This window comes from Streptomyces sp. CB02009 (assembly GCF_001905825.1).
In the GTDB taxonomy this organism is placed as follows: Bacteria; Actinomycetota; Actinomycetes; order Streptomycetales; family Streptomycetaceae; genus Streptomyces.
Genome location: NZ_LIVV01000017.1, coordinates 1 through 54735, shown reverse-complemented (window position 1 = coordinate 54735; position 54735 = coordinate 1). Strand labels below are relative to the sequence as shown.

58 protein-coding genes and 10 pseudogenes (1 of these 68 only partly in view) are annotated in these 54735 nt (G+C 69.3%); 35 read left to right on the top strand and 33 right to left on the bottom strand.

Translation table 11 applies throughout. The annotated features are described in order from the left end of the window. Positions 1-269, top strand: partial view of a helix-turn-helix domain-containing protein gene (locus AMK27_RS39990; protein WP_158076973.1) — the 3' portion only. Its footprint begins 868 nt before the window's first position; the window shows 269 of its 1137 coding nt (coding positions 869-1137); the start codon falls outside the window, past its left edge; the stop codon is at positions 267-269. A gap of 168 nt (positions 270-437) precedes the next feature. Here AMK27_RS39990 and AMK27_RS39985 read toward each other — a convergent pair whose 3' ends face one another. From AMK27_RS39985 to AMK27_RS39950, 8 genes are all read right to left on the bottom strand, one after another. Then, on the bottom strand, positions 438-995 hold the full coding sequence (locus AMK27_RS39985; protein ID WP_073919318.1) for a hypothetical protein: 558 nt from the start codon (positions 993-995) through the stop codon (positions 438-440). A gap of 658 nt (positions 996-1653) precedes the next feature. Continuing rightward, on the bottom strand, positions 1654-2526 hold the full coding sequence (locus AMK27_RS39980) for an alpha/beta hydrolase (RefSeq protein ID WP_073919316.1): 873 nt from the start codon (positions 2524-2526) through the stop codon (positions 1654-1656). Between the two features lie 27 nt (positions 2527-2553). Next, a complete protein-coding gene (locus AMK27_RS39975) occupies positions 2554-3405 on the bottom strand; it encodes an alpha/beta fold hydrolase (RefSeq protein WP_073919314.1) in 852 nt (283 codons plus the stop codon). 58 nt (positions 3406-3463) lie between these two features. Continuing rightward, positions 3464-3982: a DoxX family protein gene (locus tag AMK27_RS39970; protein ID WP_073919313.1), complete on the bottom strand. Its 519-nt coding sequence runs from the start codon at positions 3980-3982 to the stop codon at positions 3464-3466. Positions 3983-3998: 16 nt separating this feature from the next. Then, entirely contained in the window at positions 3999-4598 is a 600-nt protein-coding gene (locus AMK27_RS39965; protein ID WP_079188811.1) for a hydrolase, read from the bottom strand. A gap of 147 nt (positions 4599-4745) precedes the next feature. Further along, positions 4746-6635 (bottom strand): amidohydrolase, encoded by a 1890-nt coding sequence (locus tag AMK27_RS39960; RefSeq protein ID WP_073919310.1) that lies wholly within the window; start codon positions 6633-6635, stop codon positions 4746-4748. A 76-nt stretch (positions 6636-6711) separates the two neighbouring features. After that, the gene (locus AMK27_RS39955; protein WP_241847796.1) at positions 6712-7440 is read right to left on the bottom strand and encodes a GPR1/FUN34/YaaH family transporter; all 729 of its coding nucleotides are present in this window, start codon (positions 7438-7440) and stop codon (positions 6712-6714) included. 92 nt (positions 7441-7532) lie between these two features. Then, positions 7533-8501, bottom strand: a complete 969-nt coding sequence (locus AMK27_RS39950; RefSeq protein WP_073919308.1) for an alpha/beta hydrolase — start codon at positions 8499-8501, stop codon at positions 7533-7535. 208 nt (positions 8502-8709) lie between these two features. On the opposite strand from AMK27_RS39950, the gene AMK27_RS39945 reads away from it, so the two are divergent. Both AMK27_RS39945 and AMK27_RS39940 read left to right on the top strand, forming a co-directional pair. Next, on the top strand, positions 8710-9717 hold the full coding sequence (locus AMK27_RS39945; RefSeq protein WP_241847795.1) for an AraC family transcriptional regulator: 1008 nt from the start codon (positions 8710-8712) through the stop codon (positions 9715-9717). A gap of 63 nt (positions 9718-9780) precedes the next feature. After that, positions 9781-10170: pseudogene (locus AMK27_RS39940) on the top strand (transposase); the annotation flags it as partial. An 85-nt stretch (positions 10171-10255) separates the two neighbouring features. Here AMK27_RS39940 and AMK27_RS39935 read toward each other — a convergent pair. Both AMK27_RS39935 and AMK27_RS39930 read right to left on the bottom strand, forming a co-directional pair. Next, the gene (locus tag AMK27_RS39935) at positions 10256-10441 is read right to left on the bottom strand and encodes a hypothetical protein (RefSeq protein WP_073919307.1); all 186 of its coding nucleotides are present in this window, start codon (positions 10439-10441) and stop codon (positions 10256-10258) included. A gap of 179 nt (positions 10442-10620) precedes the next feature. Next, positions 10621-10956, bottom strand: a complete 336-nt coding sequence (locus tag AMK27_RS39930) for a hypothetical protein (protein WP_143204950.1) — start codon at positions 10954-10956, stop codon at positions 10621-10623. 587 nt (positions 10957-11543) lie between these two features. On the opposite strand from AMK27_RS39930, the gene AMK27_RS42540 reads away from it, so the two are divergent. Then, the gene (locus AMK27_RS42540) at positions 11544-11690 is read left to right on the top strand and encodes an FAD-dependent oxidoreductase (RefSeq protein WP_143204949.1); all 147 of its coding nucleotides are present in this window, start codon (positions 11544-11546) and stop codon (positions 11688-11690) included. Positions 11691-11884: 194 nt separating this feature from the next. Beyond that, a pseudogene (locus AMK27_RS39925) lies at positions 11885-12359 on the top strand (transposase); the annotation flags it as partial. A gap of 123 nt (positions 12360-12482) precedes the next feature. Here the strand turns inward: AMK27_RS39925 and AMK27_RS39920 are convergent. Next, on the bottom strand, positions 12483-13166 hold the full coding sequence (locus AMK27_RS39920) for a maleylpyruvate isomerase family mycothiol-dependent enzyme (RefSeq protein ID WP_073919304.1): 684 nt from the start codon (positions 13164-13166) through the stop codon (positions 12483-12485). Positions 13167-13361: 195 nt separating this feature from the next. On the opposite strand from AMK27_RS39920, the gene AMK27_RS39915 reads away from it, so the two are divergent. From AMK27_RS39915 to AMK27_RS43195, 4 genes and pseudogenes are all read left to right on the top strand, one after another. Beyond that, positions 13362-13904: a GNAT family N-acetyltransferase gene (locus AMK27_RS39915; RefSeq protein WP_073919302.1), complete on the top strand. Its 543-nt coding sequence runs from the start codon at positions 13362-13364 to the stop codon at positions 13902-13904. Between the two features lie 11 nt (positions 13905-13915). Then, complete coding sequence (locus AMK27_RS39910; protein WP_073919345.1) at positions 13916-14578, top strand: M15 family metallopeptidase; 663 nt, start codon at positions 13916-13918, stop codon at positions 14576-14578. A 160-nt stretch (positions 14579-14738) separates the two neighbouring features. After that, on the top strand, positions 14739-15677 hold the full coding sequence (locus tag AMK27_RS39905; protein ID WP_073919301.1) for a MerR family transcriptional regulator: 939 nt from the start codon (positions 14739-14741) through the stop codon (positions 15675-15677). Further along, a pseudogene (locus AMK27_RS43195) lies at positions 15674-16159 on the top strand (GNAT family N-acetyltransferase); the annotation flags it as partial. The gene AMK27_RS39905 and the pseudogene AMK27_RS43195, both read left to right, overlap by 4 nt. Before the next feature lie 184 nt (positions 16160-16343). Here the strand turns inward: AMK27_RS43195 and AMK27_RS43190 are convergent. Further along, a pseudogene (locus AMK27_RS43190) lies at positions 16344-16547 on the bottom strand (oxidoreductase); the annotation flags it as partial. Positions 16548-16734: 187 nt separating this feature from the next. On the opposite strand from AMK27_RS43190, the gene AMK27_RS39895 reads away from it, so the two are divergent. The 3 genes from AMK27_RS39895 to AMK27_RS39885 all read left to right on the top strand — a co-directional run bounded on the left by AMK27_RS39895 (position 16735) and on the right by AMK27_RS39885 (position 18937). Further along, positions 16735-17343, top strand: a complete 609-nt coding sequence (locus tag AMK27_RS39895) for an SMI1/KNR4 family protein (protein ID WP_107425796.1) — start codon at positions 16735-16737, stop codon at positions 17341-17343. A gap of 244 nt (positions 17344-17587) precedes the next feature. Further along, complete coding sequence (locus AMK27_RS39890; RefSeq protein ID WP_073919299.1) at positions 17588-18028, top strand: hypothetical protein; 441 nt, start codon at positions 17588-17590, stop codon at positions 18026-18028. A gap of 27 nt (positions 18029-18055) precedes the next feature. Beyond that, positions 18056-18937, top strand: coding sequence for an IS5 family transposase (locus AMK27_RS39885; RefSeq protein WP_073919298.1), 882 nt, complete (start codon positions 18056-18058; stop codon positions 18935-18937). A gap of 33 nt (positions 18938-18970) precedes the next feature. Here AMK27_RS39885 and AMK27_RS39880 read toward each other — a convergent pair whose 3' ends face one another. The 5 genes and pseudogenes from AMK27_RS39880 to AMK27_RS39855 form a co-directional block, all read right to left on the bottom strand. Continuing rightward, on the bottom strand, positions 18971-19690 hold the full coding sequence (locus tag AMK27_RS39880; RefSeq protein ID WP_143204948.1) for a hypothetical protein: 720 nt from the start codon (positions 19688-19690) through the stop codon (positions 18971-18973). A 280-nt stretch (positions 19691-19970) separates the two neighbouring features. Further along, positions 19971-21956, bottom strand: coding sequence for an APC family permease (locus AMK27_RS39875; RefSeq protein ID WP_073919294.1), 1986 nt, complete (start codon positions 21954-21956; stop codon positions 19971-19973). An 884-nt stretch (positions 21957-22840) separates the two neighbouring features. Beyond that, positions 22841-23127: pseudogene (locus tag AMK27_RS43990) on the bottom strand (HNH endonuclease); the annotation flags it as partial. Positions 23128-23200: 73 nt separating this feature from the next. Continuing rightward, the gene (locus tag AMK27_RS39860) at positions 23201-23869 is read right to left on the bottom strand and encodes a response regulator (protein ID WP_073919291.1); all 669 of its coding nucleotides are present in this window, start codon (positions 23867-23869) and stop codon (positions 23201-23203) included. Further along, positions 23866-24993 (bottom strand): sensor histidine kinase, encoded by a 1128-nt coding sequence (locus AMK27_RS39855; RefSeq protein ID WP_073919290.1) that lies wholly within the window; start codon positions 24991-24993, stop codon positions 23866-23868. The genes AMK27_RS39860 and AMK27_RS39855 overlap by 4 nt, the downstream gene beginning before the upstream one ends. A gap of 196 nt (positions 24994-25189) precedes the next feature. Between AMK27_RS39855 and AMK27_RS39850 the strand changes: the two genes are divergently transcribed. Continuing rightward, the gene (locus AMK27_RS39850; RefSeq protein WP_073919341.1) at positions 25190-25612 is read left to right on the top strand and encodes a DUF6223 family protein; all 423 of its coding nucleotides are present in this window, start codon (positions 25190-25192) and stop codon (positions 25610-25612) included. A gap of 27 nt (positions 25613-25639) precedes the next feature. Here AMK27_RS39850 and AMK27_RS43985 read toward each other — a convergent pair. After that, positions 25640-25831 (bottom strand): annotated as a pseudogene (locus tag AMK27_RS43985) (amino acid permease); the annotation flags it as partial. Positions 25832-25931: 100 nt separating this feature from the next. Between AMK27_RS43985 and AMK27_RS39845 the strand changes: the two are divergent. Beyond that, a complete protein-coding gene (locus tag AMK27_RS39845) occupies positions 25932-26429 on the top strand; it encodes a hypothetical protein (RefSeq protein WP_241847793.1) in 498 nt (165 codons plus the stop codon). Between the two features lie 458 nt (positions 26430-26887). Further along, positions 26888-27709: a nucleotidyltransferase domain-containing protein gene (locus AMK27_RS39840; protein ID WP_073919286.1), complete on the top strand. Its 822-nt coding sequence runs from the start codon at positions 26888-26890 to the stop codon at positions 27707-27709. A gap of 495 nt (positions 27710-28204) precedes the next feature. Here the strand turns inward: AMK27_RS39840 and AMK27_RS39835 are convergent, their stop codons facing one another. The 4 genes from AMK27_RS39835 to AMK27_RS39820 all read right to left on the bottom strand — a co-directional run bounded on the left by AMK27_RS39835 (position 28205) and on the right by AMK27_RS39820 (position 31140). Then, entirely contained in the window at positions 28205-28936 is a 732-nt protein-coding gene (locus AMK27_RS39835) for an anti-sigma factor (RefSeq protein WP_143204947.1), read from the bottom strand. Then, positions 28920-29519, bottom strand: a complete 600-nt coding sequence (locus tag AMK27_RS39830; protein ID WP_073919340.1) for an RNA polymerase sigma factor — start codon at positions 29517-29519, stop codon at positions 28920-28922. The genes AMK27_RS39835 and AMK27_RS39830 overlap by 17 nt, the downstream gene beginning before the upstream one ends. 5 nt (positions 29520-29524) lie before the next feature. After that, positions 29525-30205: a class F sortase gene (locus AMK27_RS43980; RefSeq protein WP_079188810.1), complete on the bottom strand. Its 681-nt coding sequence runs from the start codon at positions 30203-30205 to the stop codon at positions 29525-29527. 98 nt (positions 30206-30303) lie between these two features. Then, positions 30304-31140 (bottom strand): DUF4397 domain-containing protein, encoded by an 837-nt coding sequence (locus tag AMK27_RS39820; protein ID WP_073919338.1) that lies wholly within the window; start codon positions 31138-31140, stop codon positions 30304-30306. Between the two features lie 910 nt (positions 31141-32050). On the opposite strand from AMK27_RS39820, the gene AMK27_RS39815 reads away from it, so the two are divergent. Then, positions 32051-32479 carry an STAS domain-containing protein gene (locus AMK27_RS39815; RefSeq protein ID WP_073919282.1) on the top strand — a complete coding sequence of 143 codons (429 nt, stop codon included), beginning with the start codon at positions 32051-32053 and terminating at the stop codon, positions 32477-32479. A 156-nt stretch (positions 32480-32635) separates the two neighbouring features. Here the strand turns inward: AMK27_RS39815 and AMK27_RS39810 are convergent, their stop codons facing one another. Continuing rightward, positions 32636-33526 (bottom strand): GNAT family N-acetyltransferase, encoded by an 891-nt coding sequence (locus AMK27_RS39810; protein ID WP_241847792.1) that lies wholly within the window; start codon positions 33524-33526, stop codon positions 32636-32638. A gap of 1059 nt (positions 33527-34585) precedes the next feature. On the opposite strand from AMK27_RS39810, the gene AMK27_RS39805 reads away from it, so the two are divergent. The 5 genes and pseudogenes from AMK27_RS39805 to AMK27_RS39780 all read left to right on the top strand — a co-directional run bounded on the left by AMK27_RS39805 (position 34586) and on the right by AMK27_RS39780 (position 37752). After that, positions 34586-35155 carry an RNA polymerase sigma factor gene (locus AMK27_RS39805; RefSeq protein WP_158076972.1) on the top strand — a complete coding sequence of 190 codons (570 nt, stop codon included), beginning with the start codon at positions 34586-34588 and terminating at the stop codon, positions 35153-35155. 214 nt (positions 35156-35369) lie between these two features. Next, positions 35370-35621 carry a hypothetical protein gene (locus tag AMK27_RS39800; protein WP_073919279.1) on the top strand — a complete coding sequence of 84 codons (252 nt, stop codon included), beginning with the start codon at positions 35370-35372 and terminating at the stop codon, positions 35619-35621. Between the two features lie 305 nt (positions 35622-35926). Beyond that, the gene (locus tag AMK27_RS39795; RefSeq protein ID WP_073919277.1) at positions 35927-36601 is read left to right on the top strand and encodes an SMI1/KNR4 family protein; all 675 of its coding nucleotides are present in this window, start codon (positions 35927-35929) and stop codon (positions 36599-36601) included. Between the two features lie 109 nt (positions 36602-36710). Further along, positions 36711-37337, top strand: a pseudogene (locus AMK27_RS43185) (IS5 family transposase); the annotation flags it as partial. A gap of 58 nt (positions 37338-37395) precedes the next feature. Beyond that, the gene (locus tag AMK27_RS39780; RefSeq protein ID WP_073919276.1) at positions 37396-37752 is read left to right on the top strand and encodes a hypothetical protein; all 357 of its coding nucleotides are present in this window, start codon (positions 37396-37398) and stop codon (positions 37750-37752) included. Here the strand turns inward: AMK27_RS39780 and AMK27_RS42200 are convergent. Both AMK27_RS42200 and AMK27_RS39765 read right to left on the bottom strand, forming a co-directional pair. Then, positions 37742-38546: pseudogene (locus AMK27_RS42200) on the bottom strand (IS5 family transposase). The gene AMK27_RS39780 and the pseudogene AMK27_RS42200 overlap by 11 nt on opposite strands. Before the next feature lie 52 nt (positions 38547-38598). After that, positions 38599-38940, bottom strand: coding sequence for a winged helix-turn-helix transcriptional regulator (locus AMK27_RS39765; RefSeq protein ID WP_073919273.1), 342 nt, complete (start codon positions 38938-38940; stop codon positions 38599-38601). A 190-nt stretch (positions 38941-39130) separates the two neighbouring features. Here AMK27_RS39765 and AMK27_RS39760 point away from each other — a divergent pair, with 190 nt between their 5' ends. The 4 genes from AMK27_RS39760 to AMK27_RS39750 all read left to right on the top strand — a co-directional run bounded on the left by AMK27_RS39760 (position 39131) and on the right by AMK27_RS39750 (position 41943). Then, entirely contained in the window at positions 39131-40039 is a 909-nt protein-coding gene (locus AMK27_RS39760) for an NAD(P)-dependent oxidoreductase (RefSeq protein WP_073919271.1), read from the top strand. Positions 40040-40221: 182 nt separating this feature from the next. Beyond that, positions 40222-40353: a TIGR02391 family protein gene (locus AMK27_RS44630; protein ID WP_241847791.1), complete on the top strand. Its 132-nt coding sequence runs from the start codon at positions 40222-40224 to the stop codon at positions 40351-40353. A 6-nt stretch (positions 40354-40359) separates the two neighbouring features. Then, positions 40360-40623: a TIGR02391 family protein gene (locus AMK27_RS44425; protein WP_073919270.1), complete on the top strand. Its 264-nt coding sequence runs from the start codon at positions 40360-40362 to the stop codon at positions 40621-40623. Positions 40624-40941: 318 nt separating this feature from the next. Next, positions 40942-41943: an endonuclease/exonuclease/phosphatase family protein gene (locus AMK27_RS39750; protein WP_073919268.1), complete on the top strand. Its 1002-nt coding sequence runs from the start codon at positions 40942-40944 to the stop codon at positions 41941-41943. A gap of 7 nt (positions 41944-41950) precedes the next feature. Here the strand turns inward: AMK27_RS39750 and AMK27_RS39745 are convergent, their stop codons facing one another. Beyond that, entirely contained in the window at positions 41951-42316 is a 366-nt protein-coding gene (locus AMK27_RS39745) for a hypothetical protein (RefSeq protein WP_073919335.1), read from the bottom strand. Between AMK27_RS39745 and AMK27_RS43180 the strand changes: the two genes are divergently transcribed. Then, the gene (locus tag AMK27_RS43180; RefSeq protein ID WP_198956029.1) at positions 42204-42461 is read left to right on the top strand and encodes a hypothetical protein; all 258 of its coding nucleotides are present in this window, start codon (positions 42204-42206) and stop codon (positions 42459-42461) included. The two genes, AMK27_RS39745 and AMK27_RS43180, sit on opposite strands and share 113 nt — an antisense overlap. Positions 42462-42847: 386 nt before the next feature. Then, a complete protein-coding gene (locus AMK27_RS39740) occupies positions 42848-43138 on the top strand; it encodes a hypothetical protein (RefSeq protein WP_143204946.1) in 291 nt (96 codons plus the stop codon). A gap of 38 nt (positions 43139-43176) precedes the next feature. Here AMK27_RS39740 and AMK27_RS39735 read toward each other — a convergent pair whose 3' ends face one another. Further along, positions 43177-43710: a DUF6233 domain-containing protein gene (locus tag AMK27_RS39735; RefSeq protein WP_198956024.1), complete on the bottom strand. Its 534-nt coding sequence runs from the start codon at positions 43708-43710 to the stop codon at positions 43177-43179. Between the two features lie 122 nt (positions 43711-43832). On the opposite strand from AMK27_RS39735, the gene AMK27_RS39730 reads away from it, so the two are divergent. The 3 genes and pseudogenes from AMK27_RS39730 to AMK27_RS42190 all read left to right on the top strand — a co-directional run. Continuing rightward, entirely contained in the window at positions 43833-44222 is a 390-nt protein-coding gene (locus AMK27_RS39730; protein WP_073919265.1) for a helix-turn-helix transcriptional regulator, read from the top strand. Between the two features lie 100 nt (positions 44223-44322). Continuing rightward, positions 44323-44730, top strand: coding sequence for an STAS domain-containing protein (locus AMK27_RS39725; RefSeq protein ID WP_158076971.1), 408 nt, complete (start codon positions 44323-44325; stop codon positions 44728-44730). A gap of 533 nt (positions 44731-45263) precedes the next feature. After that, positions 45264-45356: pseudogene (locus AMK27_RS42190) on the top strand (transcriptional repressor LexA); the annotation flags it as partial. A gap of 112 nt (positions 45357-45468) precedes the next feature. Here AMK27_RS42190 and AMK27_RS39720 read toward each other — a convergent pair. Continuing rightward, positions 45469-46509: an SGNH/GDSL hydrolase family protein gene (locus AMK27_RS39720; RefSeq protein ID WP_241847788.1), complete on the bottom strand. Its 1041-nt coding sequence runs from the start codon at positions 46507-46509 to the stop codon at positions 45469-45471. 372 nt (positions 46510-46881) lie between these two features. Between AMK27_RS39720 and AMK27_RS39715 the strand changes: the two genes are divergently transcribed. Both AMK27_RS39715 and AMK27_RS39710 read left to right on the top strand, forming a co-directional pair. Next, positions 46882-47292, top strand: coding sequence for an Imm10 family immunity protein (locus tag AMK27_RS39715; RefSeq protein WP_073919262.1), 411 nt, complete (start codon positions 46882-46884; stop codon positions 47290-47292). 415 nt (positions 47293-47707) lie between these two features. After that, complete coding sequence (locus tag AMK27_RS39710; RefSeq protein ID WP_143204945.1) at positions 47708-47971, top strand: IS110 family transposase; 264 nt, start codon at positions 47708-47710, stop codon at positions 47969-47971. Between the two features lie 77 nt (positions 47972-48048). Here AMK27_RS39710 and AMK27_RS39705 read toward each other — a convergent pair. The 3 genes from AMK27_RS39705 to AMK27_RS39695 all read right to left on the bottom strand — a co-directional run bounded on the left by AMK27_RS39705 (position 48049) and on the right by AMK27_RS39695 (position 51706). Further along, positions 48049-48919, bottom strand: a protein-coding gene (locus AMK27_RS39705; RefSeq protein WP_241847787.1) for an IS5 family transposase whose coding sequence is annotated in 2 segments (ribosomal slippage) — positions 48049-48891 and positions 48893-48919 — 870 coding nt in all. Because the reading frame shifts where the segments join, the coding sequence is not laid out codon by codon here. Between the two features lie 73 nt (positions 48920-48992). Continuing rightward, the gene (locus tag AMK27_RS39700; RefSeq protein ID WP_073919259.1) at positions 48993-51224 is read right to left on the bottom strand and encodes a GAF domain-containing SpoIIE family protein phosphatase; all 2232 of its coding nucleotides are present in this window, start codon (positions 51222-51224) and stop codon (positions 48993-48995) included. Then, the gene (locus AMK27_RS39695; protein WP_079188800.1) at positions 51221-51706 is read right to left on the bottom strand and encodes an STAS domain-containing protein; all 486 of its coding nucleotides are present in this window, start codon (positions 51704-51706) and stop codon (positions 51221-51223) included. The genes AMK27_RS39700 and AMK27_RS39695 overlap by 4 nt, the downstream gene beginning before the upstream one ends. Before the next feature lie 204 nt (positions 51707-51910). On the opposite strand from AMK27_RS39695, the pseudogene AMK27_RS39690 reads away from it, so the two are divergent. Continuing rightward, positions 51911-52195 (top strand): annotated as a pseudogene (locus tag AMK27_RS39690) (recombinase family protein); the annotation flags it as partial. A gap of 228 nt (positions 52196-52423) precedes the next feature. Here AMK27_RS39690 and AMK27_RS39685 read toward each other — a convergent pair. Continuing rightward, entirely contained in the window at positions 52424-52711 is a 288-nt protein-coding gene (locus tag AMK27_RS39685) for a hypothetical protein (RefSeq protein ID WP_143204944.1), read from the bottom strand. Positions 52712-53450: 739 nt separating this feature from the next. Next, positions 53451-53627, bottom strand: a complete 177-nt coding sequence (locus tag AMK27_RS39680) for a CsbD family protein (protein ID WP_073919258.1) — start codon at positions 53625-53627, stop codon at positions 53451-53453. Between the two features lie 253 nt (positions 53628-53880). Between AMK27_RS39680 and AMK27_RS39675 the strand changes: the two genes are divergently transcribed. Then, positions 53881-54042 carry a hydrophobic protein gene (locus AMK27_RS39675; protein WP_073919256.1) on the top strand — a complete coding sequence of 54 codons (162 nt, stop codon included), beginning with the start codon at positions 53881-53883 and terminating at the stop codon, positions 54040-54042. A 367-nt stretch (positions 54043-54409) separates the two neighbouring features. Next, positions 54410-54735: PRC domain containing protein (locus AMK27_RS39670; protein WP_073919326.1), on the top strand; the 326-nt coding region annotated here is incomplete at its 3' end.

Sequence of the window (54735 nt, the reverse complement as noted above, 5' to 3'; positions counted from 1 at the left end):
TCTCGCTTCGCCAGCTGTACAAGGTCCTGTCCCGAAATGGTGTGCACCTGGGCGAGTGGATCCGGTCGCAGCGCCTCGAACGCTGCCGTGAGGAACTCGCGTCCCCCTCGGCACGCCACCGGTCGATCGCCGCTGTCGGGCACCGGTGGGGCTTCCCGAACGCCGCCCACTTCAGCCGCGCCTTCAAAAGGGCTTTCGGAATCACCCCCGGCGACTGGCGGGCGCTGCACGCCGGCAACGGTGACAGCCCGCGCCTCCTCGACCCGTGACCCGGGGCGGGCGGGGCGCGGAGAAGGCCGCCTGTTCCGGCCCTGCCCGGCGGCGGGTGTGTACGGGCGGATCACCTTCCTGTTCCGGCGGGGCCTGCGCCGGTTGGGTGGCCGTGGCCAGCAAGTGCCCTGATCCGCGTGGGCGGTCGGCCACCGGGCGGATGCCGGTCATAGGACGCGCTTGTTGACCACCATGTGCCGGGAGAAGGGGGCGGTGTCGTTTCCCCAGGAGACGCTTGCGAAGACTTCTCCGCCGGGGGCGCCTTCGATTGCCGGGGCGGCGTCGGAGGGCGAGGGGCCGCCTGTGCTGTGGTTCCAGCCCTGCCAGGTGTATCCACCGTCGGTGGAGCGGTTGAGGTAGAGCTGGTGGTCATTGGGGCTGATGCAGCCGAGCGTCACGTTCCGCTGTGCCCGCCAAGCGGGGTTGTTGCGGTCGGTGACCGGCTGCTCCGGGCCGCCGCGGCCCAGGCCTACGGACTCGCATTGTGCGTTGCCGGGCACGGCGGTGTAGGTGGCGTTGATGAGGTTGTCCGGACTTGTGTGGGAAATCCAGATGTTGCGGTCCCGCCCGACGATGGCGTCCATGAGTTCTACCTCGTGCGCGACCGACACGCCGTCGTTGGTGGTGAGGGGGGCGTGGATGTAGGTGGCGGCGGTGAAGACGCGGGGCTGTGTCTGCGGGCTCCAGTACGGCCCGATGGTGACCCGGCCGTTGGACATCGTCATTTGCGCGACCCATATCCGGTCGCCGACGACGGTGGACAGCGTGGCTCTGTCGCGGTATCCGACGGCGGAGATGCCGTGATGTGTGCCGACGTGGCCGAGTTGGGCCCAGGGTGACCAGATGTTTCCGGCGGCGCCCCCCAGGATGCTGTAGTAGACCTCGCCGTTGTCGCCGGTGTGGAAGACGACCAGGGGGGCCTAGTTGGTCCTCGATGACGGTGACGTCGGGTCGGTGGTGGGTGCGGCCGTTGCCCGGCATGACGCGCCAGGAGCCGTTGGCGTAGCGCCACCAGATCTGGTTGTCTTCGCCGCGGACGAACTGGTAGTTGTCGCCGCGGAACCAGTCGGAGGCCATGGCTTCGGGGGAGCGGGCCAGGCCTCCCTCGTTGAGCCACTGCCCTTCGGTTGCCGATGCGGGCGTCAGCCCTGCGCTCAGGAGCAGGGCGAGGGTGGTGAGCGCCACCACCGGCAGGCGCGACGCGCGCCGCGGTCCCGGGCGCGTTGCGGCTGTCGGCTGATGGGGTAGGTCCATCGGTTCTCCTTGTCATGGTTGGCCGGCCGCCTGCCGCATCGCGTGAGGTCCCGCGGACGGGGCGGCCGGTGCGGGAGGGCAGGGCCGGTTGGTAACCGCCCGGCGTGGTGTGGCTGCCGGCTGGGGGTCTCAGGTGGTCGGGTCGGCGAAGCGGCGGACGAAGGTGAGGGCGGTGTCGGCGACTTCGCGCCAGCCGTTGTCGATGGTGAGGGAGTGGCCGCGGCCGGGGATCTCGGTGATCTCGGTGACGGCGTGCTCGTTCTGTGCCTGCTTCTTGTAGGTGGCGTTGGCGATCGCCCAGGGAACGGTGTTGTCCTTCTCGCCTGAGATGATCAGCAGCGGTCCGCGGTCGGCCGCGTGGGTGTCGACCTTCGCCTCGGTCCAGGGGTTGAGGTTGGCGGCGGCGGCCTGGAAGAGCGGCTCGCCAGGGGCGGCCACCGCGAAGGCGCCGTACAGCTCCAGAGCCTCCTCCTCGCTGACGGCGTTGGCGAAGGCGTAGCGGAACTGATCGAAGGTCAGCGGCACCGCGCGGTGGTAGTTGGCCGGGTTTGCGAGCACGGCGCTCGCGGCGCGCAGGGAGGACAGCGGCAGCGGCAGCACGCCCCGGAACGGGGCGGGGTCGATGGCCACCGAGGCCTGGGACAGGCCGCGTCCGGCGGTGATCTGGGTGATCAGCCCGCCGAAGGAGTGGCCGATGACCACCGGCCTTCGATCCAGGCGGCCGATCAGGTCGCAGAAGTGGTCGGCGACCTGGCCCACGCTCTTGCCCGCGAAGACCTCCGGGTGGGCGTGCGCCTCCTCGACGGTTTCGGGGTCGTCGGGCCAGCCCGGCAGGACCGGGGCGAAGCCGGCCTGCTCGAAGACGGTGGCCCAGCGGTCCCAGCTGGTGGGCAGCAGCCACAGGCCGTGGATGAAGACGACGGGGACGCGGCCGGTGGCGTTGGCGGCCTCGACCTGGGCGAGATCTCGGACGGAGGCGGGCGTTGCTGCGGGGGACGACACGTTGGGTCTCCTTCAGGGCGGCGCGGGTCAGGGGCTGACGGTGCGGGCGGCGGAGCGGACGAGGGCGGTGACGGCGTCGGGCCTGCTGTGCATCGGCAGGTGGGAGGTGGGGACCTCGATGGTGCGGGAGCGGGCGCGGGTGGCCTGGAACCGCTGGAGGGCGGGGACGATGCCCCGGTCCTGGGTGGAGATCAGGTTCCACGACGGCAGGGTGCGCCAGGCCGCGCCGCTGACCCGGTCGGTGAAGGCGGAGGCGCTGAGCGGGCGCTGCCCAGCGGCCAGCACCCGGGTGGTGTGGCGGGCCACGTCCTGGGCGAAGACGTCGTGGTAGCGGTCGGTGCGGATGTAGAGGTCGATTGCGGTGGAGCCGTCCGGGCCGGGAACGGGGACGGGGGTGAGGGCGGCGTCGAGCTGGGAGCCGGGGTAGCGGGCGGCGAGCTCGCCGAGGACTTCTCCGGTGTCGGGGACGAACGCAGCGATGTAGACGAGGGCTTTGACGTTGGGCGCGGTGGCGGCGGCTTGCGTGATGACGGCGCCGGCGTAGGAGTGGCCGGCCAAAACGACGGGGCCGGGGATGGCGGCGAGCCGGGCGGTCACCTGGGCGGCGTCGTGGGCGAGGCCGCGCAGAGGGTTGGCGGCGGCGATCACCTGGTGGCCCTGGCGCTGGAGGCGCTCGGTGACGGGGTTCCAGCTGGCGGCGTCGGCGAACGCGCCGTGGACCAGGACCACGGTCGCCTTCGCGGCCCCGTCGGCCTCGGCGCCGGCTCCGTCGGACGCCGCGGCCGGCGCGGCGCCGGTGGCCTCGGCGACGGTGAGGGCTGCGGCGGCGCCGACGGCGCCCTTGAGAGTGTGGCGTCGGCTCAGCGGACGGCCGGTCATGATCGAGAATCCTTACGGAGAGGGGGCATGGGCATAGGCGCGTTGTGCTCGGGTGCGGTCACGGGGACCTCGGCGGCGCCTCCGGCGTGGGCGGGCGGTGCAGCAGGGTGCGCACGGCGAGGCCGCCGGCGACGCCTGCGGCCAGGGCGGCCGCGGCCGACCAGGCGGGCCAGTGGGGCAGGCCCAGGGTGTGGTCGGCGGAGAGGCGGCCAGGCCCGGTGAGGGTGAGCGTGGTGGCGATGCCGATGAGGACGAGGGGGTACTCGTAGCCGTCGTGCTGCACCCACAGGCCGTTGGGCCATTTGACGGTGAGCGCGACGGTCATCACGCCGATGGTCCCGGCGGCGGCGAGCGGGGTGAGGGCTCCGGCCGCGAGCAGCAGGCCGGAGCCGATCTGGCCGGCTCCCGCGGCGAGGGCGGTGAGCGCCCCGCCGCGGAAGCCGTCGTGCCGGAACTCCTCGGTGCCGCCGGCCAGTCCGCTGCCGCCCAGCAGGAAGCTGACCTTCTGCACGCCGTGCGCGGCGAGCAGCAGACCGGCGAGGAGGCGCAGCAGGAGCAGTCCGGTGTCGGTGTCCATGGTGGAAGGGCTCCGGTCAGCCGGCGGCGTGCGGGTCGATCATGGTGTGGGCGTAGACGATGCCCAGACCGTAGGCGCCGCCGTGCTCCTTGACCACGTCGGTGGTGGCGGCGTAGGTGTCGGTGCGGGCCCAGTCGCGCTGGAGCTCCAGGAGGACCTGGAGCCAGGTGACGGGGACGGCTCCGGCGGCGGTCATCCGCTGGATGGCGTGCTCGTGGGCGGCGGGGGTGACGCCGGCGGAGGCGTCGGCGACGACGTAGACCTCGTAGCCCTGGTTAAGTGCGGACAGGGCGGGCAGGACGAGGCAGACCTCGGTCCACAGGCCGCTGAGCACGATCTTGTGGCGGCCGGTCGCCTTGACGGCTTCCACCAGGGCCTCGTCCTCCCAGGCGTTCATGGAGGTCCGGTCGACTATGTCGTGCTTGGGGAAGACCTCGCGCAGCTGCGGCAGGATCGGCCCGGAGAACGACTCGGCCGCGACGGTGGACAGGACGACGGGGACGTCGAACGCCCGGGCGGCCTTGGCCAGGCCGACGGTGGCGTTGATGACGGCGACGCGGTCGGCGCTGGCGGCGCCGAAGAACATCTGCGGCTGGTGGTCGACGAACAGCATCATCGCGTTGTCGGGGGTGAGCAGGTCGCGGCTGGGCGCGGCGGTGACGGCGTCGAGGTCGAAGTTGAAGTCCGACACGAGTGGTTCCTTTCGAGGGGTGAACGGTGGGTGAGGTGGGGCGAGCAGTGGGCGGACCGCTGCCGGGGTGGGTCAGGGACCGAAGCAGGGGTCGAGGGCGGCGGGCTGCTGCTGGGGAGCGGCGAGGCCGCGCGTGGCCCGCCACTGCCGGTGCTGCTCGCCTTCGGCGACGGCTTCGGCCAGAAGGTCGGCCTGGCGGGCTCCCGCCGACGGGGGCGGGCTGGCCTGGTAGCCGCCGAAGCGGGCGACCGGACTCCAGGAGGGGCTGAGCGGCGGGAGGGCTTCGTCGAGCCCCTCATGCTCGGCGGCGGCGTAGACGATCCGGCCGCCGACGACGGTCAGGACCGCCTCGATGTGCGCGATGTCCTCGGGGGGCACAGTGAAGTAGTCGTGGCTGAGGACGGCGAAGTCGGCGTACCAGCCTTCCTTGAGGACGCCCTTGACGTCGTCCTCGCCGGTGATCCGGGCCCCGCCTCGGGTGTACAGGTCAAGGGCGCGCTCGCGGGAGACCAGCCGGTCGGGCGGGTAGAGGGCCAGGTCGCCGACGGTCCGGCCGGTGACCAGCCAGTGCAGGGCGACCCAGGGGTTGTAGGAGGAGACCCGGGTGGCGTCGGTGCCGGCCGCGAGCGGGATGCCGCCGGCGAGCATCTCCTTCAGCGGCGGAGTGTGGGCGGCAGCCTGCGGGCCGTAGCGGTCGGTGAAGGCCTGGCCCTGGAAGGACATGCGGTTCTGGACGCTGATCGCGCCTCCGAGTGCGGAGATCCGCTCCAGGCTGGCGGGGGTGACCGTTTCGGCGTGGTCGAAGAGCCAGCGGCTGCCGCCGGGGAAGTGGCCCTCGACGGCGAGCTTCTCGAAGACGGCGAGGTCGCGCTGGATGGTCTCGTCGTAGGTGGCGTGCAGCCGGAAACCCCAGCCGTGCTCCAGCAGCAGCCGCACAGCCTTCTCGAACTCACCCTCGTACGAACCGAGTTCGGGGCGTGGTTCGGAGAAGTTCTCGAAGTCGGCCGCGGCCCAGGTCAGGTTCTCCCCGGCGCCGTTGAGGCGCAGCCACTCGTCGCCGTCGTCGGGCCGCACGCTCTGCACCCAGCGGGTGAGGTCGGCGATCTCCTGCCCGGCGGTCTGCGGGAAGAGGTGGTAGCCGATCCGCACGCTCAGCACGCGGTCGCGGGCCAGTTCGATGACGGTGGCGTAGTTGTCGGGGAAGCTCTGGAAGCCGCCGGCGGCGTCCACCGCGGAGGTGAGGCCGAAGCGGTTCAGCTCGCGCAGGAAGTGCCGGGTGGAGATCTTGCGGTCCGCCGCCTCCAGGGTCGGCGCGGCGGCGAGGGTGGTGTAGAGGATCAGCGCGCTCGGCGCCGCCAGCAGCATCCCGTTGGGGTGGCCGTCTCGGTCGCGGACGATCTGGCCGCCGCGCGGGTCGGGGGTGTCGCGGGTGAAGCCCGCGGCTCGGACGGCGGCCCGGTTGAGGATCGCCGACTGGTAGAGGTGCAGCACGAACACCGGAGTGTCGGGGGCGGCCTCGTTCAGCTCGGCCGGTGTGGGCATCCGCCGCTCGGCGAACTGCTCGGCCGACCAGCCTCCGACCACCCGGATCCACTGCCCCTTGGGCGTGCGCCCGGCCTGCTCGCGCAGCATCGCCAACGCCTGGCGCAACGAGGGGACGCCATCCCAGCGCAGCTCCAGCACGTAGTTGAGGCCACCGCGGATGACGTGCAGGTGCGAGTCGTTCAGGCCGGGCACGACGCGGCGGCCCAGCGCGTCGACGACCCTGGTCGCGGGGCCGACGTGGGCGGCCACCTCGGCGTCGTCGCCGATCGCGGTGATGCGGCCCGCGCGGACGGCGAGGGCGGTGGCGGAGGGACGCGACGGGTCGCCGGTGTGGATCCTGGCGTTGCGCAGGACGACGTCGGCGCCCTCTGCGGGCCCGGCTGCGGGGGTTACGCCGCCGACCGGCATCGTGGACATGGAGGTCTCGCTCTCGCTGGAGTCACGGCAAGGGGTTACGCGCACAGACCGCACTGCTCCCGGCTGGTGCGGTCGTTCACAAGGTGCGGCGGACGCCGGCGTGGCGCTCCAGGTTGCGCAGCTGGACCGTCAGGTCGCCGTCGACGGCTTGGCGTGCGGGGCCGCTGCGGCCGAGCGGCAGCACTTCCTGGCCCCGCATGTCCTCCAGCATCAGAGCGAAGGCGGCATACATGGCGACCGCGGCCAGCAGCAGGCCGAGCGCGCCGGAGAGATCGGTGAGCCAGTGCGCGCCGCTCAGGTTGGCGGCGGCGGCCACGGCGAAGCGCGGCACGGCGGTGCACAGCACCAGCCACAGTGCCCGCTTGGGCTTGGCGACGCTCGCCATCAGCAGGGCGAACAGGACGAAGCAGAGGTTCAGCACGCCCAGCACCCGGGCGCCGCCCGGAGGGCGGGTGGCCAGGACCAGCGAGCTGGCCAGCCACATCCCGGAGAAGCACGCCATCAAGGTCGCTGCCAGGACGTCGCGGGCGCCGAACGCGAGGAACCCCACCAGCAGTTGCAGAAAGAACGCGGGCAGGATCGCCAGGGCGACGGCGTGCTCGGCGCCGTCCTCGAACAGGCCGAGCTGGAGGCAGCCGACGATGGTCGAGGCGATCGCCACGGTGTAGAAGCCGAGCGGCATCGGCGAGGCGATGGGGCGCAGGGTGATGCGGGTCATGCCGCGAAGGTCGGGCTCGTGGTGGCGGCCTTGGGCCGGCCGCATCGGGGCCGCGGGCCCCTCGGGGGTGGTGTCTCGTGGGTCCATGGGCTCACTCCTTGTGCTGGGGCGGGCGCGGGCCGGCGGCCGGCGCCGGTTCGTCGTGGTGGCCACCGCTCCCCTCGCCGCCCGCCCCTCGGTCAGTGGGCGGCGAGGGCCTTGCGCAGGGTGCTGACGGCCAGCGCGATGGCCACCTCCGCGCCCTGGGTGCCGCGCAGCGCGTTGAGCAGGACGAAGTCGTGGATGACGCCCTGGACGCGGACGGCGGTCACCTCGACACCGGCCTGCCGCAGCTTGGCCGCGTACGCCTCTCCCTCATCGCGCAGCACATCCGCCTCGGCGGTGATCACCAGCGCCGGCGGAAGGCCGGTCAGCTGCTCGACGCAGGCGCGCAGCGGGGAGGCGGTGATCTCGGCGCGCTGCTTCTCGTCAGTGGTGTACTGGTCCCAGAACCACTGCATCCCGTCGCGCCGCAGGAAGTAGCCCTCGGCGAACTGCCGGTAGGAGGTGGTGTCGAAGCTCGCGTCGGTGACCGGGTAGAACAGCACCTGGTGGGCGAGGGTGAGGCCGCCGCGCTCCTTGGCGAGCAGGGTCAGCACGGTGCTCAGGTTGCCGCCCACCGAGTCGCCGGCCACCGCGATCCTGGTGGCGTCCAGCCCGTGCGTGGTGCCGTCGGTGACGACCCAGCGGGCCACGGTCCACACCTGCTCCACGGCGATGGGGTAGCGGTGTTCCGGGGAGAGGTCGTACTCGGGGAACACCACCGCCGCGCCGGTGCCGACCGCCAGTTCACGCACCAGCCGGTCGTGGGTGTGGGCGCTGCCGAAGACCCAGCCGGCTCCGTGCACGAAGACGGCAACGGGCAGCTCGCCCTGCGCGCCGGCGGGCCGCACGATCCTGGCGCGGACCTCGCCGGTCGGCCCGCCCGGAACGCTTACCCACTGCTCGTCGACCGCGGGCAGCACCACGTCGCCGGTCTGAGCGTCCTCGACGGCCTTGCGGCCCTCGGCCGGCGGCAGCTGGTACAGGAACGGCGGCGTGGCGGTCGCTTCGGCGAAGGCGGCGGCCTGGGGTTCCAGAACCGGCGCGACGAATGCGTGGTCAGTCACGGATCGGACCTTTCTGCGGATCGGGTGCACACCGCGCGGGTCAGGCGGCGCACGTCCGAAGCTAGAAGCCGTACGAGACGCCGGGTTGCCTGTGCGTGCTGGCCTGCTGCCCCTCGACGCAGGGCTCGCGTCACCACGCGGGCACGAATGGAGCAGACCCGTGCACAGGTGAGCAACCGGCTGCCCGCCGTCGCCGGGAGGATGGGCGTTGCCGCACTGGAAGACCGCGCTGGAGGGCTGGTTCGTGCTGCTGCTGGACCTGGACGACTTCGCACCACGCGACAGGGCGGAGGCGTTCCACCACGCGATGACGGACAACTCCGTGCCGAACGAGATCGTCCACGAGGAGGGCGGGAGCGGGATCAGCGCCCGCATCGACGGCTGGCGTCTGGGCGGCCTGGACCTCTTCGACATGCGAAGCTCAGGGCTTGAGGTCCGGCGCACGGCCAGACATGTACGCCACCACCGCGATCGTCCCGTGGTGTCGGTCTCGCTCCAGACCCAGGGCATCCACCGCGCCGAACAGGCGGGCACCCGGTTCACCCTCGGGCCGCAGGACATCTGCGTCTTCCACGAACTCGCCCCCCGCACCTACGGCTGGTCCGGGCCCGGCGCCTCACAGGCCCTCACCTTCGACACGGAGCATCTCGGCCTGCCGGTGGACACTGTGACCAGAGCCTCCGTACGGCTTCGCTCCAGCCCCGTGCACGACCTGCTGCTCGGGCACCTGCGCTCGCTGTTCCTCAACCCTGGGCGCCTCGAAACGGACCCTGGAGCCGGCGCCCTCGCCAACGCCACCACCGACCTCGTCCGTGCCCTGCTGACCTCGGCCGGCCACGACGAACGCGACTCTCGGGTCCGAGAAGCCATGGACAACTCCCTGGCGACTCGCATCATGGCGTACACACGCCGCCACCTCACCGACCCCGACCTCGGGCCCGAACGCATCGCCGCGGCCCACGCCGTCTCCAAACGGCAGCTGTACGTCGTGCTGGCACGTGCGGGCATCCGCCTCGAACAGTGGCTCATCGCCGAGAGGCTGGAAGCGGCCTGCCGCCTCCTGGCCACACCTCGCCACGCCGCACTGCCGGTCTCCGCCGTCGCGGCCCGGTGCGGCTTCACCAGCCCCAGTCACTTCACCCGGCGCTTCCGCACCGCATACGGCACCACACCGAGCGAGTGGCGCCGCCACCGAACCCGCCCCACCGACCGATGACCCTACCGGAGCGCCTTCCGCTACAGGCCAGGTGCTTCCCAATCCTGGTAGGTGAGGCCTCCGGTGCGTGCTGATCTTGTTCCTGACGATCTGTGGGAGCGGGTGGGCCCGCTTCTGCCACCTGCTCCTGCACGGCGCCATCGGTATCCCGGGCGGCTTCGCGTGCCGGACCGGGCGGCACTCGCCGGCATCATGCACGTCCTGCGGACCGGCGTTGCCTAGCGCGATGTCCCGGCCGAAACCGTGGGCTGCTCAGGAGTTTCGGCCTGGCGCCGACTGCGGGACTGGACCGAAGCAGGAGTCTGGCCACGCCTGCACGCTGCCCTGCTCAGGGAACTTCGCTGCGCGGACTCGTTGGACATGGACGACTGTGCCGTCGACGGCTCCCATGTCCGGGCACTCAAAGGCGGGGATCACGTCGGCCCCTCGCCCGTCGACCGCGCCCGCCCAGGCTTGTGGGCATTCCTGTATCGGCGTCCTTCCTGAGTAGCGGCACGACCCGCATGGGGACGGCTCCGCTCTGCCAACGCACGAGGCATCAGGAGCTTTCGAGCGCGGCGAACGCGTCCTCGATCAGGTCGGCAAGCTGGCCGATCGTACGGGGATCGGTGGCGTCGTCGGCGTAGATGGTGAACAGGGCACGCAGCGCGGACACGCCCGCGCGGGCTTTGACCGCCGCGTGCAGGCGCAGCCGCGCGGCATCCGTCTTCGGTGCGGCGGCCATCAGCCGCTGCAGGCGGGCGACCTGTGGGCTGAGGCCGCGAGCGCGAAGCCGACACCGGCTGCGGCGTGGCCGCCGCGCCTACCTCGACCGCTACCTGGCCGCCGTTGCCCTGGCCAGCACCCTCATCTGGCTCGACCAGTGATCGCCAAGATGCCCCTGGGCGGGGTGGTTGGCGCTGGTCATAGGTCGCAGGGAATCTCAGCCAACCATTCCGGGGTGTAGCACTCGGTGAACGACCACTTCTGGTCCGAGTAGTGATCGTCTGTGCTGTCGGTGTACACCTCAAGTCTGCCTTGCGGGGTCAAGCGGTAGTACTCGCGGATTGGGTCACCCTCCACGGTGGGATAGGTCACCTTCAGTTCCGCGCTCTCGCCGTTCTTGAGGGCTTGCTGGAGGCAGACGACTTCTTGCGCGCCCTGTTTCTGCATCTCCTCACCCTGGTCCAGGACCACCTCGCCACAACCTGGAAAATCGGTTCTGGACTCCCAGCGTTCCTTGACTGGATCGTTCAGCATGCCGCATCCGGCAGCCAGCAAGGACGCTAGCGCTACCGCGACGAGCCGCGCGTGAATCGAAACAGCCGCCGCACAGCGACGACGGGCTCTGCCTTGAGCTATCACACCGCCCCCTTCCTGGCCCTCAGACGCGGCTTTGACGAAACCGGTTCCGTGCGCACGTGTCAGATCGGTGCCAGATCGAGCGGTCGGCACGGTCAATCGGGAGGGTGTGACGGGGCAGAGGTCGCTGGCAGACCCGGCTCCCAGTGTGGCAGTTGAACTGCTAAGGACTGCTCCGCGAGCGGTGCCAGGCTTACGAACCAGTTGTCGTCGGCCGCGGGACAGGACCAGGTAACGCAAGGACAAGCGCTCCGCCGCCTGGAGCGGAGAATGGGGGGGCCTGTGCAGGTCATGAGCCGTCGACCTTTGAGGGACGTGCGGCCAGGCGCGTTCATGCAGCGGGTCAACCGCAAAGGGCCGCGAACTCCGCCGACAGGTCGAGCAACTGAGAGACCAGGAGCGAGGCCGCCCGCCCCAGCTAGTCATGACGCCGCCCGACGACTTGCCCAGCATCGTCGTGCGCACCCTCCCAGGACAACAGCTCCATGGACACCCTTCCCTTCATCGGGCGCCTGCCCGCCAAGCGCGACACCGTGTACGTGGCCGCCGGGTTCGCCGGCTGGGGCATGACGGGCGGTGTGCTGACCGGCATGATCATCGAATCGCGGCGCTGGTTGCTGCCAGCGAGGTGACCGACGGCGAGGACGACGACGAGAGCGACGTGGGGGCGGCGCACTGGAGCGATCGATACCTCGCGCACAGGTGAGACATCTGCAGCCCCCTCGCTATCAGGAACCGGTCAAGGGCAGCGTCTCTACCCGGGCCCCGTCGTCCGTGCTGAGCCCCCGGGTGTCGAGCCCTACGGCTTGACACCCGCACGGGGTGAGGGCTGAAGCACCACCTGATCGTCGACCGTCACGGAACGCCGTTCGCCGTGACACTCACCGGGGGCGACCGGCACGACGCCACCCGCATCCTGCCACTGCTGGACGCCGTTCCGCCGATCCGGGGTCTGTGCGGACGTCCCCGCCGCAGGCCCCGGATCCTGTACGTGGACCGGGGCTACGACTTGGACAAGTACCGTCGCCTGCTTAGGAAGCGCGGCATCAAGCCGCTGATCGCCCGGCGCGGCGTCATCCACGGTTGCGGACTGTGCGAGGTGCGCTGGGTGGTCGAGCGCACCTCGCCTGCCTGCACCAGTTCAAACGGCTCCGCACCGCGACGAGCGACGCGCCGATCTCCATCAGGGTCTGCTCGAACTGGCCTGCAGCCTCATCTGCCTGCACCGCCTACGGGCCTCATCCTGTGATGATCAATCACGCCCCGTAGAGCGCCAGCCGAGGGTGAGCCTGCTCAAGTAGATCGACCGCGCTGACCTGAGCACTGTCCAGGCCACCCCGCTCGACCTGCCCGCCTGGTGCCACGTGACCGGCCACCGCTACCTCGGTCGCGGTGTCCGACCTCAACCGGTTCGTGTGCGGAGATCAGCCCAGGGCGAGCCAGCGGATACCGAGCCGTGCGACCTGCGCGGCCTCCGCCTCGGTCAGCGACTCCCGACCGGTGGCCTTGCGCAGGAAGCGGGAACGGCTCCACTCCAGCTTGTCGGCCGCCGGGGCGTGCTCCGCGCCCAGGAGCAGCTCCGCCACGGAGTCACCGGCCGCCGGGGTGAGCCAGGCTTCGCGTTCGAGTGCGTCGGCCAGGTCGAGGCCGTGGACGGCGACTTCCACGACGCGGGTGAGGACGAACTCCGGCAGGAGCATGGTGTCGCCATGCCGTGTCCGCACGGTCCGACCGCCGGGTTGGTCCTGGCAGAGCCGGTCGACCCGCCGCCACGTCACGGCGAAGTCCTCGGCGACGGCGGCGCCGTCGGCCGGCCTCGCCGCACGGTCCTGCGCCAGGGCGATCCGCTTGGCGTTGGTCTGGGGGGAGAAGCGGTCGTCCGGGCGGTAGTACTCCACCGCGGAGATCTCCGCCTCGCCGGGTTCCGGCGCGTCCAGCATGGCCGGAAGCCAGTCGATCACCACGCACACGTGCCCGAGGAGGTCGCGTACGGTCCAGGGAGTGCAGCGTGTCGGGAGGTTCCACTCGGCCTCGGACAGTCCGGCCACGGCGTCGCCGAGGGCTGCGCATTCCAGCTGAAACGCTTCGAGAACCTGGTCGTGACCCACGCCGTGTCGCCTTCCGCCCGTTCGCCGTACCGCGCTCGCTTCACCGCCCCGCCGGTTCTTCTTCGAGCGCGCTTCTCAGATCATCGACACGCCGACCGAAGCGGTCCCGGTTGCAGACCGCAGGAGAAAGATCGCCGGGCAGCCGCCGGGCTTCTTCCTGCTCGTTCTCGCAGGGCGTGCGGTAGGTTCCCCGCCATGATCGAACCTGGAACCTGGCCAACGGCCCCGATACCGACTGAACGGCTCGTGCTCCGCGCGTCTGAAGCCCGGGACCGTGCGGCGTTCGTCGAGCTGTTCGCTTCGCCCGAGGTGGGCACCTACATCGGTGGCGCCCGGCCTCGCGATGAACTCGAACGCGCGGTGCCCGAAGTGCCCGGCCGACGACCCGGCTGTTTCGTGGTCGCACTCGGCGGAACGATGATCGGCATGATCACGCTCGACCCCCGCGGTGTCGAGCGCCGGGGGCATGTTCGCCCCGAGGGCGGAGAGGCCGAGCTCGGCTACCTGTTTCTGCCCAAGGCATGGGGCCGCGGGTACGCCTTCGAGGCGTGCGCGGCGGCACTCGACTGGTTCGCCGGCGCGCGCCCCGGCGAACCGGTGGTGCTATCCACCCGGAGCGCCAACGACCGCGCGATGCGTCTCGCGGCGAAGCTGGGCTTCGCCGAGGTCGAGCGGTTCGAGGAGTACGGCGCCGAGCAATGGTTCGGCGTGCGCCCCTCGGCCACGCCGGCCGGATGAAGGGTGGCCCCATGAGCGAGATCGTGCTGATGTCGGACCCGAAGGTCGCCGCGGTGCCCGTCGCCGAGTCCGGCGAACGCCTCGTGGACGTCCGCCTCAGCGGCCGGCTGCTCGTCGACACCCGTAAGCAGGACCCGGCGGACGCCTTCGCCCACCTGCGGGAAGGCGTGCTGGAGCGGCTGCTCACGGCGCAGACGATGCTTCCGGTGGGCATGCGGCTGCTGTTCGTCGAGGGATACCGACCGCCCTGCCTCCAGCGGGAGTACTTCGAGGAGTACGCCGGACAGCTGCGAGCCGCCAACCCCGGGTGGTCCGCCAATCGGATTCACTCGGCGGCGAGCAGGTACGTGTCACCCCCCGACATCGCTCCCCATAGCGCGGGCGCGGCCGTCGACCTCACCCTCGCCGACGCCGACGGGCACGAGCTGGACCTGGGGACGCGTATGAACGCGGACCCGGAGGAGAGCGCGGGCGCCTGCTACACCCACGCCGCGAACATCGACGAGGAGGCCCGCCTCAACCGGAAGCTGCTGGGCACCGTACTCACGGCCGCGGGGCTGGTGAACTACCCCACGGAATGGTGGCACTGGTCCTTTGGGGACCGCTACTGGGCCTTGCTCACGGGAAAGCCCGCGGCCCTCTACGGCCCCAGGGAAGTCGGCTCGCCCAGCTGACCGACCAGACTCCTGTTCCGGTCCGGGCAGCGCACCGACGGCGAGCCGCCCGCTCTGGTCCGGCAAGAAGATTCGTCAAGACGTGTGGATGAGGAGTGGTTGCCTGCCGGCATGCGAAGGGGCTTGAGTCTCCCGTAGGGGGAGACACGAAGGTGGGGACATGAACGGCGACACGCTCTACTCGATCGGCGAACTCGCTCGACGGACCGGTCTCACGGTCAAGACCATTCGGTTCTACTCCGATCGTGGAATCGTGGCGCCGACGGACCGCAGCCCGGCCGGCTACCGCCTCTACAGCATCGACGCCGTCGCACGCCTGGACCTCGTGCGAACCCTGCGTCAGCTGGGACTTGACCTTCCCACGATCCGCAAGGTCGTGGACCGTGAGCTCTCGCTTCCCGAGGTCGCCGCGGCGCACGCCAAAGCACTGACGGTGCAGATCCGCGTCCTGCGCCTGCGGCGCGCGGTGCTGACGGCGGTGGCCGAGCGCGGGTCCACACCTGAAGAGACGGAACTCATGCACCGGATGGCCCGGCTTTCGGAGAACGAACGCAGACGTCTGATCGGCGATTTCCTCGACGCCGTCTTCGGCGGTCTTGACGCCACCCCCGCCTTCGCGGGGGTCATGCGCTCGATGACCCCCGACTTGCCCGACCACCCGAAGACAGAGCAAGTGACGGCGTGGGTGGAGCTGGCCCACATGTCCCTGGACCCGGGTTTCCGCGCCGCCGTGCGGCGGATGGTCGAGGACCAGGCGGCGGAGGAGGCACGAAGCGAAGTGACGGTCCCGCGCCGCGACATCGCCGCAGCCGTCCGTGACCAGGCCGGCCCGGCCTTGGCCGCCGGCATCGATCCGGCCTCTCCCCAGGCTGATCCGATCGTCGCGGCCTTCACCGCGTACTACGCGCATCTCCTCGGCCGCCCCGACGACGTCGAGCTTCGCCGCCGGCTGACGACTCGGCTGGAGAGCGTGAACGATCCGCGCTGGGAGCGGTACCTCCAGCTGCTCGCGGCGGTCAACGGCTGGCCGGCCCCGGAGAGTCTGGCTCCGGTGATCGACTGGTCCGTCCAGGCTCTGCGCGCCCGGACACGGCAATGACGGGTTGGTCACAAGGCGGAACGTGGGGCGGCCGCTGTCCGCGTCGAGTGAAAACACCGCCGCATATGATCAGCCGAAGAGTGCCCCAGTCGTACTTCAGCTCGCCGCGTCGCGGGTCTCTCCCGCACTCGTCTTCGCCCCTGGTGCATGGAGCACGTCACCGCATTGGTCGAGGTGAGCCAGGATCCAGTACTGCGCCGCTGGGCGAGCTTTGCCATGGACAACCAGGACGAAGGCACACAATGGGTGCAGGCTCAACAGCAGGGGACCGATTCGGCTTCGCCGTCCTTGAGGCACAACCCGTTTCAGCACGCGACCAGTTGGTGGGCAACGTGGTCCTTAAGGAAGTCGCCTTCGGCAAACCGGCGGCCGAAGTGGGCTACGGGACCGCGGCGCACTCACGCGGGCGGGGAGTGGCTTCCCGCGCTCCGGAGTCACTTACCGACTGGCCCTTCGACACCTTCGAAGCCGATGGGCTGGAGCGTCCTAGAATCCTGCACCAGGCCGACAACCTGGCATCGTGCCGGGTTGCACAGAAGAGCCGCTACGCCTTCGACACCCTCCTGCCCGCGGCACCGCCCTCCTTCCCCCGCGATGGCCACCAGCACATACGGACACGCGAGCACCTGAGATCCTCCCAGCGCTCGGGTTCGACGACGGTAACCCCAGGATCAGCCGGATCTCAGTTCCCGCGAAGACATCAGCGATCCGGGGGCCTCGAACTTTTGGCCGGCCGCGAGCTGGTGCAGCCGCAACCGCTGTACGAAGTCCGGCTCGGCGTTCACCACGGTGATCTCGACCTCCAACGGCGCCAACCGCCGCGCCAGGGTCCCGGCAACGTAGGCCCCGGCGTAACCGGCGCCGAGTCACGACGCGGTGCTTCGTGCGTGACTGTCAGGCATGACTTCCTCCTCAGCATCAGGCGATCGGACAAAAGACACCGGATCACCCCCCCCCGTGTCATGAAGTGACCGGATCGCTTTCTGGAGGATCCGCAGAGGCCGGAAAGCGAGGGGCCGGAGCGTCCGCCTTCGCGCAGGGTGCCTAACCTAATGGCATGAAGATCGACTGGAGGGCGGAGTACCTCCGTCGTGTGGACGGCCGTCGCTCCGGGCTCTTCGACCCGGACGCCATGCGACGGGACGGTTTTCCGCTGGAGCGGAGGCTGACCGAGACGGACCTGCGGGAGGCGGAGGGGGAGCTCGGGATCACGTTTCCGTCCGAGTACCGCGAGCACCTCCTGCGGCAGGGAAACCCCGAAAAGGGGTTCAATTGGCTGTGGCGCGGCCCGCAGGGCTGGGGCTGGTACGGCGACACCCATACCGACTACGACGCACTGACCGAGCCGTTCCCGCACCCCGATTCCTACCGCGCCTATGACGACGAGCTCGGCGAGCGCGAGCCGCCCCGCCAGGACGCGAGGGCGTGGGAGGAGTGGGACCACGAGTGCGGGGTGCTGGAACAACGGAAAACGGCCGGCGCGGTGTACCTCCAGGAGGGCGGCTGCGGCTTCTCCACCCTCCTCGTCGTCGCGGGCCCGCACCGCGGCGAGATGTGGTTCGACGGCCGCGCCACCTGCGATCAGATCCTCCCCCTTAGACGGGCCGGTCGACCCGTCTTCTTCGCTGAGTGGGTCAAGCTGGGAATGAGCCTGACCCCATGGTGAACCGAGAGGCCTACTGAGACGTCGTTTCACTTGGTCAGTCGTCGGTAGATGGGGGAGTGTTCCGGCTTGCGTTCGTAGCGGCTGTGGACCTGATGGTAGCCAGCAGTGACGTACCTCAACGGTGAACCTCGGCATCTGTCATTCAGCGAAGTCGCCGCTCGCACCGCCACCATCGACGAACGAAATCCATGACCGGGGTGAAACTCCCTGGCCGCAGCCCTGCGTCGCCATTTACGCTCCGCGCATGCGCAGCGTCTACGTGTTCCCCGCTGGGGAGTCGACCACGACAGCCGCACGGCTTGACCGGCTGACGCCCGGCAAGAGCGGATACTGGACGGACGGGAAGCTCTCCATCGACCTCGAGGACGAGCAGGACGGTCACCTGTTCGCCGGCTGGAATCCCGAGGATGTAGGCCTGCTGGACTCCGCGCTCGACCATCGTCCGACCTGGTACCTGTTGGTCAGCGTCTCCAGCCACATCGACGGTACTGCCGAGATGCGCAACCTCCTGTCACACATCCTCGAATCCGGCGGCGTCGCCATCGACGACTACTCCGACCACTGCTGGACGCTCGAAGAGATAGACACCGAGTGCAAGATCGACGATCTGGGCTTCGCCGACTTCCGCACCCACGCCGCACGGCACGGCCACCGCCCTGGACTATCGCTCGCGCAACTCCAGTGAAACAGCACTAGAGCGTGTCCGATCAGCGTGGGGCGGGGTGATCTTTCGGACGACGAGTGGGCTCAGCTGCAGCCGTGCCTTCCAAGGAACCATGGGAGGGGCGGGCGCTGGCGGTGCCATCGCCAAGTGATCAACGGCATTCTCTTCCGGCAGCGCACCGGCTTGCCCTGGAGGGACCTGCCGTCTCGTTTCGGGAGCTGGAAGACGGTCCATGACCGTCATCGCCGGTGGTCGGCGGACGGAACCTGGGAGAAGGTCCTGCGGGCGATTCAGGCCGAGGCCGACGCTGAAGGCCGGATCGACTGGAGCATGGTGAGCGTCGACTCCACCTCCTGCCGCGTCCATCATCACGCAGCAGGTGCTCGCTCGAGCCCGCCGAAGATCCCCGGACGGCGAAGCAAGCCGGCTCGTCACCGATCGGACGAGGCCCTGGGCCGTTCACGGGGCGGGCTGACTTGCAAGATCCACCTGGCTGGTGAGGGCGGGCGGCGCCCGCTCGCCTTTGTCATCACGCCGGGGCAATGGGGTGACGCCCCGCAGATGATTCCGGTGCTTGAGCAGATCCGGGTACCTCGACCGGCTGGCGGGCGCCCGCGCACCCGACCCGATCACCTCGGCGGAGACAAAGCCTATTCGTCTCGCCGCAACCGCTGTTACCTGCGGCAACGCCAGATCAAGCACACCATTCCGGAGCCGCGGGACCAGCGCGCCAATCGCCGGCGTCGAGGCAGCAGGGGCGGTCGGCCGACCGGCTTCGACCCAAGAATTTACCGTCGCCGCAACGAAGTCGAGCGAACCATCAACCGGCTCAAGAGCTTCCGGGCTGTTGCGACCCGATACGACAAGAGGGCCTACGTCTTCCACGGCACGGTCGCCGTCGCAGCAATCAGACTGTGGCTCCTCCCGTGAACCGCAGCCAGGCCGCTTCGGATTCCCCGTGATCTACCGCATCACTGGACGGTTGGCGGATGTGTACTCGTCCGCGATGCTGAAGACGCTGGCGCAATTCGGACATTCCGCCTTGCCGAACAGATGGGCAATGCCGATAGTGAATACCTCCTGCCCATCGCGGACAGCGATCTGATGCATCCACCGGCCGGTTCCGTTGAGTTCCTCTGCGACGGCCGGGCGCAGGTTTCGCCGGACCTCCTCACCTCCGACCCACACCTGCGAGTAGTACCCGAAGCCGCCGATGACGATCATCACTGCCACGCCACAGTGGGGGCAGTCCACGTGATTGATGTCGTCCGTGAAGCCCTCCAAGGCGTTCGCCCAGTGGTACTCCTCTTCGACCGCGAGCAGGGCACGAAAGGACACCAGGTAGTCAGTTGGCCGCGACCGCAGGTGCCGGTCCAACACCTTACGGAACTCCTTGATCGCATCTGCGCAGTCCGCCAGCAGATCGTCGCAGCCGTGCTGCCCAGCCGCCCGCTCAAGGATCCAACCGGCCAGGCTGCGCGCCTCCGCACTGCGTGGCGCGATGCGCACCAAGTCAGGCAGAGCAGCGAAACTGGCCGGGGACACCAGGTCGTGCTCAAGGATGAGTCGGTATCCCAACTCCTTCCACGCTTCTGCGTCGTCCTCGTGCTCCACCCGTTCCAAGAGTTTCGGAACGCGATCGACATCGAACCAGCAATCACGCATCTGTGCCCAGTCCACCACCTGAGTATTGAACCCTCCCAAGGCAATGAGAGGCGCCTCGGGACCCATCGGACAGGACCTAAGCATGTTCGACCACGTCGTCGGGCTGCGGCCCGAGGAAGCGGCGCTATGGACTGCACTCGTCGAGCGGTCTGGTGCTCCGCGCAGTCCTGCCCGGAGTACCCGGGGCAGCTCGCTCCGGGCGCCGAGCGTGGCTGGGCTCACGCACCTCAACCACCTCTTGGACTGAATGCCGCCTACCGGGCCTTTCTGTCCGCCGGCCAGAGTCTGCCCTGGGCGCTTAGCCGCCGACGTGGATGCCGGGGCGGCGGGTGGGGTCGGGTTCGTGTTTGCGGATGATCTCGCGGGTGACGGGGGCAGTGTCGCCGCGGCCGAGGAGGAAGTAGCGGAACATGTGGAGGAGGGGGCTGCCTTCGGCCCAGGCGAAGTAGCAGTGCGGCTTGACGCCGGTGGTGTCGCGCAGGGCGAGGAGTATCGCCGCGATGGCATTGGGCGCGGCCGGGGCCTCGGCCCGCAGGATCCGGTACCCGTCGACCTCCCTGCCATGGACAGCAAGGACCTCACTGAAGTCGGACGGGTCGACGACGTCGATCTCCAAGAACAGCACATCGGCCGGTCCGGGGACCGGGTTCGTGCCGCGCTGCTCGCGTTCCTTGTCGCGGTACTCGGCCTCGTCGCCGGCCTGGCGGCGGTTGGCGATGATGTTGATGGCGTTGTCGTGGGCCAGGGTGTCGGCGATGAACCGGCGGGCTGCCTCGTCAAAGACGATGCGGTCCGCCCGTAGCTCGGTGGTGCGCGACACGCGGGAAATCAGGGATACAGCGATGATGCCGGCGATGAAGAAGCCGGAGATGGTGATGCCGTCGGGCTTGTCGACGATGTTGTAGACCAGGGCGTAGAGCAGCACCAGGGTGAGCAGGGCGAACCCGGCGGCGACCATGCGTCGGCCGCTGCGTGCAACGGAGACGGTGACGGCGAAGGCTCCGGAGACCATCATGGCCAGGATTCCGGTGGCGTACGCGCCGGCCTGGGCGTCGACGTCGGCGTCGAAGGCGATGGTGATCAGGATGCACAGCACCGTGTAGACGAGCACGACTGGCCGTACCGCGCGGCCCCATTCGGGGGCCATGCCGTAGTCGGGCAGGTAGCGGGGCACGATGTTGATCAGGCCGGCCATGGCGGACGCGCCGGCGAACCACAGGATGAGGATCGTGCTGATGTCGTAGACGGTGCCGAACGCTTCCCCTACGTGCTCGTGGGCGAGCCAGGCCAGGGCACGGCCGTTGGCCGCGCCACCGGGCCGGAACTCGTCTTCGGGGATGAGGACGGTAGTGACGAAGCTGGAAGCGAGCAGGTAGACGCTCATGATCAGCGCGGCGGTGGTCAGCAGTCTGTGGGTGTTGCGAATGCGAGAGCGCAGCCGTTCCTCGTCGCCTGCGCCGTCGGCTGCCACCAGGGGCATCATGCTCACGCCGGTCTCGAAGCCGGACAGACCGAGCACGAGCAGCGGGAACGCGAGCAGCGCGGGCGTCATCAGGTCGCCGAAGCCGGCGCCGCCTTCGACAAGTGCGTCGGTCCATGCGGAGAACGCGCCCGGAGTGGTGATGACGTGAGCCAGGCCGACGGCGATGACGACGGCGTTGAGTGCCAGGAAGATCGCGACCAGCGGAATGGCGACGCTGACCGCTTCGCTGAAGCCGAGCAGGAACACGCCTCCAAGGACCAGCAGCAGTGCCACGGTGAGCGCCACCTCGTGGCCGTGCAGGGCCTGAGGAAAGAAGGGGTTCTCCACCACGTGGACGGAGGCGTCCGCGGTCGACAGGGTGATGGTGATGATCCACGACGTGGCGACGAAACCGAGCAGGACCAGCACGAACAGCTTGCCCCACCAAAACGGCAGCAGGTCCTCCAGCATCGCCACCGACCCAGCGCCGTGCGGGCTCTCCTTGGCCACCCGCCGGTACATCGGCAGCATTCCTAGCAGGGTCAGGGCCACGATCAGCAACGTGGCCAGTGGTGAGACAGCGCCCGCCGCGAGCGCGGCGATGGCCGGCACGTAGGCGAGGCTGGAGAAGTAGTCGACACCGGTCAGGCACATCACCTTCCACCAGGCGTGCCGTTCGGTGTGACCCTCACCAGCCTCCGGCTTCACGGGCTGCACCTGGTGGCGCAGCATCCAGCGGGCCAGCCGCCCGGCCGACTGCGTCCGCAGCGCGGGGCTCTCGACCACCTCCGGCACCGCACCCAGGCCGTTCGCGTCCCTCATGTCTCCCATCGACCTTCCTTGCTCCAGCCCTCAGGCCCGGCGGTCACCGCACACGCGACAACGCGATCACCGAGTATGAGACCTCCCAGCAGCGCTCCGCGGCCGCCGAATCCGATGCCGCCCCTGCCCTCGCAGCAACTCGTGAGAAGCCAAAGGACATCTGGACAGAGCTACCACGAGGCGGAAGCCAAGCGCCTTGCACCAGCGCGAAAGCCCACGAGCCCCCTACCGCGGAGCCGGGCCAAGCCGTTCTCTCAAGAGCGACACCTTGGCCGCCGTGGCGCACATCCGTAGGGACACCGCCTCGCTCGGCACCCTAGAAGGCCTTCCCACCAGGGCATTAACCCCGCGCAGGACTAGGACGACGGACCAGGTCGAGGGCGACAGCTGCCACGAACAGCCACGCCCCGATCCCCAGCAGCCACAGAGCGCCAAAGGCGGCGCCCCGCGCGATCAGGCACACGCCGATCACGGCCATGCCGTACACCGCACGCCCGTGCCCCACGGTTGGGACCCCAGATATCAGCCACATCAGGAGGGTCCCGGCGCCCACCATCGCACCGGCCCGTTGCGCAATTCCTAGCGCGTTCTTAACGACACGCTCCCCAAAGCCTGTCTGGATCGCGAGCAGCGGCGCGACGAACCAGCAAAGGAATCCGTGCCGGATGGAGCCCACGGGGCGCCGAGCCGTAGTCACCACTGGCCGGGTCCTGCTCGCTACCTGGCGCTGGAAGCCCCTCAGGGCCTGCCTGCCGGCCGCCCGCAGGCCTCTACGGTGAGTCGTGGGGAGGTCGAGCCGACTGGTACTTGACCCGCTCCCCGTGCGCCCCCGCATCCAGTGATCCCCGGTGCGGGGACGCAATACGTTCCGAGGCCGGGGAGCGCTACGGGGCGGGCGCGTGGACGATGGCGGTGGTCTCGCAGGCCTCGGCGTACACCTTCAGCGCGTCGGCCTCGCGCTGGTCGGCGGTGAGGCCCCAGCGGAGCTTGGTGGCGACCTACTCGGAGATATAGCGGCAGTGCGCGTTGGTGAGGGGCGGCATCCACTCGGCCGGGTCCTGGTCGCTCTTGGAACGGTTCGACCGTGCGGTGACCGCGACCAGGGACGTGGCGGCGTCCCGGTCGTTGGCGTAGGCCTCCCGCCGCCGGCCGTCCAGGCGCTCGCTCCAGCTGGCGGGGAGCGTCATTCGAAGTGTGCGGTATTCCGGGTGGTGCTCCCGCTTGCCGGGAGCCGGCCGACCCCACTACCTGGCGGAGTTGCGTGGGGCTATTAGGTTGGATTCGTAGGCGAGGATCACAAGCTGGGCGCGGTCGCGGGCGTGGAGCTTGGTCATGGCCCGGTTGACGTGGGTTTTCGCGGTCAGCGGGCTGATCACCATGCGGTCCGCGATCTCGTCGTTGGACAGGCCCTGTGCGACCAGTACGACGGCTTCGCGTTCGCGGCTGGTCAGTTCTTCCAGCGCGGGCCTTGTGGTGCTGGGGAGCGGCTGGCTGACGTACCGGTTGATGAGCTTGCGGGTGATCGAGGGTGCGAGAAGGGCGTCGCCGCGGGCGGCGACGCGGACGGCGTGCAGGAAGTCCTCCGGCTCGATGTCCTTGACGAGGAATCCGGCGGCGCCAGCGGACAGGGCGTTGAAGACGTATTCGTCCATGCCGTAGTTGGTGAGGATGACGACGTGGACGCCCGCTAGTTCCGGGTGGGCTGCGATGCGGCGGGTCGTCTCGATACCGTCGAGGACCGGCATCTGGATGTCGATGAGGGCGACGTCGGGCAGGTGTTCTCCGGCGAGCGCCAGGCCCTCCTGGCCGTTGGCGGCTTCGGCCACGACCTCGATGTCGTCTTCGAGGTCGAGGAACGCGCGGAATCCGCTGCGGATGAGCGGCTGGTCGTCGACCAGCAGGACACGGATCACGAGGCCGTCTCCATGGGGAGCTCGGCCCGGACGGTGAAGCCGCCCTCGCGGCGCGGTGCTGCCCGGAGCCGGCCGCCGAGGACAGTGACGCGTTCGCGCATCCCGAGCAGTCCGATGCCGGGCACCGGGGTGTTGTCCGGCGTGGCCTTGCCGTCGTCATCCACCTGCAGGGCGACGGTGTCCGGGCGGTAGTCGATGTGGACCGATGCCGTGGTGGCTTCCGCGTGGCGGGCGATGTTGGTGAGGGACTCCTGGACGATCCGGTAGAGGGTGCGGCCCACCGCGGCCGGTACGTCGTGTTGCCGACCCTGGATCGTCAGCGTCGCCTGCAGACCGGTCCTGCTGGCCCGTTCCACCAGTTCGGGGATGTGGTCGAGGCCGTGCGGTGGGGTGGTGTCGTCGTCGCGCAACGCCTCCAGAGTGGCGCGGAGTTCGCGGGATGCCTCCCGGCCGGCCTCCCGGATGGCCAGCAGGGCCTCCGGGACTTCTTCGCCCCGCTTGCGGGCCACATGCACGGCCGCTTCGGACTGCACCTTGATCACCGAGATCTGGTGGGTGAGCGAATCGTGCAGCTCCCGCGCGATGTGCAGCCGCTCCTCATCGGCGCGGCGCCGTGCGGTCTCCTCTCGGGTGCGTTCGGCTTCGTCGGCCCGGCGTTCGGCCTGCCGGAGGGCTTCGCCGGCGGCGCCGGCAGCGATGAGCCAGGCGATTTGGAGGGCGCCGCGGGCCTGCGCGAACGCCTCGCCCGTGTCGTGCAGGCCCGCGGCGAGGGCCGCGAGGGGGAGCGCGGCCAGCACGGCCACGCTCACCGCCACCGTGACGACGCGGTGCCCCGCCCGCATGGCCGCGTACACCGCGAAAAGGAATGCGACGGCAGCCACATCGAACCCTGCCGCCTGGTACCCCACCGCGCACAGCCCGGTGACGGCCAGGACAGCAACCGGCGCCCGGCGCCCGGCCGCCAGCGCCAGGCCGCCCACCGCCAACAGCACGTAGCCGAGCAGGCCGAGGCCGGTGGCGGAGTGCTGCCCGGACAGCCCTGTGACCAGCAGCGCCGCCGCCACGCCTACGGCGATCAGCCAGTCTCTGACACCGACCCGAATGCGGAACCGTCCTTTGCTCATGCGCGCACCGTAGCCGGAGGCTGCGGCAGGCGAATCCCGCTCGCGGACGAGCGGCCGGCTACCACGCCCGCAGTAGCTCCGCGGCACCTGCCGCGTCCGTGGTACTGCGAAGTGACGGCGCCTGCCGGACGACCTGCCACGGTCCGGCCGACATGCTCGAACCACATCCAGTCGTGGGAAGAGAAGGAGCACCATGATGCCTGTTCGTCGCCTGTTCGCCGCCTCCGCGACCGCCCTGTTCGCCGGGCTCGGTCTTGCCACACCAGCGGCAGCGCACGCCTCGGTCCAGCCCTTCGCAGCCAGCGTCACGGACTTCAGCCTCGGGCGGCTCGGAGCCACCACCGGCGGGCTGCTGGGGCTGGCCGCCGTGATCGTCGCTGTGCTGGCGGTGAGACGACCCGCCGGTCGTCTCGGCACTGCCAACGGGACGCTTGGGGCCAAGGCGGCCGTGGTCGCGGGGCTGATCGCCATGGCCCTCGGCGGGCTAGTCGCGGCCACCGCTGACGGCGGTCTCGGCACCGGCAACGGGCTGGGCGGAGCATACGTGGCCCTGCTGCTGGGGCTGGCCGGCACTGCGCTGGGCGGGCGGGCTCTGACACGCTCCCGCCGCACCCGTTGACGCCAGGCGATCCGCGTTCTGCCGCGGTCACGCCCTGCGGGCGGTCACCGCGCGACGTACCGCATACGCGGCGGCGCCGGAGATCACCGATGAGGCCGTGAGAGCGAAGGCGAGGACGAGCAGCCGGTCAGCCCGACGACGGGATGATCCTGCCGGTCGGCCCTCTTGCGGGGTAAGGGTCCAGACGGAGGCGTTGGCGATAGCGTAGTAGACGAGCACCCGCCGGTTCCGGCACACCAAGGCCACCAGCCTGCTCGACGCTGGGGTCCCCCTGCACGTCGTCCAGCGCTACTTCGTCCACCTGTCCCCGGCCACGTTGATGCACTACGCGCAGACCCTCGCCACCACCCACGAGCGGGAGTTCCTGCGCTACCGGAAGATCACCGCCGACGCCCGGGAGCTGGCCACCGACCCGCGCGACCTCTACGACATGCTGGAGTTCGACAAGCGCATCGACCGCATCCGCCCAACGGACTGTGTCTGTTGCCGCCCCGTCAGGCATGCGCGAAGGGCAACCTGCCTGACCTGCGACAAGTTCGCCACAGACGCCACCTACCTGCCCGACCTCACCGCCCAGCAACAATGCACCGCCCAACTCATCGACGAACGGCAGAACGCGTTTACCGCCCGGACCGGACAGCCGATGAGCGAGGAAAACGTCTGGCTCGCAGGGCGCCGCCAGGAACAGGACGCCCTCGGACGCATCATCCTCAAGCTGGAACAGACGCGCCTCGTCGACGGGTCGCCCCAGGCCGTCCGCGGTGCCGGCGTCGACGCCCGCACCGACGCGATCACCCGCAGCCAGGACGGGAGCTGACCGGCATGCGCGGCAACCCCCGACAGACTCCGCCGGGCTGCCGCCCGCAAGAGCGCCGCGGCCCAGGCCCGTGCCGAGAAGGGCCTGCGCGATGATCCGCCGCGGACAGCCCATCACCTTCCGCGGCCTCGCCCAGAGCGCCGATGTCTCGCTCGACTTCCTCTACCGCTGAACCGAACTCCGCCGATGGGTTGAGCAACTGAGAGGCCAGCAGCGGAGCCACCCGCCCCAGCTAGTCATGCCGCCGCCCGACGACTCGCCCAGCAGCGTCGTGCACACCCTCACTGCCCAGCTCGCCGTGCTCAAACGGCGCCACTGTGATGGGGCCAGGCCCTGCGGCAGGCTCTGCAAGCTTCCCAGAGCGAGAACCTCGAGCTGCGACGGCGCCGCGGCCCCGGCGCAAACCGTCACCGGTAATCCAGTCGCCAGGACCAGTCCCGTTCGGCAGACTCCACCCAGTGGACCAAGTAACGAAGATCGCGAACCAGCTGGCCGGCGTCGGCGGCGTCGTGGCGGTCTGCCTCGGCGGCAGCCGGGCCCGCGGCACGCATCGGCCCGACTCCGACTTCGATCTTGGCCTCTACTACCGCCCTCCGCTGGACACCGCCGCCTTGCGCCTGCTCGCCACCGAGCTGACCGGCGGCGCAGTCGAGGTGACCGAGCCGGGCGGGTGGGGTCCCTGGGTCGACGGCGGTGGCTGGCTGACCGTCGACGGGGCACACATCGACTGGATCTACCGCGACCTGGACCGCGTGCACCGGACCTGGCAGCAGTGCCAGGCCGGGCACTTCGAAGTAGGCACCCAGGCAGGCCACCCGCTCGGGGTCTACTCGCACGCCTACGCCGGAGAGGTGGCCCTCGGACGCATCCTCGCAGACCCCACCGGTGAACTGGCCGCCTTGAAGGAGCAGATCCGGGCCTCATACCCGCAGCCGCTACGTGAGTCGCTGGTCGCCAACGCCCGTTGGGAGGTGCCGTTCACTTTGTCCATCGCCCGCAAAGGAGTGACCAGGGGCGACGCCTTCTACATCGCCGGCTGCCTGTTCCGCGTGGTGGGAATCCTCGTGCACGCCCTGCACGCCCAAGCCGGGTGCTGGGTGCTCAACGAGAAGGGAGCCCTCCAGGCGGCAGCGCAGCCTCCAACCGCTCCGGCTAACTTCTCCGCACGCGCCCACGCCCTGTTCGGCGCACTCGGCGCCACCCCAGACGAGCTCACCGCCGCGATCGACGACGCGGAACAGCTGGCCGCCGATGTCTTGGACAACCTCTCTCCGGGGTGACGAGGCGCCCTGTCACGGCGCGACTGCAAGTGCTCTACCTGCGTAAGTACGGCCCGCTCACCGTTAGCCCCGGATGCCCTGTAAACCACCGTTACCTGGACGCCGCTGCCGAGTAGCTGCGCGCCCTGCCCGCAGATACCAAGGCGGACACGGGTTCCGGTCCCAGTCAGCGGCCGGGCCTTCGGCGTGCGGGAGCTCGATGCCGCCGGTTTGCGCTCCCGCCTGCAGCCGGATTCGCCCCCGGCCCGTCCCGCGAGTCGGCGTCGGCGTCGGGGTCTGGTGGGTCGGTCGTCGCGGCGCGGAGTTGGCCCCGGCTGCCAGGTGCGAGCCGTCCCTCTGCCGCCGGGTTCGGCAGGCGGGGACTTCGTTGCCGCCCCGCGTCTGTGGATTCCGGATGCCACCGGATTTGCCGCGGTCGGGAGGGCGCGTGAAGCGAGATCGATCGAGCATCGCTGACCGGCCCCGTCAGCTCGTGCGAGTCATCCGCGGGGTCGGTCAGCCTTCGTAGGTTCCTCGGACGATGCTGTCGCCGGAGTGGTCGGGTTTGCCGTTGTATGGCTGGACGGAGACGTCCACGACGGAGTACTCGCGGAGGTCGATGTTGTCGGGGACCGGCAGGACGGCACGGCCGTCGGGGCCCAGCACCCCCATGGAGACGAGTTTGGTGTGGCTGTTGTCCATGAGCCAGACCTCGAAGTAGCCACTGCTGCGGGGCAGGCCCTTGACAGTGATCTCCAGTGATCGGCGGCCGCTTCGGTCGGTCATGCTGGCGAAGCCTGCCGAGTTGGCGCGGAGCGATTCCAGGGGCTTGCCTTCGGCAACGACGGGGGCGGTGGAGGATTCGGTGTGGGTCGCCCACCAGGTGATCGTGCTTCCCGCCGCGGCGCCCAGGAGTGCCGTGCAGGCCGCGAGCGCGACAGCGAAGCGCCCGACCCGGCGAGGTGTCCTGGTAATTGGCACACTGACCGGCACGGACTCGCGCGAACGCGGGTTCGGGGTGGTCTCATCAGAGATTCGCAGTTCCGTGGCGATGGAGTCCCACATGTCATCAGGCGGTGCGAGGAGGTCACCGTCAGCGGGTGGGGTGCGCATGGTGGTGACGACACGGCGCAAGGTGTCGAAGTCGAGGCGGCATGCCTCGCATTCGTGCAGGTGGAGAGAGGCCGAGGGGTCGGTCTCCTCTCCGAGCGCCATCATCGTCAGGGTTTCTTCATCGGTGTGCTTCACCGTCCACCTCCAACCGCTTCTTCAGACGCATCAGACCGCGCCGTGTGTGGGTTTTGACCGTTCCGAGCGGGAGTCCGGTGCGCTCGGCGATCTGTGACTGTGACAGGTCTTCGTAGAAGGCCATCCTGAGCACGAGTCGCTGCTGCTCGGTGAGGCTCTCCAGCTCTTGTGTCAGCACGACGTGGTCCACCACGGACTCCGTTGCGGGCGCCGACTGCTCGGCGATGCCTGTGACCGAGGTGAGTGCTTCGACGTCGCGTTGGTTGCGTGATCTGCGAGTGAGCGCGTCAGCGATCTTCTTGTGGGTGATACCCATCAGCCAGGTCTTGAGTGATCCGCGCTTCGGGTCGAAGGTCTTGCGGCTGTTCCAGGCTCCGACGAAGACCTGCTGGGTGACGTCCTTGGCCTCTTCGGCGTCCCCGAGTTTCCGCGAGGCGACGGTGTAGACGAGTGCGCCCCAGCGGCGGTACGCCTCCTTGAGGCAGGGTTCGTCGCCGTCGGCGAACCCCTGGCCCAGTCTGTCGTCAGGCACTGTGGTCACGGCGGCAACACTAGCGGCAAGGACCGGCAGGCCGCCCCACATGGTGGTCACTTCGTTACCTCCACCGCCGTGACGACCAGATTGTTCTGATAACCGCCGCGGTCGGGGAGGTAGGGGCCGGCGCACGTGATCAGGGTCAGTACCGCGGGCCCTTCCCGGTCGTACACGCCCGAGGTCGCCAGGGCCTTCTTGCCAAGGGTGCGGCGAGCGGTGATCTCGTAGGTCACAGAGGTGCCGTCCTCGCGTCCGACCCGTACCTGGTCGCCTCGCTGTACGTTGTTCAGTCCGAACAGGACTCCCAGGCCGAGTCCCTTCGCGTCGACGTGCCCGACGATGACCGAGGAGCCCGGGCCTGTCCCCGGAGCCGGGGAGAAGCGGTACCAGCCCACCCGGTCGGGGTCTTGGGGAACCTGCATCTGCCCGTCCGGGGCCACGCCGACCTGCTCGACGGGAGCCCGAAGGCCGAGGCGGGGAATCGAGAGTTCGAGCGGTGCCGGGCCGGCCGCGCTACCGGCGGACGGGGTGGGCGGCTGCCGTGTGGGTGCTGCTGCGTCGGCCGGTTCTGACCGCGACGCGGCCGTTGCGGTGGGTGGGGGTCCGAAATCCAGCGCAGTGGAGGGGTTGTCGGCGCGGGCCTTGGCCAGGAAGACAGCCGCTGCCGTCAGGATGATGCCGACCAGGGCTGCGGCCAGCCCGAGGATCTTGCGGTGCCGTCGTGCCCCGGCCATGCTCATGTCCAGCCTTTCCGGCCTCTGTCGTCCGCAGCGGTCGCCCGGTGGACGGGCACCGCTGCGGACGACAGAGGCGATCTGAGGGATCCGTTGGGTCAGGCGGCGTTGTTGCGGCGGCGCAGCAGGTGGGCGGAGGCGCCGAGGGCTACCAGAGCGCCGACGGACAGGGCACCCAGGGTGATGCTCTGGTTGTGTTCGGCCGCGGCCAGGCCGGTCTCGCCGGCGGGGACGCCGTGGGGTGCGGAGTGCATGCCGGTGATGCTCTGGGTCTTGAGCGCGAGGTTCTTGTCCGCGGCGCTGCCCCAGGCGTAGACGATGGTGTTGGAGCCCTCGGCCAGGTCCAGCTCGGCCGGGCCGATCGCGACCGTGTCGGTCCCGGCCAGGGCCACGTCGGCCGACACCGTGCCCGCAGCGACCTCGCCCTTGGCCTCCTTCGGGTTCTCCAGGTTCTTGAAGACCACTGTTCCGTCGGCGCGGATGTCGACGGCGGGGGCCGCCGCGACGTGGCGGACGGTGACCCTGGCCTTGCCGGCGGGAACCTTGGAGGTGTCGTTGACGAACGCGTCGAGCGCGGGCTTGCCGTCGGCCGTCAGGTGCGCGACGAGCGTGGCGTTGGCTCCGGCCGGAACCTCGACCGTCTTCTGGATCGCGGGGGTCCCCTTCGGGCCTTCCCCGTCCTTGAAGATCTTGATGTCGTAGGAGCCGGCATCCAGCTTCAGCGGTTCGGTGAGCGTGCCCGGCTTGAAGTCGGGAAGCAGTTCCTTGTCGCCCGCGAACACGTCCACGGTCAGACCGGGGACGGCATGCAGCACCGACACCGTGGCCTGTTCATCCGCATGCTGTGTGTCGGCCACGGCGGGAGCACCAGCGGTGACGGACAGCACGACGGCGACGCCGGCCACGAGAGCCGTACCAGCAGAACGAGCGTTCATGGTGATCATCCCCATCATCTGGTCGAGAAATTCTCGAACTCTGTGTGTGGGGAGGCATTCCGCCGGCCGGTGCCGATCGGTTTCACCCAAGTTCCGGCTCGCTTGGCTGCCTCGGCAACAGGGCGGGAGGGAGACCTGTGGTGTTCGGTGAATCGACCCTGCCGTCCGCCTTTCGCCGTCTGCGGCTCTGCCGACGGCACGGGAGCGTCTCGTGGAGTTCCGGGAAGCGGGGCGCGCAGCAGCAGGTTCCGGGCAACGCCGAGGGCTCCGTACTCTGGGCAGGAGCGGCTCGCCGCCCCCAGCCGGCTCTGCGCCGAGGGCCACGACAGCGAGGACGAGCGTGGCGCCCACTGGCCGAACCCAGCGAATGGCCGGGTCCTGCCCGCTACCTGGCGCTGGACGCCCCTCAGGACCTGTACACGTGTACCCGCGGGCAGATCCCACCCGCACGGGCGAAGAGGCACGACCCCAGGGACGGCGAAACTCCCGCCTGCCTGCCGGGGGTTCGTGGGCGGGTCAGGTTTCGGATCCGCGTCCGGTCCCCGGCAGGGGGGGAGGCGGGGGACCGGACGGGCAGCGGGGAGGCACAGTCATCACCCGGAGCCAGGCGCAACCCTAAGCGCTCACGCAGGAGAGAACGGCATGGCGCGCAGCCCCCGCCATCATTCCGTCCTCGCCTGCCCCCTACCGGACCAGCTCCACCCCCTGCTCGACCTCACCGGAACCGCCCGCCTGTTCCGCGTCACGGGTTGAGACATCTGCCCGCCGTGTGCATGCCGCGTACCACCGTCCGACGCCGTCGCAGCCCCCGGATGCACCAGCGGCGGCGATTCCCCTCATACGTGCGACAGCAGGACCACGAGGGAGTGAGCCGACGTATCCGGCACGACTGCGGGCCGGTTGAGGGGGCGTGACCAACACGAGCAACCCTCCGATACTGTCCACGCCCTCCGCCTCCGGCCTGACCCGGTGCGAGGGAAGCGCGGACGCCGCGCCGCACGGCATAAGCGTCCATTCCTTCGCCGCCTCCGCCGGGGGGACGGTGCGGATCGCGCTGCGCGGTGAGGTCGACCACTGCAGCGCCGGTTCGCTTCGACTGCTGCTGACCGCAGCGCGGAGGATCGGCTACCGCCGCCTCGGCCTGGACACCTCCCTGGTCACCTTCGCCGACTCCGCACTGCTGCGGATCCTGCGCGGCTGGACCGGGCACGGCCGCCGCCTGCGGCTGACCGGGGTGACACCCGCGATGGAGCGACTGCGGGCCGCGGCCTGGGGACCTCCGCCAACCACCGGCAGACGCGCGGACGCAGGGAAGGGGCTGGCCGGGAGGCAGGCATGACCTTCTGCCTCCTGGTCCTCATTCCCAGCCTGATCGCCCTCTCCCTCCTCAACACACACTCCGCTGCTACCCCACGACGACACCGCCGCAGCACCCGCTGGTGCGAGGCGTTGTCGTCAAAGACCCACCGGGTGGCGATTCCGCCTCACTGCCTCACTAGTGCGTCGGTGCGGAGAAGATGAGCCGGGTTTCCGTGTTGCGGTATCCGGCGCGGGTGAATGCCGCTGCCATGGGTTGGTTGCCGAGGTCGGTTGTGGCGGTGATGCGTTCGGCACCGTCCGCGGCCTGGAAGCGGGTGATGGCTGCGAGGATCTCGGACACGTAGCCGCGACCGCGTAGTTCTGGCGCGACGCCGAGGTAGCCTACGTTGCGGTTGTACGGGGTAGCCGACGGGATCGCGAGGCCGGCCAGGGTGCCGTCCGCAGTGTGCGCGAGACGCCACCATTCCCGCTTGCCGGGCCGGTCGAGATAGAACTGCAGGCTCTCGCGTGCGGTGGCCTCACGGCCACGAGCTGCCTCGCCTTCCAGGGTGTGAGCGTCGAGCGTGCCCTCCGCGACGCGCAGCATCGCGGCAAGGAAGACGTCGTCGTCGGGTTCCGGGGAGAACACCAGCCGCTCCGATGCGGCGGGCAGCGGCACCTGGGGCGTCCACTCGAACTGCAGGCGCTCCACCTCGACGGTCAGTCCGGCCCGGCGGGCGGCTTCCTGGCGCCAGGACACGGCGGCGACGTACTCAGGATCGTCCCGCCACGCGCCGGGCAGCCGCATGAGGTTGTACAGCGGCGGGGCCTGGGCGCCCACGTCGCGGAAGGCCTGATGCCCCGCGTCCAGGAGCATGGCGCCCAAGGCGGCCTTCTCCGCAGCAGGTACGTCGTCCGCTATCGCCAAGCAGTCGAGCGCGATCGGGAGGGCGCTGTCGCTCTGCCCCCACCACAGAGCACGGGCCAGCACCCGACCGTCCGGGCTCCAGGCGGCCCAGGTCCACTCAGGACGGTACTGCCGCTGGGCGGCCTCCGCTTTGTAGGCGTCGGCGGGCAGACGCCACACGGGTTCCCCCGAAGTGAGGGCAAGGACTTGAACGAGCTCTGTTCCGGCGTGCGAGACAGCGGACAAGCGAGGAGCAGTTCTGCTCGGAGAGGTCATGCACACAACTTTCGGCGCGAGGGGAGCGGTCGGCGACGCGTCGGCGGGCAACCGGTGGATGGGGGAGCGCCCGGGGCCCATAGCGCCGCCGGTCGTCAGCCATGGCCGGCGCACACGGTCACCGGCCCCGGGTGATCTTGCCAAACGCGTACGGGCCGGGCAATGGCAATAGCGCAACGCTGCCGCAGAGACGGAGCGCGTCCTGGTGTGGAGTCCACTGCCGAACGGTCCGGCATCACCCGCAGGCTCTTCCAGGTCCCCGACCTCGGTCCAGGCCATACCGTGTGCGGCCGGGACCAGGCGGCCGTCGGCACCGTCCTGATCAGCAACACCACCGACAGCGGGCATCGCAGCATGCCCATCGGAGTGATCATGATCGGGGGCGAGATCGCCGCCCGCGCACGACATCGTGATCTTGATGGCGACGCATCAGGTCGTCGGTCTTGGCCATGTGGAGGGCGGAGTCGATGACGAAGGCGCGTCCGAAGTCGTACCTTCATTGATCCTGTGGACCCTGGGGGCGACCATCGGGAACTGGGCAAAGAGCCGGTAGTCGACCCCGAATGCCGGTCTGCAGGGCTCTCTGCATTGCCCTTGTGCTCGGGTGAGGGCTGCCACCTGCTTCGATATGTCTCCGACCAGCGCCAGTGCTGACCACGGTCAGGTTGTGGTTGATCGTCGCCGGCGTGAGGGCGCAGGCGGTATGTAGCCTTCCTGTGGCAGCGACCCGTCATGCCCAGGCGTCGCTCCAGGGCCGGACCGCCGAAAGGACCGCGGGCTTCGCAAGGGCGGTTTCTCCGGCGTCGTACTTCACGGGTGGCCCGCGTGAATGGCGAACGTTGGGTCCTTGTGTTCCGCTGGGGCCGTGGGCATCACTCCGCTGCGGCCTCGTCCCGAGGGACCCGATACGGCCGCCAGCATCGCGGCCCCGTCCCTTTCCCCGGGTCTGTCCGGAGACGACTGGTGCCCCAGAAATCCCACGTGCCTTCCTGTGCCAACTGCCCGGATCGGACAGACGGCGAACCGCCGCACGGCGACGTTGCGCGTGAGGATTTCGACGCGATCTACTTTGACTGGTATCCCCATGTGCTGCGCTGGGCCCGACGCCGTTGCATCGATATCCATGACGCCGAGGATGTCGCCCAACAGGTCTTCGTGGAAGTCTGGTTGCATTCCGGAAGGTACTGCCCGCGGCGGGGGAGCCTCGGTCCGTGGCTGCGAGGCATCACGGCTCACAAAGCGGTCGATTCGTCGAATGCGGTGGTGCGCCGTTACGAGGGGTTGCGTCGTCTGGACCGAGGGCCTGCCCCGGAGAGCCCCGACGGCTGCGCGCGTGCGTTCGAACGCCTCGGCCTCGTCGGCCAGATGGCCGCCCTGCCACTCGAACGCCGCGAGGTTCTCTTCCTCGCGTATTACGTGGGACTCACTCAGCCCGAGATCGCAAGGCGTCTGGGACTTCCTCTCGGCACGGTAAAAAGTCACACCAGAAGGGCGCTGCGTTCGCTCTCCTGCATTCTGTCCGAACGGGCATGATGTTCTCCCCTTGCGGAGGTCTAGAAGATGATCACCGCATCCTTGGCCGCGAATGTGCCGACCATTCCGAGCCGTGGATATGTGACCCGTCTGTCCGCAGGTACCCGGTCGGCCTTCAAGTCGAGGGGTGCTGGCTTCGGCAGAAGAAATTGAATCCAAGAGTCGCCAGAGGCGCGAAGTGCTTGGAGAAAGTCCAAAACCCACAGGAGGACTGATGATCGTCAAGAAGCTCCACGACGCTGGGATCAAGAGTGAGCACGCCTACCTTGCTGCGGTGGGCTCGATCGGGCTGTCCCTCTTTTCATGGGTCGCCTCCAACAAGCAAGAGAACCTGGAGAGGGCGGACCGATGGGGAATCTTCGTGGGCGAATGGGCGCCCACCTTCTTCGCGTTGGGTCTCGCCCTGGCCAACTACGAGCGGAACGATCTTGCCTCTGAGGCGACACGCTACAACAGCGATGTGTGAGTACATGATCACGGGCAGCACCTCCCGGTCACCATGCCGGCGTCGGCCACCGTCCCGGGGCCGCGAAGGAGCCTCCGGCACCAACCGCTCAACGATCCCCACCACGAGCCCGAACCCTACCGAGCCATTCGAGATGACGTGTAAGTGGCTGTTGTCGTTCCGATCTTGATGGTCGCGAGTTCGAGGCCGCCGAACCGGTCGGGTGATCCCCTGGCCTTGATGGGTTTGGCGGTGGGGCCACCGGTCGTCGGTGTCGCCGACCCTCGAAGGTCGAGCGCCGGCGGCGGCCGGTAGGGTTGGGCACCATGGCCGACTGGACCGGGGTGCGTGATCGGGTTCTGGCTCTGGCTGCCGTGCCGGGCAGCGGCAAAGTGTTCGGGGCGGGGGCGCACGGCTTTGAGCTCGATGCCCCTCTAACCGCTGCCGAGGTGGCCGACCTCGAGGTGTGGCTCGACGTTGATCTGCCCGAGGACTATCGCTCGTTCCTTCTGCGTGTCGGAGCTGGCGGGGCCGGTCCGGCGTACGGCATTTTCCCGGTGCGGCGCGGCGGTTCTGCGGGCTGGCGCTGGGTCGGAGAACTCATTGAGGAGGCCGAGCCAGGAATGTTCGCGGAGCCGTTTCCGGGAGGGGCGGACCCGGAGGCAGCGGTCGCGATCCTGGCTGAGCGGCCGTTGCAGGACGACTTCGACGACCTCGCCGATCTCGACGCGGCGTTTGAGGCGTGGGAGGAGCGTCTGGGCGAGGTGCAGTACGATCCGCGCCGCACAGCCGGGGCACTTTGCCTGTGTGATGAGGGCTGCGGGAGGGCGGTCTGGCTGGTCGTCACCGGACCGGAACGCGGCCGAATGTGGCGTGACGATCGCAGCAGCGGCACGGATCTTCATCCGATGCCCGAGACCGACGGCTCCCCCTCGGACTTCGCCAGTTGGTACCTCGGGTGGCTCGTAGCCGCCGAGACTGCCTGCGACCTGGACCGATAGCAGGAAGCCTGCTGCCGAGCTTGGAGATCCGCGACTTGGCGCCCGTCACCCGGCTGGGGGATCTGCGGCCCGTGCATGCATGCAGACAGAGCCTCCTGCGCGGCCGTGGGTGTCGAAGTTGACGCGCAACAGGAGGCCTGATCTGGTCCAGGGCCGGGGTGTGGGGTCGGCTGCACGAGGAGATCCTGCACCGCCTCGACGATGCCGGCCTGCTCGACCTGTCCCGGGCAGTCCTCGACTCCGCCCACGTCCGGGCGAAAAAGGAGGCGGCCTCACCGGCCCGAGCCCGTGGACCGGGGCAAAGCGGGTTCCAAGAGGCACGTCCTGTCGGACGCGAACCGGCTGCCCCTCCTCGTCGGCCTCTCGGCCGCCAACACCCACGCCAACCAGGCCTTGAAGCCCGTGGTGCTGGGTCACCAAACGAGACACGACCCCCACCGTGGCCGCTATATCAAACCCCGGCGCCTGCACGCCGACAGGGCCACGACATACCTGAGCTGCGAAAATGGCTCCGCGGGAAACGCATCGTCGTCCGCATCGCCCGCAAGGGCATCGAGTCGTCAGAACGCCTCGGACGCCGCCGCTGGGGGGTGATCGAGCGGACTATGTCCTGGCTGACCGGCTACCGCCGGCTCAACCACCGCAATGAGCGTGTCTTCCCCGCCACTACCTAGCCTTTCTCAGCCTGGCCGCAGCCATCTGCTGCTACAAGCGACTCCTCTGCCTCACCACATAGGACACGGTCTAAGACGTCGTTTCTCATGGCTGTCAGAGCGGCATGAGAGCCTCCTGGCATGAGCTACGACCTTGCTGTCTGGGTAGGCGATAAACCGGCTGATGACAAGACCGCTGGCCGGGTCTTTGACGACCTGTACGACCGCTACATCGACAGCGAGGTGGAAGAGCCTCCGTCCGAGCGCATCGCGGCTTACGTGGCCGCGTTGCTTGAGCGGTGGTGCGACCCCACCGAGGACGAGGAGGACACCTCGCCCTGGTCAACCGGGCCGCTAATCGGCGCGGCCAGCGGCCCGCTGATCTACTTCCCCATGCGGTGGAGCATGGCGGAGGAGGCGTCGGCGTACGCGGCGGCCGTCGCGGAGTCCACGGGCCTGATCTGCTTCGACGTACAGCAGAACCAGCTCAGGCCGTGAGCAGAGCCGCCAGTCGGCGGTAGCCGATGAGGGCTGCGGCTACGCCGACGAAGGCGAGGAAGTGTTCGGCCTTGCGTTCGTAGCGACGGTGAAGTCGTCGGCAGCCGGCCAGCCAGGAAACGGTTCTCTCGATCACCCACCGATGCCGGCCCAGCCGCTGCGAGGACTCGACACCCTTGCGGGCAATGGGATGGCGATACCGCGCTCGCGAAGCCATCGGGGCAGGTGGTCGTAGTCATAGCCCTTGTCCGCATGCAGCTTCGCCGGCCTCCGACGCCGGGGACCACGGCGGGACCGGATCGGTGGGATGCCGCGCACAAGCGGCTCCAGACCCAGACTGTCGTGCATGTTCGCGCCGGAGATGCACGACAGCGGCAGTCCGTTCCGGACGCAGATCAGATGAATCTTCGATCCCAGCTTGCCGCGGTCGGTCGGATTCGGTCCCGTCAGCGGCCCCCTTTTGCCGCCCGCAGACTGACCGAGTCGATCGCGCACCGCGACCAGCCCAGCTCGCCCCGCGCTCGGAGTTCGTCAAGGATCACGCGGTAGAGCCTCGCCCAGACCCGGTCCCGGCTCCACTGGGCGAACCGGCGGTAGACCGTGGGCCAGGCCGGGCCGAACACCGGCGGCAACTGCCGCCAGGTGCAGCCCGACGTTGCCACGAAGATGATCGCCGCCAGAGCTTCGCGGTCACCGGCCCTGCGTCGGCCACCGCCCTGCGGACGTATCACCTCGGTCGGTGGCACCACTCGCCGGAACAGCGCCCACAACTCGTCTGGCACCAGTCGCTCCACGAGATCCGCCACGCACGGATCAATGAACGATCACGCCATAAGAAACCACGTCTTAGTCCGGGTCCCGGGAGATCGCCTCGATGCGCTCCAGGTGTTCCTCGCCCCACTTGCCGAGCGGCCCCATCGCATTGTTGAGGGAGTCGCCGAACCTGGTGAGGGAGTACTCCACCTTGGGTGGGACCTGCTGGTGGACCTCGCGGTGCACCAGTCCACTGGCCTCCATCTCGCGGAGCTGGAGGATCAGCATCCGCTCGCTGATGCCGGCCACCGTCCGCCGTAACTCCCCGAACCGCAGAGGTCCATCACCCAGCGAGAAGAGGATCAGCCCCTTCCATTTGCCGCCCATCACGGCGATGGCAGCGTCGAGTCCGCAGGTGTAGGTCCGCCTGGCCATCAGCAATCCCCCTTACAGAAGTGTTGGTACCGAACAGAATTGTAGGTACTTGTCGGAATGTGTGTGGCACTCCAGGATGAGTGAAGTGCCGTGACGGAAGCGCCTGTTGGCGGCCGGCGGCGCCACTCGACGCGCACCTGCGCAGGTGCCCGCGTGCTCGCGAATCACCGACTACCGGCTGGAGTAACTCATGTCTGACGACCAGGCCATTCCCACCCCCGTGACCGTGATCGGGCTCGGTTCGATGGGCCGAGCACTGGCCGAGGCGTTTCTCGGCGCAGGGCACCCGACAACGGTATGGAACCGTACGCCCGCCAAGGCGGCCCCGCTGGTCGCCGGGGGCGCCGCCCACGCCGGATCAGTGTGGGCCGCGGTGGAGGCAAGCCCACTGGTCGTGACCTGTCTGACCACCTTCGAGGACACCCGGTCCGCGCTGGAACCGGCTGGGGCGGCGCTGTCCGGACGGGCCCTCGTCACGCTGAACAGCGGTGCGCCCGCCGACGCCCGCGCGACGGCGGCCTGGGCTGCCGGTCACGGCGCCCGATTCCTGGCAGGGGCCGTCAAGAACGTGCCGGCGGCCGTGGGAGCGCCGGACACGCTGCTGTACTACGGCGGCGACAAGTCGGTCTTCGACGAGTACGAGACGACCCTGAGGGTGCTGGGCGGAGACACCGTCCACCTGGGATCCGAGACCGACCTCGCCGCGTTGTATGAAATGGCGGTGGGCGCGATGCTGCTGCCCGCGCTCGTCGGGTTCTTCCAGGGTGCCGCCGCCCTCCAGGCCCGGGGCCTTGAGGCGGACAGCATGGTGCGGTTCGCCGGCAAGTGGCTTGACATGATCAAGTCCCTGCTGCCGGGCTACGCCAAGGAGATCGACAGCGGCAACTACACGGACGCGGCCTCCTCCGTGGACATGTTTCTCGCGGGCGCGGCCCACGACAGGGCCTTGGGCGTGGAGGCGAACGTCGACACGACCTGGATCGAACCGCTGAACGACCTGCTGCGACGTGCGGTCGAGGCTGGCCACGGCGGCCACAGTGTCTCGGCACTGACCGAAGTGCTCAGGGGGGAGTCCTCCGGCGCACGACGACCGTCGTGACGCCTCCCATTCGTCTCGTCCGCGTCATCGGTACGAGGCGACCAGTCGGGCCAGGTGCCCGCCCGTGACCTCCAGGGGAGTGGCGCTGCGGGCGACCTTGGCCGCCAGTTCCGCGCCATCCAGGGTGGCGATCACCGTGTGGCCAGCTCCTCCGTATGGCGTGCTGGTGAGCCCGGCTGATCGTGGACTCGACCGCCCTCGAAGACACCGTGCGCACCAACTTCGACCTGGGCGACTACGAAACCGCGTGCTTCACCGCGATGAAAGCGGTCGAAGTCGCCGTCCGGAACGCCTCCGGGCTCGACAACCCGTAGGTCGGCGTGAAGCTGATGCGCGCAGCGTTCCAGCCGCACCAGAACGGCAAGGCGGGCGGCCCGCTCGCCGACGCCGAAGCTGAAGGCGGTGAGCAGGAAGCCGCCTCCGCGCTGTTCGCCGGCGCCCTGGGCGCGTACAAGAATCCCGCCGGCCACCGCACCGTCGACTTCGACGACCCGATCGAGGCGGCCGATATCATCCAGTTCGCCGACCGGCTGCTTCGGCAGGTCGAACGCGCCAAGCGCCCGCAGGCGGGCACAACAACGTAGAACCGCGGGCCTTCGTCTATCGGGGGTGGTGCTCCGCGGTAGTAGGTGCCTTCCGCTAGCACCGCGTCAGTCAGCTCGAACTGCTCTCGTTTCACTGTTCAGACGACTCGAATGCCAACGGGGCGGCTGCTGCGCGACTGGACGGCTGGCTGTCGGCGGCCCGGCCCGGACTCCGAGCATGGTGCAGGTGCGGATCGGTGGCATCGTCGGCAGCGCTGGCTGGGCCGGCGGTATGCGAGCCTCAGCGTGGACATCTCAACTGAGCGAAGCGGCATGAGACTATGCGGCCTGCCTAATCGATCTAGAAAGGATGCATCGATGCGCGCAATACTCAGAGCCCTGCTAGCGGCGGTCTTCTCCGTCGGGCTTCTCTTCACGGCAGGCACCGCCCCCGCCACAGCAGACGTGGTCGATAGAGATACCGCCCCCACCCTGCGCTTCCTCTCCTACAACATCTGCGGCGCTTCGCTGACCTGCAAGACCAGGAACGACGCGGAAAAGGTGGAATGGCGGAACGCCATCGTCCACGCGATCGACTACTGGGACACGGACCTGGTCATGTTCCAGGAAGTTTGTTACGGACAGTGGCTGATGCTGCGCGACCACCTCGCGAACCGTACCGGCGTCAAGTACGACACCACCTGGGGCGCATCGCTCCCGTCCTACTCCGGCTGCAAGCGGTGGGACCCCACACCGGCAACGAACGAGCCGGGTGAACTACGTTTCGGCCTTGCCATCTTCGCGAAGGGCGGCCCTGGCACGATCGACCTGGACACCAGGAGCGTCGACTTCCTGCCCGAGCCGCTACAGGCGGAAGACCGCATCCTGCTCTGCGCCAAGGCCACCGTGGACGCGCGTACCGTCCGCGCCTGCAACACTCACATCGACTTCAACGCGCAAAACACCACAGCCCAGACTGCTGCAGTAGCCTCGATCACCCGTGGTTTCGCCAACGCGGGAGACCCTGTGGTGCTCGCCGGTGACTTCAACCAGCGCCCGCAGCACGCCGACATGAATCCCCTCTACAACCACGGGGCGGACACCGAGGGTAAGCCTTCCACCGGTGTCCTTCAGGAGGTCGACGAGAACGACAAGAGCCAGTTCGCGTCTGGGGGCTGCGACCTGAGCGCAGACCGCTGCCGTAGCGGCGAGCCCACCGCCAGCGGGGAGTGCTCGGATGCCACCAAGAGCACTGCGAAGATCGATTACATCTTCCTGAGCTACTACTGGTTCACGACCGTACGAGGCGACGCTATGGAGTGCACGGACAAGGTGGCGGACCACCATCTGCTGCGGGGTGCTGCCGCCTGGGAGAACTAGGACGTGCTTAGAACTCGCTGACCTGCCTGGTTGGCCGTCCGGGGAAGTCGCGGGCGGCTATCCAGCTGGTGAGGTCGCGGGCGATGTCGTTGGTGCTGGTCGCCGTGGTGACCTCGTGCTCGTCGCGGGCGGTGTCACGGCGGACGACCTCGTAGCCGCCTTCATCGAGGACGGCCACGGAGGCGAACCAGACGGGGTCGTCCTCGTCGGGCTGGACGACCACATAGGTGTTGTCGGAGTTGTTGAGTTCGCTGATCTGCATGAACAGCGCGTCCTCGGAGGGGGCGTCGATGCGGTCGCTGTTCTCGCTGGAGGAAGACTGGCCGTACGCCGAGCTGGTGGGCGGGCCGCTCGACAGGCTGCTCGTCGACATCACCGGCTGGACCGCGGACACCATCGCCGACGGAGCCGCCCTCATCACCGAGGCAGGTGCGTTCGGCCCCGGGGGGCCGCGCCCTGTACGAGCCCCTCGCCGACGGAGCCCCGGCCCGTGGGAGTGGACGGGAGACACCCCCTAGCTCCGTCTCCTGGCGCCAGGGAGGCTGAGGCCGCAGCAGCGCGCCGGGGGTGCCTCACGTCCCGCGCTTTCGCGCGGTGGGCGCTTAACCTGACGGCTGTGGCTGCTGGCGAAGTCTCCGGCGCTGTCGCCCGTCCGGTCCCCTGCCTCCCCCCTGCCGGGGACCGGACGCATGCTGCTCGGGCACTGATCTTGTCTTGTAGGGTCGGCGCAGCCCGTGCCGGTATGGCGTGCGCGGGCGAGGCCCGTCGCCCAGGGGCAACACCCCGGGGGCAGTACCGTCGGGCCGCCCCCCAGCCTCCGCACCCTGCAGGGCCTGAGCCAAGATCGTTCTCGCCTAATTAGGCGAGAACGATCTTGGCTCAGGCGCCGTGTTCCCCCGGCGTGGTGCTCGTTGCGTATGGCATGGAGGCGATCAGCGAGACCGGCGTAGACGTGGTGTGGATGCGGTGCAAGGGGTGTTCGGGCGTGGGCCGGGTGATCCTGGCGGGTGAGTCGATGGCGGCGGTTCTTGCGGAGGCCGGCGCCCACGTGGCGGCCGCGCACCCGGACCAGAGCGCCGTGCAGCTCCTGGGGATGGAGACGGCCGACGCGGCGGTGTTCCGGGGGCCGGACCCTCGCCCCGACCCGGCGGCGTGGGTGACGGTCCTGAACACGAAGCTCACGCCCGACTTCTAGCCGCTGCGCTCGCGCGGCCGTGGACCCCCCGCGACCCTCTACCGTTTGTCGCCTCCGGACTCAGCGTCGAATGCCCGTAGGGCGGGGTCTAGTTCCTGGGCCGCGCCGCAGGTCGAGCACAGCCGGACGCCGGGCCGTCCGGCGGCGTCGAGCGCCCGGTCCAGCGACAGCCGGGGCGCGTTCGTCGGGGCCTCGCCGCAGTCGGCGGCATGCACCACGGCCTGCGAACGGCCACGCCGCCCGCCGAGGTTCTCCAGGACCCACCCGGAAGGCCGGCGGGGACCCAGGATCTGCTCGACGAGCGACGGCGGTTCGATCCGTTCGGTGGGTACGGAGTCGTACGACACACCGTCGACAGGCCTCAGGTGGTCCTGGGGGCGGAGCCACATCCGGTACTCCACGGGCTCGACGTGTCCGTCGGCGGTGTTCTGGTAGACCGGGATGGAGATGAGGTACACCCAGCCCTCAGGAAGCTGTCGGCGCGCGTACAGGCGCCCCACGATCTCCTGTCCGTCCGGCAGGACCACGCGGATGGGCACCGGCTCGAACCCGGGCTCGGGGGATGTCGTCACGTGACCACCGTAAACAGCCGGTCCCGCACCGTCACAGGACTGCGCAGGGGCACGGCGGGTGTTTACCGGAATGCAGATTCCGGTTTGGCCAAACAGGAGTCGTAAATCCTATAATTTCGGGCATGGAACCGGTGGAGTCACGCCTCAGCTGGACGTTCGTCACAAACCACGCCCGGATCCTCGCCATGATCTTTCGAGATCCGGAGATTCGGCTGCGTGACCTGGCCGGGGACTGCCGGCTGACGGAGCGCGCGGCGCAGGCCATCGTCACGGATCTGGAGACTGCCGGATACCTGACGCGCCAGCGTCATGGCCGACGCAACCACTACGAGGTGACACCCGGGACCTTGTTTCGCCACCCCGCCGAGGGGCGACACGAGATTGCGGACCTGCTGCAACTGCTGGTCGACCTCGACCAGACCGCCGAGGCGGAACCCCGCGGCACGAAGGACGGTGATCATCATGAGCGGGGCGCACCCGGGGGACCTGCGCGACACCTCGGCGCCGACTGACCGCCCACACCCGCACCGCTACAGGGCAGCGAAGGGACAGGCCATGCACACACCGCCCCCACGCTTCAGCGCGACAACGGCAGAAGGCGACGACGGCACTATGACTTCGCCGCCCCTGGCTGTGGTCATCGAGCCGGGCCCCCGGCGGATGCTGGCCCGCGTGTGCGGTGAGATCGATACGGACAACGCCCACGAGCTACGCCGGACGCTCGTCGCGGCCCTGGACTCCAGCGCCCGCGGCCTCGACATCGACCTGTCCGGCGTCACCTTCTGCGACTGCACCGCTCTGCATGTCCTGCTCCACCTGAACCAACTGGCCCAGCAAGCCGGGAAGACCCTCGTGCTGAGCGCCCTCGGCCCGCGGACCGCGCGCCTGCTGCAGATCACCCGAACCCATCACGTGTTCACCACGCCCGCCCATGTGCCACGCGTGGGCGCCGGCACTGACGCACCGACACCGCGGGGCCGCCAGATACCGGGCCTGCAGCGCCCCCCGGGCCGCGAGTAGGACGGCGGAGGCCACAGGAAGGACAGCACGGAAGGAAGCAAGCTGATGCGGTACGCGATCGAGGACGGCGTCCTGCACCTGGCACTCCTGCACGACCTGGACGTATCCAGCCGGGCGGCGGCCGCGTTGCACGTCGAGACGCTCCTGTTCACCCACCACCCGCGGCCTGTGCGGATCCAGCTGTCCGCCCCCGACCCCCTCACCCGCCTCCCTCAGTGTGCTCACCCGGGCCCGCCGCCTGTGCGAAGGCCTGGGCATCCCGCTGACCGTCGTCGGCCCCGCCGCAGCCCGCCTGCCCCACACCCCGGCAACGGCGCAACAGGCACACGCGGGGGAGATGGCCATGGAGCCGTACTGCCGCTGCGGGGCCCGCCCTCCGCGTTCCGGCAGAAGCCGAGCGGGTCCGGGCCGTGGGGTCTTCAGTCGGCCAGCCGGTCGAGCACCCACTCGCCGACTTCGGGGTCATGAGGGTGTGCGGGTCGTTGTCGCCGGAGAGCAGGAAGTCGTCCAGCTCGGACTCCTCCGGGGGCAGCTGGCCGATGCCTCACAATCCCGCCTACGAGCCGATCCTGGGCGACGACGCGGTCATCCTCGGCAAGGTCGTGGCTGTCCTGCGCACCCTGTAGGAGCCGCCGGGCGCCGCTGAACCCGGCTGCGCCGCCGTGAGCCGCAGGAGAAACGGTGGAGCCCCGGGCCGCGCTTCCGCGCGGGTTTCGGGGCTCCGGTGTCGGTGTCAGGTCAGCTTTGGAGGAGGGCCAGGCGGATGGCTCGCTCGACGTGGTTCGCGGCGTTCTCGTGGCCCGCCGCGTTGGGGTGGACCAGGGTGGCGCGCTTGTCGACGATGCCGCAGTTCAGCTTGCCGATCGCGGCGGGCCAGTAGCCTCCGGCGTCGCCGCAGAGACCCTCGACCCACTTCTCGTCGGTGGGCTGGCAGGCGTCGTGGCCTTCGCTGGAGGAGTAGATGTCGACGTACTGGTCGCCGAAGAAGTTGGAGACGCGCTGGATCGTGTTGTTCAGCTGCTTGAGCACGTCGTCGCGGAGCCAGTCGATGTCGGCGTGCTTGATGAGGCTGAGTTCGGTCAGGGCGAGGCGGTTGCAGTCGCTGCTGTCTTCGGGCAGGACGGCCGGGTAGCCGACGGTGATCACCTTGGCGTTAGGTGCGGCGGTGTGGACCTCGGCCAGCATCTGGATGTACTCGTTCTGGACCCGTTCGAGCTTGTCCTCGATGTTCTCCTCGCCCTCCGGGGGGTTGGTGTAGTGCTCGCGGCAGGAGCCGGAGACCTTGGCGCCCTCTTCGAGGCACTTGAGGAGCATGCCGCCGAAGGGCAGGCTGTTGCCGCCGACACCGATGGTGACGATGTTGGTCTGGTCGTTCAGGCCGGCCCGCTTGATCTGCGTGTCCACCGCTGGCCAGCCGGTCTCGGGCTGCTCGACCGGGCTGATCGGCTTCTGCTTGGTGGTGGCGATGTCCGTGATGACAGCTGCGCCGCAGCTGATGTTGGTCAGGTGGACGGGCTTGCCCGGCGGGAACTCGTCCAGCTCGTTCTGGACCAGGCTGGGGTAGGCGCTGCTGGTGCGGTCGCAGCCGTCACGGGACGCGTCGCCCAGCGCGGGCAGCGGGTCGCCGACGAAGACGCCGGCGGTGTACGAGTCGCCCAGCGCGGCCCATTCGTACTGGTCGGCCGCACCGGCCGAACCGAAGGGCAGGAGGGCGGACGCGGCCAGCGCGAGCCCCACGGTCAGGGCGCGCACGCGCGGGCGGGAGACAGGGTGTCGCACGGATGCTCCAGAGTCGGCGAGAGACGCCCGGGGACGGGACGCGACCCGGGCGAAGGCAACGTCCAAGATCATCCCGGCTGCGGAACCATCCGTTCCGCGAACCTGGCCGATCACCCACGATCGAGCTAAATGATCAGATCTTTCACGTTGCCGTGACCGCGCACGGATCGGCAGCAGTGCCGTCGGCGGCCCCGGGAACGTCGCCCTGAGCCGACACCGCTGTGGACGCTCACGTAACTCCCCAGCCAGAAGTTCACGATCTTGCCCAGGGTGATCCCGGAGTTCACCTCGTGGGCACCGTCCCTGGAGGGGAGCGTGGGCGCTCAGCCCCCTGTGTCCCGCCTCGGTTGAACGCGCTGATAGAACCCCGTCATGACGTACCGATTCACTGCTCGTGTCGCCACAACAGAGATCGACCCTGACGGCTACTTCACCGAAGCTGCTCTCGCCGAGGGGGAGGACGGAAGCGGCTTCATCCTGATGTTCATGGCAGGCGAGGACGACCCAGATGATCAGGAGGTCGCCTTGGGCATGGACACACACTGCCTGGTCACAGCCGGGCAGGGAACCGCGTACGGCTGTGTACGCGAAGCCGTGCTGACGGGCAACGTCCTCCGCGTCTCGCTCAACCCTGATGCACTGGAGGACCTGCGGTTGAGCGATAGCGAGATCGAGGCCGTCATCGAAGCACCGGCCGAGGACGTCATCCTGTTCCGTGAAGTCCTCGCCCAGGTGCTCGCCTACGGGCGCGCGGACGCTGTGCCCATTCGTGTAGCCGTCTGAGCCGGCCACTGGACCGGGCCCGGGGGTGGGGAATTACGTGAAGCCGAAGACGCGATCCGTGGGGAATTGCGTGACCGTCGACAACCGCGGGAGCCGAACGGATCGGCCCGCCGTCAGGCAGCCCGCCGGGTTGCCTCGTCCGCGGGTGCGCCGCGAACGCCGGTGAACGGCTCAAGGCCTGCACTGGCTGGCACTGACATTGATGCTGATACTCAGGTTCCGGTGGTCGTGGCTCGGGCACTGACTGACGCCCTGCTGGGTTGTCCTCAAGGTGTTCTGTCCGGCCTCCGGAGCCTGTTCTCATGGCTCCGGCCGGGCGGAACATGACCCTGATAGGAGCCTGGCGGGAAGCCTCCTCAATGTCCTGTCTGCGCCCCCGGCCGGTGCCGTCCACCGGTTGGAAGGCGTCATCGGAATGACATCAGTGGTCGCAGCGGATGCCGCGGACCAGTACGTGTTCGGCGGGGTCGACTCCCACGCCGACACTCTCCACGTCGCGGTCGTCAGCGACAACGGTGGCCACCTCGCGGACGCCGAGTTCACCACCGCCGCAGCCGGATACGCGGCGGCCCTGGCCTTCCTGAACGCGCATGGCCAGGTGGTCGCGGTCGGCGTGGAAGGCACCTCGTCCTACGGTGCCGGCGTCACTGCCGCCTGGGTAGCCACTGCGCGACCGTGAGGGCAACAGTGCCCCGTCCCGGCCTGCAGTGAGCCAGGCTGCATCGTTCTCGTGCAGGAACCGACCGCTCAGGCCCGTCATATCCATTCGCCGATCGCGGCGACCAGGACGGTGGCCTCGAAGCGGACCGCAAGCTTGTCGAACCGCGTCGCCACCGCCCGGTTGCGCTTGAGTCGGTTGATCCCGCACTCGACCGCGTGCCGGGCCTTGTAGCCCTCGCGATCGAACGCAGGAGGCCGCCCACCGCCCTTCCCCCGCCGTTTGCGGTGAGCGGCCTGGTCGGCAGGCTCCGGAATCGTGCACCGGATTCCCCGCTTTCGAAGGTAGGCCCGGTTGGCGCGGGAGGAGTACGCCTTGTCGCCCCGCACTCGCAGCGGCCGGACACGGGGACGGCCGAGTCCGGTGCGGGGCACCCGGATGCTTTCCAGGACAGCGGTGAACTGAGGGCTGTCACCACGCTGACCTGCGGTGACCAGCAGAGATAGCGGCCTTTGGCCTTGCTCGCAGGCCAGGTGGATCTTGGTGGTGAAGCCTCCCCGGGACCGGCCCAGGCCGTGGTCGTCGGGCTCGGCACGGGTTCCGCCCGGCGGTTCCTTCTGGGCCTGGCCGTCGCGGCGGGCGCCCGCGGCGTGCTGATGGGCTCGGCAGATCGTGGAGTCGACGTTGACCTCCCACGTGATCAGCCCGGCCGCATCGGCACGGACCTGCAACCGGGTCAGCAGTTCGGGCCAGGTGCCGTCACGCTGCCAGCGACGGAAGAGTCCGTAGACCGTCTGCCACGGCCCATACTCCGACGGCAGATCCCGCCACGGAGCACCGGTCCGCACCCGCCACCGGATCCCATCGATCAGCCTCCGCTGGCCCAACGACGGCCGCCCCAGCACCGCGATCGGCAACAGCGGCTCCAGCACCGCCCACTGCCTTGTCAGAAAGATCCCCTCGCCCCACACCGCGATCATCACGTTGCGGGGCGCGGAGCAGAGCCGACTTTCAAAGCACGACCTAGCCCGGCACCGGTCGCTTACGGGGTCGCCGGGCGGCGAGGGGTGGCGGTGAGGATGAGGATCGCTTGGTCGTCGTCGATGTCGCCACCGTGGGTGAAGGTGTGCAGCGCTGTGATGATGCCGTCGATGATCTGCTGGGGGCGGGGGTGGCCGGGGAGGTCGGCTACTGTCTGCGCGATCCGCTGGTCGCCGAACATTTCGCCGTCCTGGCGGCGGGCTTCGGAGATGCCGTCGGTGTAGAGGACCAGGCTCTCGTGGGGGCGCAGGTGGAGGTGGTGCGGTGTGACGTGGGTGTGGGGGGTGACGCCGAGCAGGAGCCCCTTCGCGTCGAGGCTGTGCACGGTGTGGGGGGCCTGCCGGTGGAGGGGAGCGTTGTGGCCGGCGCGGACGAGTTCGATGTCGAGGCCGTCGGCGGTGGGGGTGAGCTGGCCGTAGACAAGGGTGACGAAGCCGGTTCCGTGGCTGCTCGGCCTGTCGGTGAGGGCTTCGTTGACGGCCTGTACGACGTCGGCGGGGCCCGGGAGGCGGGAGGCGACGGCGCGGGCGGTGTGGCGGACCAGGGCGGTGGTGGTGGCGGCGATGGCGCCACGGCCGCACACGTCGCCGAGGAGGAATGCCCACCGGCCGTCTTTGAGGGGGAAGACGTCGTAGAAGTCGCCGCCGATGTCGAGTCCTTCGCCGGCCGGGCTGTAGTAGGTCGCGACGTCGGCGCCGGGTACGTCGGGCAGGTCGGGCAGGAGGAGCCCGGCTTGGAGATCGCGGGCGAGGGCGGCCCGGTGGGTGTACTGGCGGGCGTTGCGTGCAGCTGAGGCGGCGCGGCGGGCGAGTTCCTCGGCCAGGGCGACGGTGTGGCCGTCGAAGCTGTGGTCGCCGGTGGACAGCAGGGTGACGGCGCCGAATGCCTGGTCGCGGTCCATGAGGGGGACGCACAGGTAGCCGGTGACATTCAGGTCGTGCCAGGGGCCGGGTCCGGTGGGAGTGCGCCGGGCGACCTCGGTGGTGCCGGAGGCCAGGACACGGGCGACGGCGTCGTCGGCGGCGTCGTAGACGGGGATGTGGGAGGTGAGCAGGTCCCGCGCGCCTTGGGTGGGGGCGGCGGCGGCGATGCGGCGCACTCGGCCGCCCTCGATGAGGTCGACCGTGCACAGCGGGGCCAGCTTCGGTACGCAGGAGCCGGCCAGTTTCGACAGCGCCTGGGCGGCGTCCAGGTCGGAGGTGAGCGCGCTGCTGGCCTCCAGGAGGAAGGTGAGGTCGTCGCGGGCGGCCTTCTCCCGTGCCTCGGCCGCTCTCCGGGCCTGCTCCGCGTGGTGGCGTTCGATGGCCAGAGCGGCGGTGTCGGCGAAGACCCTCGCCAGGGCGAGGTCGGCTTCCTGAGGTGTGCGCGGGGTGCGGTGGTACATCGCGAAGGTCCCGAGCAGGGCGCCGTCGCGGGCCAGGATCGGGGTGGACCAGCACGCGGCGAGGCCGGCCTGGTCGGCGAGCGCCCTGAAGTCGTCCCAGAACGGGTCGATCGCGATGTCGGTGACGGTCACGCGCTGGCGGCGGTGGGCCGCGGTGCCGCAGGAGCCGACGCCCTCTCCGGTGGCGATGCCGTCGATGGCCCGGTTGTAGAAGTCGGGGAGGCTGGGTGCTGCCCCGTGCCGCAGGTGCCGGCCGTCGGGGTCGGCGAGCAGCACCGACACCAGCACTTCCTCGGGCGCGAGGGCCTCGATGGCGCGGGCCATGCCGTCCAGCACGTCCGGCAGGGGGGCCTGGCGGGCGATCTGCTCCAGTAGCACCCGGTGCTCGGCCGTCAGCCGCTGGGCGTGCTTGACCTGGGTGGTCTCGACCCCGACCACCCGCACGCCCATGACGTTGCCGCCCGCGTCCAAACGGGGCTCGTAGGTGAAGCTGAAGAATCCCTCCCGGGCATGTTCTCCCTCGCCGAGCAGGACGCGGGCGTCCCGGGCGGTGTGGGGTTCGCCGCTGCGGTAAACCCGGTCCAACAGCGCGATGAAGCCCTGCTCGACGAGTTCCGGCATCAGCTGCCCGAGCGGCAGCCCGGTCTCGGTGCGCTGGCCGCCGATCGCGGTGAAGAAGGCGTCGTTCGCCGTCTCCAACATGTGGGCCGGCCCGGCCAGGTAGGCGAAGATGGCAACGGAGTCGCCGAACAGCGCCCGCAGATCATGATCCGCGCCTTCCCGAGCAGCGGTGCGCGCTCCCGCCGTCCCGGCAGGTTGGGGGGCCTGCTGCCCCGGAACGCGCGTCATGAACTCCGCCTCTCCCTCGGCTGTGCCGACTCGTCTGTACCGGCGGCCACGATGTCACGCCGTTCCGTACCCGCCGCAAGTGCCCGTTCCCTGTCGGGGTACACGTCGAAGATCTGGTCCAGGCCGGTCACCGCGAACAGCCGGGCCACAGGTGCGGGCACGCCCGACAGGCGCAGCACTCGCCCCTGATCCGTGAGCCGCTGCCTGAGGCGCAGCAGCGCACCGATACCGGAGGAGTCACAGAAGGCCAGAGCGGCGCAGTCGACCACCACTGGCCCCGCGCCCCGCCTCTGGGCCAGCACCTCGTGGCCGGCCTCGTCCAGCTGGACCATGCTGTCGAAGTCGAGCTCACCACGCAGCGCGAACACCACTCCCCGCTCCTCCTGCGCGACCTGCACCGAGAACACCCGCAGCTTCCTCCCTACGAAGCAACCGACGGCGACGGCTCCCATCGTAAAGAAACCGGTAGACAGGCTCCGCATGCCCCGGCGGGTTCCTCTTCCCCGGCCCTACGCCACCTGCCTGTCGTCAAACGATCGTTTGACGACAGGCAGGCGATGCGTCCAATGAACCCGCGCAATCAGGGGGGCTCACGGCTGCCCGAATCCAATCGGACCCGATGCTGATTGCTGACAGGGTTTGACGACAGATAAGGGTCCGATCCTCCGTACGAAAGGGGCCCTTCGGTGGCGAACCTGGTCTACAAGCGGGTCTCGACCGACCAGCAGTCCACCGCCCGGCAGGACCTCGTCCTGGCCGAGGCCGGGATCGAGGACCCGGTCGTCTTCGAGGAGGACCCGGGCACCTCCAGCCGCTTCCACCCCCTCCAGCGTCCGAAGTTCGGCGAGCTGCTCACCTACGCGCGGCCGGGCGACACTGTGCACATCTCTGAGATGTTCCGCCTCGTACGCGGAACCGGCCACATCCTCGACGTGCTCGACGTCCTGCACCGCGAGGTTCTCCGGCTCCGCCGGGGCAGCCCACCGGGGATGCGGCTCCTTCAGGTTGCAGCCCAGGCGGGCGACGATCCGGCCGTCGGCGGTCTCCTGGAGGTCGGCCTCGGTCATCGCGTCCATGAAGCGGGTCGAGCCGCAGATGGCGACGATGACCGGCAGGCCGAGGCCCCGCTTCGCGGAGATGAGCGCCTGCTCAGGGCTGAGTAACTGCTGCTGGGACACTCGTGTTTCTCCATCTGTGGGTTAGAGCGGTTCGGCGGCGTACGTGGCATCGCTGAGGGGGACGTCGGTCAGCTCGAAGGGCTGCGGGTGGCCGTCGACCGGGTAGGTCACGATGGTGCCGGGCGGACGGGTGGAGGCGTAGTGGACGGGCGTGCCGTCCGGGCCAGTGGTACGCAGCAGGGTGTAGCGGCGCAGCTGGCGTTGGGCCTCAGCCAGGGCGGTGGCGGCCGAAGCGCGGCGGGCTCGCAGGCGGGTGCAGGCTGCGGTGGCCAGAGTGATGACGCCGGTAGCGGCCAGTGTGCTGAGCACGCCGGGCACGGCGTCGGTGACCAGGGACAGGAGGAGATCTCGAGGAGACAGCCGGGCAGACCTGGAGTGGCGGGCCGGGCTGACCCTGAAGGACCAGGTTCCTAGCCGCGCAACCCCCTTCTCACCTGCCGCTGTTCGCTTCAGGGTCGAGCGCCCGCGGCACATCGTCGTCGGCGCCCCAGCCAGTCGGGGGCGTCGCGAGCGCCGTCGGCGCATCCCCGGCTTCCCAGTTCAGCGGGCCAGGTCGTTCGTCCCTGGTTCGGGGAGGCGGACGTTCCGGCGAGTTGTCGGAGTGCCTCTTGGAAGGGGGGCACGTTTTCGCTGGCCATGGAGTAGGCGATGGCTGGCTTAGACGTCGCGGTCGAAGGCGTGGATGGCGCTGGTGGATCGGGCACGCGGCGGGCTGTGACGGTGCGGGGGGTCGATTCCTCGGGCACGGTCCAGCAGGGTGTGTCCGACCTTGCCACCCAGAACGCGGCAGACGATGGTCTCGTCCGTCTCGTCAAGCGCGCCGATGATGTGGAGCCCGAATGTCTCGCCGTACGGCGAGGTCGACTGAGCCGTCCGTCGAATCCGTCGAGGCCGGAGCACTCGAGCCTCGGGCACGGGTGGCATGGCGTCGACGGTGGCTCGGGAACACTGGGGCGCCAGGCCGGGGACGTGGCTGGGCCCCGACCCAGGGGGAGGGAGTCGGGGCCCAGCTGAGCCGCGAGCCGTGGCCGGCGGCGGGATGTGCGGTTCAGCGGTGGCGGAGGGTGTCCTTGACGTCTTCCTTGGCCTGGCGGGCGTTGCCCTTGGCCTGGTCGGCGTGTCCTTCGGCGGTCATCCGCTCGTTGCCGAGTGCCCGGCCCGTCTTCTCCTTGGCCTTGCCCTTGGCCTGCTGGGCCTGTGCCTTGGCCTTCTCGGTGCCCGACATGGGGACCTCCTCGTGTAGTACCGGATTGGTCGTGACCACCGCCTGCTCAGGATTCCGGGGCCTAAACCCGCGCGGCTCGCCGGCGGCCGGCGTCAGATCTCTCCCGATTCCCCGAGGTGGTCAGTCGTCCCGAGGTGGGGGGTGAGGAGCCGGGCGCGCGCGTTATGCCCACCTGCGTCGATAAGAAACAACTGGCAATCATGCGCATGGGTGAGGGGTGGTAGGGCATCCGGTGCTTCGGAGGTTGATAACTATGGTTCCCCTGCTTCTTGTTCTTCTGCTCGCTCTGATCCTTTTCGGTGCCGGTTTCGCGGTGAAGATTCTCTGGTGGGTCGCGATCGCCGTCCTGGTGATCTGGCTGGTCGGCTTCGTTGCCCGGCCCAAGAACAGCAGCGGCCGCTGGTACCGCTGGTAGCACGGCCGCTCCTGGCGTAGTTCACGGTTGGCATGACGGTGGCCGTCCACACCCGCTCGAATGGGTCTGGACGGCCACCGTCATGCCAGGAGAGTTGCTTTTCCGGCTATCCGGTGAAATCCGATGCTGCGGGTAGCCGCATGAGGGCCGGGGCGGTGGCCGTCACGCAGCAGGGAACCTGCTCACCTCCACAGAACGGCGGCCGTCCCGGCCCGAACCGAATAAATGCGGACGTGTAGCGGCGCGAACACGGGCAAGTCGGAGTCCAGGCCGGAACGAGAGTTCCGTCGCATATGTGATCTATCTGAAGAAGGCCGGTCGAGAATTTCATTCCCGATCGGGTTTCCGTTCACGGAGGGAAGTTCGAATGACTGAGAATGTGTGGGGCTACCGCGAGACGTCCGGTCGTACGGTCGGTGCCGACTTGACGGGTTACAAGGTCGAGGCGGCCGACGGTTCCATCGGCAAGGTCGACAAGCACTCCGACGAGGTCGGTTCCTCGTTCATCGTGGTCGACACCGGCCCGTGGATCTTCGGCAAGGAGGTTCTTCTGCCGGCGGGCACGATCGACCGGGTCGACGCGCAGGAGGAGAAGGTCTACGTCGGCTGGACCAAGGACCAGATCAAGGCCGCCCCGGAGTTCGAGAAGGACAAGCACCTTGGCAACGAGGATTACCACCGGCAGGTCGGCGA

Bases quoted from the DNA above. Each gene is read 5' to 3' on its own strand.
- AMK27_RS39915 (WP_073919302.1), top strand. From the start codon at position 13,362: ATGATCGAACCTGGAACCTGGCCAACGGCCCCGATACCGACTGAACGG.
- AMK27_RS39715 (WP_073919262.1), top strand. From the start codon at position 46,882: ATGACGTACCGATTCACTGCTCGTGTCGCCACAACAGAGATCGACCCT.
- AMK27_RS39760 (WP_073919271.1), top strand. From the start codon at position 39,131: ATGTCTGACGACCAGGCCATTCCCACCCCCGTGACCGTGATCGGGCTC.
- AMK27_RS39975 (WP_073919314.1), bottom strand. From the start codon at position 3,405: ATGACCGGCCGTCCGCTGAGCCGACGCCACACTCTCAAGGGCGCCGTC.
- AMK27_RS42540 (WP_143204949.1), top strand. From the start codon at position 11,544: ATGGACACCCTTCCCTTCATCGGGCGCCTGCCCGCCAAGCGCGACACC.
- AMK27_RS39965 (WP_079188811.1), bottom strand. From the start codon at position 4,598: ATGATGCTGTTCGTCGACCACCAGCCGCAGATGTTCTTCGGCGCCGCC.
- AMK27_RS39905 (WP_073919301.1), top strand. From the start codon at position 14,739: ATGAACGGCGACACGCTCTACTCGATCGGCGAACTCGCTCGACGGACC.
- AMK27_RS39830 (WP_073919340.1), bottom strand. From the start codon at position 29,519: ATGTGGGGCGGCCTGCCGGTCCTTGCCGCTAGTGTTGCCGCCGTGACC.
- AMK27_RS43180 (WP_198956029.1), top strand. From the start codon at position 42,204: ATGAACAGCGCGTCCTCGGAGGGGGCGTCGATGCGGTCGCTGTTCTCG.
- AMK27_RS39800 (WP_073919279.1), top strand. From the start codon at position 35,370: ATGATCGTCAAGAAGCTCCACGACGCTGGGATCAAGAGTGAGCACGCC.
- AMK27_RS39780 (WP_073919276.1), top strand. From the start codon at position 37,396: ATGAGCTACGACCTTGCTGTCTGGGTAGGCGATAAACCGGCTGATGAC.
- AMK27_RS39730 (WP_073919265.1), top strand. From the start codon at position 43,833: ATGGAACCGGTGGAGTCACGCCTCAGCTGGACGTTCGTCACAAACCAC.
- AMK27_RS39820 (WP_073919338.1), bottom strand. From the start codon at position 31,140: ATGAACGCTCGTTCTGCTGGTACGGCTCTCGTGGCCGGCGTCGCCGTC.
- AMK27_RS39675 (WP_073919256.1), top strand. From the start codon at position 53,881: ATGGTTCCCCTGCTTCTTGTTCTTCTGCTCGCTCTGATCCTTTTCGGT.
- AMK27_RS39930 (WP_143204950.1), bottom strand. From the start codon at position 10,956: ATGCTGAACGATCCAGTCAAGGAACGCTGGGAGTCCAGAACCGATTTT.
- AMK27_RS39985 (WP_073919318.1), bottom strand. From the start codon at position 995: ATGACGATGTCCAACGGCCGGGTCACCATCGGGCCGTACTGGAGCCCG.
- AMK27_RS39875 (WP_073919294.1), bottom strand. From the start codon at position 21,956: ATGAGGGACGCGAACGGCCTGGGTGCGGTGCCGGAGGTGGTCGAGAGC.
- AMK27_RS39710 (WP_143204945.1), top strand. From the start codon at position 47,708: ATGACATCAGTGGTCGCAGCGGATGCCGCGGACCAGTACGTGTTCGGC.
- AMK27_RS39970 (WP_073919313.1), bottom strand. From the start codon at position 3,982: ATGGACACCGACACCGGACTGCTCCTGCTGCGCCTCCTCGCCGGTCTG.
- AMK27_RS39850 (WP_073919341.1), top strand. From the start codon at position 25,190: ATGCCTGTTCGTCGCCTGTTCGCCGCCTCCGCGACCGCCCTGTTCGCC.
- AMK27_RS39895 (WP_107425796.1), top strand. From the start codon at position 16,735: ATGAAGATCGACTGGAGGGCGGAGTACCTCCGTCGTGTGGACGGCCGT.
- AMK27_RS39725 (WP_158076971.1), top strand. From the start codon at position 44,323: ATGACTTCGCCGCCCCTGGCTGTGGTCATCGAGCCGGGCCCCCGGCGG.
- AMK27_RS39745 (WP_073919335.1), bottom strand. From the start codon at position 42,316: ATGTCGACGAGCAGCCTGTCGAGCGGCCCGCCCACCAGCTCGGCGTAC.
- AMK27_RS39765 (WP_073919273.1), bottom strand. From the start codon at position 38,940: ATGGCCAGGCGGACCTACACCTGCGGACTCGACGCTGCCATCGCCGTG.
- AMK27_RS39935 (WP_073919307.1), bottom strand. From the start codon at position 10,441: ATGGCCGCCGCACCGAAGACGGATGCCGCGCGGCTGCGCCTGCACGCG.
- AMK27_RS39750 (WP_073919268.1), top strand. From the start codon at position 40,942: ATGCGCGCAATACTCAGAGCCCTGCTAGCGGCGGTCTTCTCCGTCGGG.
- AMK27_RS39960 (WP_073919310.1), bottom strand. From the start codon at position 6,635: ATGTCCACGATGCCGGTCGGCGGCGTAACCCCCGCAGCCGGGCCCGCA.
- AMK27_RS39890 (WP_073919299.1), top strand. From the start codon at position 17,588: ATGCGCAGCGTCTACGTGTTCCCCGCTGGGGAGTCGACCACGACAGCC.
- AMK27_RS39910 (WP_073919345.1), top strand. From the start codon at position 13,916: ATGAGCGAGATCGTGCTGATGTCGGACCCGAAGGTCGCCGCGGTGCCC.
- AMK27_RS39795 (WP_073919277.1), top strand. From the start codon at position 35,927: ATGGCCGACTGGACCGGGGTGCGTGATCGGGTTCTGGCTCTGGCTGCC.
- AMK27_RS39855 (WP_073919290.1), bottom strand. From the start codon at position 24,993: ATGAGCAAAGGACGGTTCCGCATTCGGGTCGGTGTCAGAGACTGGCTG.
- AMK27_RS39845 (WP_241847793.1), top strand. From the start codon at position 25,932: ATGCACTACGCGCAGACCCTCGCCACCACCCACGAGCGGGAGTTCCTG.
- AMK27_RS39700 (WP_073919259.1), bottom strand. From the start codon at position 51,224: ATGACGCGCGTTCCGGGGCAGCAGGCCCCCCAACCTGCCGGGACGGCG.
- AMK27_RS43980 (WP_079188810.1), bottom strand. From the start codon at position 30,205: ATGGCCGGGGCACGACGGCACCGCAAGATCCTCGGGCTGGCCGCAGCC.
- AMK27_RS39695 (WP_079188800.1), bottom strand. From the start codon at position 51,706: ATGCGGAGCCTGTCTACCGGTTTCTTTACGATGGGAGCCGTCGCCGTC.
- AMK27_RS39680 (WP_073919258.1), bottom strand. From the start codon at position 53,627: ATGTCGGGCACCGAGAAGGCCAAGGCACAGGCCCAGCAGGCCAAGGGC.
- AMK27_RS39955 (WP_241847796.1), bottom strand. From the start codon at position 7,440: ATGGACCCACGAGACACCACCCCCGAGGGGCCCGCGGCCCCGATGCGG.